Source organism: Variovorax sp. GW821-FHT09D04, assembly GCF_059416405.1.
Genome location: NZ_JBWKPA010000004.1, coordinates 280040 through 336971, shown reverse-complemented (window position 1 = coordinate 336971; position 56932 = coordinate 280040). Strand labels below are relative to the sequence as shown.

Here is a 56932-nt window from a genome sequence, read left to right as displayed (position 1 = left end):
CCTGGTCGCGCTGTTCGGCGTGCTGCAGGCGGGCGGCACGGTGGTCAACTACTCGCCGCTCGATGCCGCGAAGGTGCTCGAGCACAAGATCGAGGACAGCCAGACCGACTTCCTCATCACGCTCGACCTCGCGGCGCTGTACCCGCAGATGGCCGCCATGCTCGGCAAGACACGTCTCAAGAAGCTCATCGTCGGCAACCTCGCCGAGATGACGGGCGCGCCCGAGCAGGTGGCCGCGCAGATGAAGGCGAAGAACGAGACGGTCGAGATCTCCGGCGACGAGCACCACCTGCGTTTTTCCGAACTGCTCGACAACGACGGCCGCTACACGCCGCACCCCATCGGCGATCCGCGCGAGGTGCTGGCCATCCTGCAGTACACGGGCGGCACCACCGGCCTGCCCAAGGGCGCGATGCTCACGCACGCCAACCTGTCGTCGGCCTGCGAGCAGGTGGTGATCACGCAGTCGGGCACGCCGCCCGTGCTGCAGATGGGCACCGAGCGGCTGCTCGCGGTGCTGCCGCCGTTTCACATCTACGCGCTCACGGTCAACCTGCTGCTGGGCGTGCGCCTGGCGGCCGAGATCGTGCAGCACCTGCGCTTCGACCCCAAGGCGGCGCTGCGCGACATCGCCGAGAAGAAGCTCACCACCTTCTGCGGCGTGCCCACCATGTTCACCGCGGTGATCGGCGACCCCGACACGCCCCAGTACGACCTGCACTCGCTCAAGCTGTGCAACTCGGGCGGCGCGCCGCTGCCGATGGAGGTCGGCGAGCGCTTCCGCGCCATCACCGGGACCTGGCTGGCCGAAGGCTGGGGCATGACCGAAACCTCGCCCACCGGCACCTTCTCGCCCGCGCACGGCCAGCGCAAGGCGGGCTCGTGCGGCATTCCGCACCCGGGCGTGGTCATCAAGATGCTCGACCTCGAAGACCCCACGCGCTACGTGCCGCTGGGCGAGAAGGGCGAGATGTGCATCCAGGGCCCCAACGTGATGAAGGGCTACTGGAACAAGCCCGAGGCCACGGCCGACAGCACCACCCTCGACGGCTTCTTTCGCACCGGCGACGTGGGCTACATGGACGAGGACGGCTTCGTCTTCATCGTCGACCGCTGCAAGGACATGCTGCTGTGCAGCGGCTACAACGTCTATCCGCGCGTGCTCGAAGAGGCCATCTACCAGCACCCGGCCGTGCATGAGGTGGCGGTGATCGGCGTGCCCGACGAATACCGCGGCCAGTCGCCCAAGGCCTTCGTCACGCTCAAACCCGGCGCCGAGGCCTTCGACATCAAGGCCCTGCAAAGCTTTCTCAAGGAGCGCGTGGGCAAGCACGAGATGGTGCAGGCCCTGGAGATCCGCGCCGCGCTGCCCAAGACGGCGGTGGGCAAGCTCTCCAAGAAAGACCTCGTGGACGAAGAGCTGCGCAAGCAGGCCGTCGCCGCGGCCATCGCCTGAGCGCGCGCATTCCCCAATTCCCACCGATCCCACCGACGAAAGAGGCCACGCCATGGACCACCTGAGCAGCATGGACGCGTCGTTCCTGCACCTTGAAACCCCCGAGACGCCGATGCACGTCGGCAGTCTCATGCTCCTGGACCTGCCCGAGGGCTACCGGGGCGACTACTACGAAGACGTGAAGGGCATGCTGGGCAAGCGGCTGCACCTGGCGTCGGTGCTCACGCGCAAGCTCGCGCAGATGCCCTTCGAGCTGGCCGAGCCGGTGTGGATCGACGACGACGACATCGACCTGGACTACCACGTGCGCAGCCTCACGCTGCGCCGCCCCGGCACCATGGAGCAGCTGCACCACCTCGTGGCGCGCCTGCATTCCAGCCTGCTCGACCGCAGCCGCCCGCTGTGGGAGATGTATGTCATCGAGGGCCTGGAGAACGGCCAGGTGGCCTTCTACACCAAGGCCCACCACAGCGGCGTCGACGGCAAGGCCGGCACCGAGCTGGCCAAGGTGCTCTACGACACCACGGCGCAGATGCGCGAGGTGCCGCCCGCGCGCCGCAAGCGCGGCAGCGGCAGCCACTACCAGCTCGGCGTGGCCGAGCTGCTGCAGGCGGCGGTGTCGAACTCGGCGCGCCAGTACCGCAAGCTCGCCGAGCTGCTGCCGGCGGCCGCGCGCGCCCTCACGGCGGCCGGCAGCGTGCTGGCGAGCCAGCAGACCGGCAAGGGCGAGCGCCGCCTGAGCCTGGGCATGGCGCCCAAGAGCATGTTCAACGACGCCATCACCAACCAGCGCTCGTACAGCACGATGTCGCTGCCCTTCGACGAACTCAAGGCGCTGGGCAAGCGCGTGGGCGGCACCGTCAACACCATCGTGATGGCGATGTGCAGCGAGGCGCTGGCCCGCTTCCTGAAGGAGCGCAACCTGCTGCCGAAAGAAGCGCTGATCGCCGGCGTGCCCGTGAGCCTGCGCGCGGAGGGCGACGACTCGATGAACAACCAGGTGTCGATGGTGCGCGTCGACCTGGCGACCGACATCGGCGACGCGGCCGAACGCTTCAAGGCGATCCATGCCTCGTCGGAGGCGGCCAAGGCCGTGGTGCGCGAGCTCAAGCCCGTGCTCGGCGTGGACATGCCGATCACCGGCTCGCCCTGGCTCATGACCAGCCTGGCGTCGCTCTACGGCCGCTCCAACCTGGCGCGTCGCGTGCCGCCCGCGGCCAACGTGCTGATCTCGAACGTGCCGGGGCCGGGCGCCACGCTCTACGTGGCGGGCGCGCGGATGATGCACTTCTACCCGGTGTCGATCCCGTACCACGGCAGTGCGCTGAACATCACGGTGCAGAGCTACGCGGGTTCGCTCGACTTCGGCCTCACGGCCTGCCGCCGCATCCTGTCGCAGGAAGAGTCGTACGAGCTGATCGGCCACCTGCGCGCGGCGCTGCGGCAGATCGAGCGGCTGCCCAGCGTCGAGAGCGTGGCCAAGCCGGCGGTCGCGAAAGAGGCGCCAGCCGAGGTCGTGTCCGCCAAGGCCCCGCGCCGCGCGAAGGCGCCGGCCGCCGCCAAGCCGCGTGCGGCGGCCACTGCTGCCGCACCCGCCAGCAAGAAGCCCCGCGCGCCGCGCAAGCCGGCCGCTCCCGCCAAGGGCAAGCGCGCCGCCGCCGCGGCCTAGCCTTCCCGCCGATTCCTTCACCGACCGACCCCAAAGGAAAGCAAGACCATGACCCCCACTTCTGCGCAGGCCCCCGCGCGCGCGCCGTACAACGCGGCGGACGAGGCATTGTTTTCGAAGGTCAGCTGGCACCTGCTGCCGCTGTTGATCCTCTGCTACATCGTCGCCTTCATCGACCGCATCAACATCGGCTTCGCGCAGCTGCAGATGAAGCAGACGCTGGCCTTCAGCAACGAGGCCTATGCGCTGGGCGCGGGCATCTTCTTCATCGGCTACTTCCTCTTCGAGGTGCCCAGCAACCTGATGCTCGAGAAGATCGGTGCGCGCAAGACGCTGCTGCGCATCATGTTCTGCTGGGGGCTCGTGGCCTCGGCCATGATGTTCGTGGAGACCACGACGCAGTTCTACGTGCTGCGCTTCCTGCTGGGCGCGTTCGAGGCGGGCTTCTTCCCGGGGATCATCCTGTACCTCACCTACTGGTACCCCTCGGCGCGGCGCTGCAAGGTGATCTCGATCTTCATGACGGCCACGGCCATCGGCTACCTGCTGGCCGGCCCGCTCTCGGGCTGGATCATGAAGTACATGAACGGCCTGGGCGGCCACCACGGCTGGCAGTGGCTGTTCGTGGTGCAGGGGCTGCCGGCCTCGGTGCTGGGCGTCGTCGCGTTCTTCTACCTGAAGGACAAGCCCGAGCAGGCCAACTGGCTCACGCCGTCCGAGAAGCTCGCGCTGCGCAACCACCTGGACAACGAGCCGCATGCGGTGGAGACCGCCTCGCACGGTTCGTTCTGGGCGCTGCTGCGCGACCCCAAGGTGTTCACGATGGCCTTCGTGTACTTCCTGTTCCTGGGCGCCAACTACACGCTGGTGTTCCTGGTGCCAACGCTCATCAAGAACTGGGGCGTGGGCGACGTGTTCATGGTCGGCCTGCTGTCGGCCATTCCGGCGGTCTTCGGCGCCGTGGGCATGGTGTTCGTGGGCCGCAGCTCCGACAAGCACCTGGAGCGGCGCAAGCACTTCTTCTTCTGCGTGGCGCTGGCTTCGGCGGGCCTGCTGGTGGCCGTCTTCAGCGGTGGCAACCTGGTGCTGGCGCTGGCGGGCCTCGCGGTGATGAGCATCGGCCAGTCGGCCAACACGCCGATCTTCTTCGCGGCCATCAGCGAGTACCTGCCGCGCAAGTCGGCGGCCGGCGGCATCGCGCTGATCAGCAGCCTGGGCAACCTCGGGCCCGCCGTGATGCCGGTGATCACCGCGTGGATCACCACCGCCACCGGCAGCTCGGACAACAGCATGTTCCTGGCGATTGGGCTGTGGCTGCTGTCCGGCGTGGTGCTGCTGCGCGTGATGCGGCCCGCCGCCGCCGGGCGCACGCAGTTCGCGCCGGCCTGATTTTTTTGTTACCCGCTATTTCATTCACACAAGGAGATTCGATCCATGGCAACCAGCAAGACCGCAGCCAACGCCAACCCGCTCTTTCCCACGGCGCTGCCGTCGATGGAAGATTTCAGCAAGCTGATCGAGCAGCTCAAGCTGCCCGGCGTGGACGTCGGCGCGCTCGTGGAGTGGCAGCGCAAGGACATGGAGGCGCTGGCCGAGGCCAACCGGCAGGCCTACGAAGGCATCCAGTCGCTGGCGCAGCGGCGCGGCGAGATCCTGCGCGACACGCTGGCCCAGTGGCAGGACGCACTGAAGGACGCCACTGGCAAGGACGCCATCTCCAAACAGGCCGAGGTCGCGCAGCGCGGCGTGCAGCAGGCCGTCGACAACTTCCGCGAACTGGCGCAGCTGGAAGCGCAGGCGCGCAACAACAGCTGGAAGGTGGTGCAGGACCGCCTGAACGAGAACATGGCCAACCTGCAGCAGCTGCTGCAGCCGAAGAAATAGGGACGCTCCCGCGGACGCAATGTCCGCGCAACGACTGCTGGTAGCCTTGCCGGATTGTTCAGGCGCGCCTCGCCCCGCGAGGTCGCGCGATCCGGATGAATCAGAAAGGACTCAGCGCGTGGTTGTGACAGGGAGAAGATGGGGCGCGTGCGCCGCGTTGACGGCGGCATTGCTGGTGGGCGCATGCTCCACCACGCCCAGCACGCCGGTGGCGGGCCCCGGCGAGTACGTCGTGCAGACGGGCGACACGCTCTACCGCATCGCGCAGCGGCACGGCCGGACGACGGCCGAGATCGCCCGCTGGAACCAGATCAAGGACCCCGACCAGCTCGAAGCCGGGCAGGTGCTGCGCGTGGTGCCGCCCGGCGGCGCCGCGACGGGGGCTGCCACGCCCCCGCCGCGCAGCAGCAGCGGCGGCAGTGCCGAAAAAGCCAAGCCCGCGCCCGCACCCCGCGAGCGCGACCCCGTGGTGCCGCCCGCCTCGCGGCGCAGCGACTGGGGCTGGCCGACGCAGGGTGCGGTCATCGCCGGCTTCAACGGCAACAGCAACAAGGGCCTGGACATCGGCGGCAGCAGCGGCGAGCCCGTGCACGCGATCGGCGCCGGCTCGGTGGCCGCGACGGAGACGATGCGCGGCTACGGCAGCGTGATCATGGTCGACCACGGCGGCTCGTACATGTCGATCTACACCAACGTGGGCACCGTGGGCGTGAAGCAGGGCCAGCGCGTGCAGCGCGGCCAGAAGCTCGCCGAGATCGGCCCGGCCGAGGGCGGCCGCGCCAAGCTGCACTTCGAGATCCGCTACCGCGGCAAGGCCGTCGATCCGCGCCTGTACCTGCCGGCGAAGTAAGCGAACGGGGCCCTCAGCCCTGCGGCCGGGTGAGCAGGTCGAGCTCGGCCCGCAGGCGCCGCACCGCGACTTCATGGCGCCGCGTCTGCGGTCCGCGCCCGTGCGTGCCGGCTTTCAGGATGAGCCGCAGCTGTTCGCGCTGCAGCTGTGCCTTCAGGCGCCGGGCGCGCTTGCCGAATTCCTTGCCCATGTCGCGGCGCACGCGGTAGCGCAGCAGCGGCGCGCCCAGGCGCACCCATTCGTCGTCGCGGATCAGCTCGCGCTCGGGCACGAAGTAGGCTGCCAGCGCATGCAGGTAGGTGCCGTTCTCGCGCGCGGCGGCGCGCCAGACGAAGGCGGCGGCGATCACCACCGGAATGCCCTTGACGATGAGCAGCAGCGCGATGCCGACAAAGCCGTCGTCGAAGCGGTCTTCGAGCAGCGGCGAGTTCCAGATGAAGTGCATCGCCCAGGCCAGCGCGAAGTAGAAGAGGGCGCAGCCGATGCGCGCCGCCATCGAGCGCTGCGGGTTCAGCAGGAACCACGCGACGCCGAACGAGGCGATGGTCGTGTAGGCCGCATGGCTCCACAGCCCGCTCAGCAACCCGCGCATGAGCAGGTGGTAGAGCACCGGGTACACCTGGTTCTCGAGTGGGAAGTTCACGGCGCTGTTCACCGTGTAGCTCAGGTTCTCGATCACCTGGAAGCCCAGCCCGGCCATGGCGCCGACGATCAGCACCGACAGGTACGTTTCGAACTGGTTGCGCGCGATCAGCACCAGCAGGATCACGCCCGCGAGCTTCAGGAATTCTTCGGTGATCGGCCCCGCGATGGCCGGCCCCCAGGCCGCCACGAACTCCGGCGACACCAGCTTGGCGCACAGGCTCTGGATGGCGATGTTGGCCGGCGCCGCGAAGTACACCGCGCCCAGCCCGCCCCACGCAAAGGCCAGCACGTAGGCCTCGGGGGGGTGCTGCTCCAGCAGGTCGAGCGTGCGGAAAAACAGCACGAAGGCCGCCGTGTAGCCGCCCCACACCAGCAGGCCCAGCAGCGCGGTGACGGGCACCACGCGAAAGCCCAGCGAGAACATCGACACCGTGTAGAACAGGCCGTTGAGGATCAGCGCCGCGAGCAGCCAGAACGCGGCGCGCTGCGGCTGGAAGAACGAGTCGGTGCCGATGGGCCAGTCGGCGTCTTCCTGGGTCGCGATGGGAGCTTCAGTGGTGGTGCTCACAGCGGTGCCTCCAGGTCCATCGAGTCGAGCATCCTGCGGGCGTCGGCCAGCGCTTCGTTGAAGCCGTCGGTGGGGCCGTACACATCGATCTGCACCAGCGAGCGGCGCGGCGTGTCGACCACCTGCCAGAAGCGGCCGGCGAGCTTGGCGCCGTAGTAGGCGAAGGTTTTGCCCTGCAGGCCCCAGCCGGTGACGAAGTCGGACACGTCGCCTTCGACGGTCAGGCCCTGGCCGCGCTCCATGAGCCGCTGCTGGCGCACCATCGGGCCGTCGGGCCCGCCCATCCACAGGCGCGTGGTCACGAGGAACTTGTGGCCGCCCTTGAAGAGCATGAGCGACTGGCCGGCCTTGGAGCGCGACACGTCCATCTGCCAGCCCGGCGCGGGCTCGAAGCGTGCGTGGGCGACCGACACCGTCTCGCCCGCGGGCAGCGGCCGGCTGCCGGGCGTGTGGTTGTTCCAGAAGGTGAGGCCACCAACGTACGCGGCAATGGCCAGGAGGATCGCGAGCGCGCCCGGCCAGGTGCGGTACGGGATGCGGCGGGACGGTTGAAGCATCCGTGGATCGTGCCACACCGAGGCGACGGCGCGGGGCGCCGCCGCTGTTTTCAGGCCGTCAGAAGGCCATGCGAATGCCAACGTCGTAGCCCAGCGCCCGGTGCGGCTGCATGCCGTTCGTGGTCGCGTAGGCCGGCTGCGGGAAGATCGCCGGCAGGCTCAGCACCAGCGGCGTCACGCCCATCACCGTCGGGTTGTTGCGGCCGTTGGCGATGTGGATGCGCGCCACCGAGGCATACAGCGCCGTGCGCTTGGAGAGGTTGTGCACGTAACCCAGCGCCAGCTTGTTCACCGACGAATTGCCGTCGGGCAGGCCCAAGCCGTTGACGAAGCGCACGCGCGCATACGAGGCGCGCACCACGCCCGCGCCCAGCGGCACGTTCACGCCGGCCATGAGGCCGTCGTAGCGGTCGCTCAGGCGCAGCGAGGCGTTGGCAAACGGCGTGGCGCTGTGGCGCACGTCACGCACGCGCGACCATTCGCCGAACACCTTCACCACGCCGAAGTCGTAGGAAGCGCCGAGGTTCAGGCTCTTGATCTTCTCGCTCTGCGCGGCGGCGCTGGCCAGCGTGCTCTCGCCGTAGCCCAGCGCCACGTCGGCCGGGCCGCTGGCCCAGCCGATGCGCCCGCCCACGTAGCGCCCGCGCTGCGAGGGGCTGTCGGGCGTGTTGCTGACCTTCGTGTTCTCGTGCAGCGCGTACTGCACCTGGCCGTAGAAGCCGCCCAGGTTCGGCGGCAGGAAGTAGCTGATGGCGTTGCTGGTGCGCAGGTAGCTGTCGGTGCCGGCCGAGAGCCCGCCGTTCAGCAGGCCGCCCGTGGCCAGCGCGCGCGAGGCCGCGATGTTGCTGTTGACCACCGCGATCAGGTTGGTGCCCACGCCGTTGACGCTGAAGGGGTCGAACACCGCGTCGTTCCAGAACGAGGCCGTGTAGTCGCGGCCCAGGCGCACTTCGCCGAAGGGCCCGCTGAGGCTGAGCGTGGAGCGGCGTCCGAAGTTGGTGATGCCGCTGCCCGTGTCGTTGCTCAGCGGCGCCTCCAGCCAGAAGCTCGCGGCCAGCCCGCCGCCCAGGTCCTCGGTGCCGCGAAAGCCGATGCGGCTGGACGCATTGCCCGAGGGCGACAGCACGGTCTGGCTCTGGCGCAGTTCGGCCGGGCGCAGCGGGTTGTACGAACTGCTGGTGGTGCGGTAGTGGCTCACGCCCGCGTCCATCACGCCGAACAGCGTGAGCGAGGATTGGGCGAGGGACGCGCCTGCAGCGAGGGTCGCGGCTGCGGCGGCGATGAGGGTCTTCTTCTTCATGGGCTTGTCTCCTGGTTGTTGTGTGTGTTGTCGTCTCTGTCGTCGTAGGGGCGGCGTGTCAGGGCGCCCAGCGCAGCAGCGCGAGCACCAGCGCGGCGATGAAGACGGTTTCGCCGACCATCAGCACCACCGGCTTGAGTCCCACGTCGACCAGCTCGCGCAGTTGCGTCTTCATGCCGATGCCGGCCATCGCCGCCACCAGGCACCAGCGCGACAGGTCGCTGCCCGCGGTGGTGAGCACGGGCGGCAGCCATCCGGTGCTGTTGAGCGCCACCAGCGCGGCGAAGGCCACCGCGAACCACGGCAGCAGCGGCGGGCGCTGGCCGCCCACGGCCTTGCCGGTGGCGCGCGTGAACATCACGGCGAACAGGATCACCGGCAGCAGCGCCGCCACGCGCATCAGCTTGACCAGCGTGGCCGTGTCGCCCGTGGCCTGCGACATGCCGTAGCCCGCGCCCACCACCTGCGCCACGTCGTGGATGGTGGCGCCCAGGAACACGCCGGCCGTGTGTTCGTCCATGCCGAGGGCGCGCGCGACCAGGGGGTAGGCGATCATCGTGAGCGTCGACAGCGCCGACACGCCCACCACCGTGAACAGCGTGGCGCGTTCCTTCAGCGGATGCGGCGGCAGCGCCGCGGCCAGCGCCAGCGCGGCCGAGGCGCCGCAGATCGCGGTGGCGCCGCCGCTGAGCAGGCCGAACAGCACGTTGAAACCCATCAGCCGCGCCACGACCATCGACACGCCGATGGTCAGCACCAGCGACACCGCCACCAGCAGCACCGGGTGCCAGCCCAGTGCCACCACCTGCGCGGCCGTGATGCGCAACCCCAGCAGTGCCACGCCCCAGCGCAGCACGTGGCGCGCGGTGAACTCGATGCCGGGTTTGCACGGGCCCTCGGCCGAAAGGAAGTTCATCGCCATCCCGAGGATGAGCGCGAACAGCATCACCGGCGCACCGTAGTGCTGCGACAAGAAGGTGGACGCGGCGGCGACCACCGCGCAGGCGAGCACGCCCGGAAAGAGCAGGCGGCCGCGCGCCGGCCATGCGGCGACAGACAAGGCGGTCATGAAAACCTCAGGGCACGAGCACGGTGGCGCCGGTGGTCTTGCGACCTTCGAGGGCGCGGTGCGCCTCGGCGGCATCGGCCAGCGCGAAGCTCTGCTGGGGCTCGCTCACGATGCGGCCGGCCAGCACGTGGCCGAAGAGTTCGTCGGCCATCGACAGCATGTGCGGGCGTGGGTGGATGTAGTGAACCATCGCAGGTCGCGTGAGCCAGATCGAACCCTTCGCGGCCAGCACCTGCGAATCGACGACCACGGCGCCAGACGACGTGCCATTGCTCACCAGCGTGCCGCGCGGCTGCAGGCAGTCGAGCGAGGCCTCGAGCGTGTCCTTGCCCACCGAGTCGTACACCACGGGCACGCCCTTGCCGTCCGTGATCTCGCGCACGCGCTGGGCGATGTTCTCGCGCGAAGTCACGATGGTGTGCGTGCAGCCGTTGGCCTTGGCGACCGCAGCTTTCTCGTCGGTGCTCACGGTGCCGATCATCGTCACGCCCATCGCACGTGCCCACTGGCAGGCGATGAGGCCGACGCCACCTGCGGCTGCGTGGTACAGGATGGTCTCGCCACCCTGGAGCGGATAGACCTGGCGGAACAGGTACTGCGCCGTCATGCCCTTCATCATCAGCGTGGCAGCGGTGCGATCGGAGATGCCATCGGGCAGCGGGATCAACACATCGGCCGGCATCACACGCACCTGCGAGTACGCACCCTGCGGCCCGATGAGGTAGCCCACGCGGTCACCCACACGAATGTCGGTCACGCCCGGCCCCACGGCTTCGACCACGCCCACGGCGTCGGAACCGAGCCCGTTGGGCAGCGCCAGCGGATAGCGCCCGGTGCGGAAATAGATGTCGATGAAGTTGACCGCGATGAGGCTGTGGCGCACGCGCGCCTGGCCCGGGCCGGGCTCGCCGACCTCGACGTGTTCGAGCTTGAGCACGTCGGCGCTGCCGGTCTCGTGGAAGCGGATGGCTTGGACCATGGGGAATCTCTTTCGGTAGGAAGGGCGGGCAGAAAGGGTTCAGCCCGCCGAGAGTTCGTCGATGAAGGCCTGCGCGCCCGGCCATTCGCCGTAGCCCGAAGCGGGGTTGAGGTGGCCGACCTCGCCGAGGTCGACCAGGCGGCTGCCCCAGCCCTGCGCCATCTGCACCACGCGATCGAAGGGCGCCAGCGGGTCGTTGCGGCTCGCCGCCACGATGCTCGGGAACGGCAGCGGCCCGCTGGGCACCGGCAGCCAGCCGCCGGCGCGCAGGGCTTCGACGCTGGGGTAGCCCTCGGGCATCGGCCGTTCGAAGTCGGGCGGCGTGGCCAGCAGGGCGCCGCGCACCGGCCGGCGCGTGCGCTGCGCCCAGTGCGCCAGCATCACGACGCCGCCGCTGTGCGCCACGACGACCAGCGGCCCCTCGACCGCCTGCGCCTCGCGCTCGATGGCTTCCACGCGCGCGGCGCAGTCGAGGTCGTCGCGGCCCATGGGCGGCACGGCGCGCACGCGCGGCAGGCGTGCGGCGAGCAGGGTCTGCCAGTGGCTGGCGACGGCGTCGCGCAGGCCGGGAACGATGAGGACGGTGGGTGCGGTCATGTCGGCCTGCACCCTCACTGGTTGAGCTGGATGTTGTAGGTCTTGACGATCCGCGCGTTGCGCTCGTACTCGTCGTGCGTGATCTTCGCGAGCTGCTCGGGGCTCTCGCTGGTCATCGGCACGAAGTTCTGCGCGATGAGCCGCTCCCGCACCTTCGGCGAGGAGGCGGCCTTCGTGAGGACCGTATTGATCCGCTTGACGAGGTCGTCGGGCATCTTGGCCGACACGATGGCGCCGGCCCAGTTCGAGAAGTCGATCTCGTCGAAGCCCTGCTCGGCCATCGTGGGCACATCCGGCAGCTGGGCCAGCCGGGTCTTGGCCCCGACCCCGAAGACCTTCACCTTGCCGGCCTTGATCAGCGGCAGTGACGTGACGATGCCGTCGAACAGGATGTCGACCTGGCTGCCCATCAGGTTCTGCAGCGCCGGCGGCGAGCCCGGGAACGGCACGTGCTGCAGGTCCAGCCCCGCCTTGCGGGCAAAGATGGCGCCGGCGTAGTGCGAGCTGGTGCCCGCGGAGTACGAGGCGTAGCTGCCCGGGCTGCCCTTGCCGGTCTTCAGGTAGGCGATGAGCCCTTTCAGGTCGTTGGCCGGCACCGACGGCGCACTCACCAGCACCATCGCCGAGCGGGCCACCATGGTCACCGGCTTCACGTCCTTGACCGGGTCGAAGCTGGTCTTCATCACCAGGGGAATCTCGGTCAGGATGTTGCTGACCATGAACATGATGGTCTGCCCGTCGGGCGGCGCGCTGTTGAGCGCCTGCACCCCGATGGCGCCGCCGGCGCCCGGCTTGTTGTCGACGATCACCGGCTGCCCGATCTCGGCCGAAATGGCGTCGGACAACACGCGGGCCACGACGTCCATGGTGCCGCCCGCGGGTGCCGGCACCACGATCCGCACCGGCTTGGTGGTCCAGGCATGGGCGAGCAGGGGCGCGGCGGCCAGGGCGGCTGCCCAGGGCTTCAGGCGGCGAAGGATGTTGTGGGTTTTTTTCATCGCGATGTCTCCAGGTGTTCTGGTGCCGGGGGTGGGGGTGCTCAGGCCGCCTTGCGCAGGAAGCCCTGCTGCGCGCCGTTGCGGTTCGGCGCGAAGCCGTTGGCCGCCAGCGATTCCTCGACGGTGTCGTAGAACACGCCGATCTTGGATATCTCGCGCGCCTGCTTGGCGGTGGCGATGGGGCGGCCGAACTGGCGCGAGATGGCCACCAGCTGCTCGACCTGCGCCACCGTGCCCATCTTGGCGGAGCGCGACTGGTTCCAGAGGTTGTCCTCGATGCCGCAGCGCACGTGCAGGCCCATGGCGATGCCCATCATGTTCACGGGCAGCACGTTGCGCATGGAGCTCTCCACCGTGAGCACGGCGCCGTCGGGCACGGCGCGCACGAAGTTGGCCAGGCTGTAGATGTTGGGCACGTCCATGCCGCCGCCGATGGCCACCCAGTTCATGACCAGCGGGCCCTTGTAGACGCCACGGCGCATCAGCCGCTCGACCGAGTCGAAGCTGTTGATGTTGTAGCACTGGAAGGCGCTCTGGATGCCGGCCTTGGTGAGGCGGCGGATGTGTTCTTCGGCCCAGCCCGGTTGCGCGGGCACGGTCATTTCCTTGTAGGCGCGGTAGACCTCGGGGTCTTCCATCGAGGTGCCCCGGGTGTCGGCGTCGTCCCAGTGCTCGACCACGTTCATCTGCGAGGTGTTGATGGTCACCGTCACCTGGTCGGGCGTGGGCTCCAGCTCGGCCAGCATGTGGCGCGTGTCGTCGCTCAGCCACTTGGCGGCGGCGCCTTCGCTCTCGGGTGCGAAGCTGATCGAGCCGCCGACCTGGATGATCATTTCGGGCACGGCCTTGCGCACGCCGGCGATCAGCTCGTTGAACTTCGACAGCCGCTTGCTGCCCTTGCCGTCGAGTTCGCGCACATGCAAATGCAGCACGGTGGCGCCGGCGTTGTAGCAGTCGACCGCCTTCTGGATCTGCTGCTCCATGGTGACGGGAATGTCTTCCGGAAAGTCGGCGGGCACCCACGACGGTGCGTAGGGCGCGGCGGTGATGACCAGCGGCTGCTGGTTTTCGGGGAACAGATGGCCGTCGAGAAAGTTCATGGCAGGACCTCGGGAGAAAGGAAGAAGGAAGGGAGAGGGCGCATGACGTGCCCGCTCAGAAGACCGCGTCGCCGACGATGCCGGCGCGTTCCATCTTTCGATGGCAGGGCGGGTAGTCCATGACCGCGTAGTGCTGGGTCGAGCGGTTGTCCCACATGGCCACGTCGCCCGGCTGCCAGCGCCAGCGCACCTGGTACTCGGGGATCTGCACCTGGCTCACGAGGTAGGCCAGCAGCAGCGCGGCGCCGGGCTGGTAGTCCTGCCCGTAGCGCACGTTGGCCGGCGTGTGGAAGTTGGTGAAGTGGGTCGTGAAGCCGTTGACGAACAAGATCTTCTCGCCCGTGTCGGGGTGCGTGCGCACCACCGGGTGCTCGGCGTCGGGAAACTGGGCCTTCAGCGCCAGGCGCTTCTCGATCGGCATCGCGGCGCCGAAGGTGGCCTCGATGCTGTGGCGCGCGCGCAGCCCCGCGATCTGCTGCTGGATGTGCGCGGGCAGCTTCTCGAAGGCCAGCGCCATGTTGGCCCACATGGTGTCGCCGCCCACCGGCGGGCACTCGACGCAACGCAGCACGCAGCCGAAGGGCGGCTTCTCGCGCCAGGTGGCGTCGGTGTGCCAGCTGTTCTCGTAGCGGTCGACCGGCGTCTCGGGGTTCTTGTAGATGCGCACCAGGCCCGGGTGCTCGGGGTCGCTGCCGACCACGGGGTGGTCTTCCAGCTCGCCGAAGTGGCGGGCGAAGGTGACGTGCTCGGCGCGCGTGAGTTCCTGCTGACGGAAGAACAGCACCTTGTGCTGCACCAGCAGCGCGCGGATCTCGGCCGCCAGGCCGGCGTCGCGCGAGGCTTCGGCCAGCGACACGTGGCGCAGCTCGGCGCCGATGGCGCAGGTCACGGGGTGGACCTGGATGCCGCGCGTGTGCACGGCGGGGGCCCCGTTCGAGAGGCCTGGCTGGATCGTGGAACCCATGTGTCTTGTCTCCTGTGCCGGTCGTGGGGTGCCGCTGTGCGGCGGTGACCGTGCTGGAAGCAAGAATAGGTCGGGGCCCCTGCGCGCGCCCCCTCCTCGCAGGAGGGGGCGGCGGCCCTGGAGGGGAGGGAGAAACCCTCGGTGCCCGGCGGCGAGCCCTCAGTGCCCCGCGGCGAGCAACCCCAGGATGCGCGCGCGCTGCACCACCTGCGTGCGCGTGCCGGCGTCGAGCTTGGCGAACAGGTTCTTCACGTGCCACTTGACCGTGGTTTCGCCCACCTGCATGGCGCGCCCGATTTCCTTGTTCGACAGGTTGCGCGCCAGCAGCACCAGCACCTCGCCCTCCTTGGGCGTGAGCACGGTGCCGGGCGAGGCCGGTGCCGCAGGCGCGGGCACGGGCGGTACGGCGGGTGCGAGTGGGGCGACCGCGATCTCGGCCTGCGCGCCCTCGGCCGCGAGCGTGCCGACCCAGGCGCCCAGCTCGGGGTGCGCGTCGGAGAACACGCGCTGCAGCCCATAGGCGCGCGCCAGGTCCATGGCCTCGCGCAGCAGCGCCTGCGCCGGCTGGCCGCAGCGCTCCAGCGCCAGCGCGCGCAGCCCCAGCAGCTCGATGTGCAGGCCGCCCTGCTTGCGCTGGCGCGCCTGTTCGTCGGCACGCGCCAGCTTCGCGAGGGCGTCGGGCCAGTCGCGCGCGGCGATGGCTGCATGGGCGCGCGCCACGTCGCGCAGCGCTTCCACGCTGCGCCGCCACAGCGGGCCCTGCGGCAGCGTGGGGTCGGCCAGTTGCGCGTCGATGCGCTCGCACAGTTCGCGGCAGGTCTGGGCGCGGTGGCGCTGCGCGTGCAGGCGCACCTGCTCGGCCAGGCTGGCGATGCGCAGCCGCGGCAGGCGCCGCGCGGCGCCGGCCGCGTCGAGTGCGTCCAGCAGTTCCAGCGCGCGGTGCTCGGCGCCCTCGGCCGCCGCGATGCGCGCCGCCGTGCGGTAGGCCTGCAGCAGCGATTCGGGCAGGCCGCTGTGCTCCAGCACGTCGAGGCGGTTGGCCAGCAGCGTGGCGGCGTCGCCCGGCAGGTCGCGCTCCCAGGCCACCGACGCGAGCAGCGCGGCCAGGTTGCAGCTGAAACGGTGGCGCCGGCCCATCTCGGCCTCGGCACCGGCCACGGCGGGGCGCAGCAACTGCTCGGCCAGCAGCACCTGGCCTTCCCACGCATAGCTCAGGCCGATGACCAGCTCGCTCCAGCGCCGGATGTAGTCGACGCCGTGGCCCGGGTGCCCGCGCAGGGCCTGCTGCTGGCGCAGGCGCGCGAGCGCCGGCTCGCCCTCGAGCAGCGCGCGGTAGGCCATGCGGTTGGCGTGCGACTGCAGCAGCAGCGGGTCGGTCAGCGGCACGGCCTCGGTCCAGGGCGCGTGCAGTTCGACGAAGCGGTCGGGGTCGTCCGCGAACACGGCCGCGCCGCCGAGGATCAGCGCGCATTCGCAGCGCAGTGCATCGCTCACGTCGGGCTGCGCCAGGATGCGCGCCACGAAGCGGCCGGCTTCTTCATGCCGCTCGCTCGATGCGAGCGTCCATGCCGCGGCGAGCAGCAGGCGCGGGCGACGGTCGAGTTCGTCGGCCGGCATCTGCGCCATCCATTCGAGCACCGTGGCCTGCCGGCCGCGCCGCATGAGCGATTCGTACAGGCTGCGCTCCGCGAGTTCGTAGGCGGTCTGGTGCTGGCCCGCGCTCAGCGCGTGGTGGGCGGCCTCGTCGAGCAGCTCGTGCGCGGCCAGCCACTGCGCCGCGCGCGCATGCGCCGCCACCTGCTCGGCGGCGTCGAGCGCGGCGAAGCGCTGGCGCAGCACGTCGCGCGCCAGCGCATGCATGCGCAGCCACTCGCCCCCTTCGGCGGCGGCGAACACCGGCGTGTCGTTGCTCAGCCGCGCCAGCCGCGCCGCGGCGTCGTCGACGCCGGAGACGGCGCGGCACAGCTCGGGGTGCAGCAGGTCGAGCACGGCGATGCGGGCCAGGAAGTCGCGGTCGTCGGGGTCGAGGTTGACCAGCAGCAGCCGCACCAGCTCGCCCTGCAGCTCGCCGGCGGCGGCCGTCATGTCGCCCAGCACCGTGTGCGCGGCGTGCGCGTCGGCCCCGCGCGCGATGATGGTCGTGGCCAGCTGCAGGCCCAGCGGCCAGCCTTCGGTGAGCTCGTGCAGCCGGGCGGCGGTGTTGCGGTCGACGCGCGTGCCGAAGCGCGCCTGCACCAGCTGCAGCGTCTCGTCGAGGCTGAACTTCAGCAGCGCCGGGCCGATCTCCACGCACTGCCCGTAGGCCACGAGGTCCTCGATGTCGAGCCGGCCGTCGGGGCGCGTGGCAATGAGCGTGCGCACGTTGGGCGGCGCGTTGCGCAGCAGGTAGGCCAGCGCCTCGCGCGAGGCCGGCGGCAGGCGGTCGGCCTCGTCGATGACCAGCACCACGTTCAAGGCCGCCTGTGCCAGTTCGGCCAGCAGCGCGGTGACGCTGCCCAGCGTGCCGGGCCGGTCGTCCTGGAACAGGCTGCGCCCGAACGCGGGGCGGCCCATGGCGACGCGCAGCGCCAGCGCCAGGCTCTGCACCAGCCGACCCGGGTCGTCCTGGCTTTGCGCCGAGACCCAGCCGACCGGCACGCCCAGGCCCAGGTACTCCAGGCGCCACTGCGCCAGCAGCGAGGTCTTGCCGAAGCCCGACGGCGCCTGCACCACGCACACCGCGTGGTCGCGCAGCGCGTCGGCGCTCGACAGGAGCCGCGCGCGCGAGACCAGGTGACGCGGGACACGGGGCGGCGTCACCTTGAGCAGCAGGTCGCGCGGGGCGCCGCTCGCATCGGGGGGCGGGAAAGTGGCCAAGGCTCGTTCGTGCTCGTGAGAAGAAGAACGGGCCCGATTCTCCACGTCAATCGCGCGAGGCCGAAGCGCGGCGCGGCACCCCCCGCCGCGCGCGGCTGGCCTTGGCGCTGCAGCCGTACTGCGCATGGAACCAGCGCGACAGCCCGCTGGGCGCGCAGAAGCCGAGCAGCCCTGCGACCTCGGCCAGCGGGCGGTCGCCCTCCAGCACGTGGCGCACGGCGAGTTCCTTGCGCACGTCGTTGACGATGGCCGAGAAGCTCTGCCCGTCGTCCGCGAGCCGGCGCTGGATCGTGCGGCATTCCACGCCCACGTGCGCCGACACCTGCGCGATGCTGCAGCGCCCGCTGGGCAGGAGCAGCAGCACCGCGCGCCGCACGTCGCCCGGCAGCGCGTCGCCGGGCGCCGGCGCTGCCGCGTCGAGCAGCTGCCGCGCATAGCGCGCCATGGCCGGGTCGGCCGAAGGGTTGGGTGCGTCCAGGTCGTCGCGCGCGCAGACGATGCCGTGGAAGTCCTGGTCGAAGGCGACGGCCGCGCCCAGCACGCGGTGGTGCGTGCGCAGGTCGCGCGGCGCGGGGTGCGCCAGGCACACGCGCCGGGGCTGCCAGTCGGCGCCGAGAAACTGGCGCAGCAGGCGCAGCATCACGCCCAGCGCCAGTTCGATGCGCTGGCGCGTGGCGCGGTGCGCCTTGCCGGGCTGCACTTCCTCGCGGATGACCACCACCTGGCCGAAGGCCTCGACCATCAGCGACAGCGAGCCGTTGAGCAGCGGCTGGTAGCGCATCAGCACGTCGAGCGAATCGCGCAGCGTCGGCTGCTCGCGCACCAGCAGGCCGACGGCCCCGAGGTTCGACAGCCGCCGGCCCTCGGCCATGCACAGCCCGAAGGCTTCGTTGCCCGAACGCTCGGCCGAGGCCTGCAGCAGCGCGGCGACGCGGTCGACCGGAATCATCAGGTCGGGCTCGTCCAGCACGCGGGGGCTCAGGCCGGCGTCCAGGAGCATGCGCACCGGGTCCAGGCCGCTGGCGCGGGCGACCTCGCTGTAGTGGGTGAGGCTTGCCGCGCGGACCAGGGAGGACATCGCAAGTCCGCACGTGGCAGATCTCAGGGCACGAGCACGGTGGCGCCGGTGGTCTTGCGACCTTCGAGCGCGCGGTGCGCCTCGGCCGCGTCGGCCAGTGCGAAGCTCTGCTGCGGCTCGCTCACGATGCGGCCGGCCAGCACGTGGCCGAACAACTCGTCGGCCATCGACAGCATGTGCGGACGCGGATGGATGTAGTGAACCATCGCGGGTCGCGTGAGCCAGATCGAGCCCTTCGCCGCCAGCAGCTTGGTGTCGAGGACCACGGCGCCAGAAGACGTGCCGTTGCTCACCAGCGTGCCGCGCGGCTGCAGGCAATCGAGCGAGGCTTCCAGCGTGTCTTTCCCCACCGAGTCGTAAACGACGGGCACGCCCTTGCCCTCGGTGATCTCGCGCACGCGCTGGGCGATGTTCTCGCGCGAAGTCACGATGGTGTGCGTGCAGCCGTTGGCCTTGGCGACCGCAGCCTTCTCGTCGGTACTGACGGTGCCGATCATCGTCACGCCCATCGCACGTGCCCACTGGCAGGCGATGAGGCCCACGCCACCGGCGGCTGCGTGGTACAGGATGGTCTCGCCGCCTTTCAATGGATAGACCTGCCGGAACAGGTACTGCGCCGTCATGCCCTTCATCATCAGCGTGGCCGCGGTGCGGTCGGAGATCCCATCGGGCAGTGGGATCAACACATCGGCCGGCATCACACGCACCTGCGAGTACGCCCCCTGCGGCCCGATGAGGTAGCCCACGCGATCACCCACACGGATGTCGGTCACGCCGGGCCCCACGGCCTCGACCACGCCCACGGCATCGGAACCCAGGCCATTGGGCAATGCCAGCGGATAGCGCCCGGTACGGAAATAGATGTCGATGAAGTTGACGGCGATGAGGCTGTGGCGCACGCGCGCCTGGCCCGGGCCGGGTTCGCCGACCTCGACGTGTTCGAGCTTGAGCACGTCGGCGCTGCCGGTCTCGTGGAAGCGGATGGCCTGGTTCATGGTGCGTCTCCTGGGGTGTGTGGGGGCTGGATGGAACGGATTCTTGCGGCGCGTGGCGGCGGCGGGAAGCGTGGTCTTGGCGATGTCCCAAATTGGCAAATCGATGCCCCAACAAAGCAAGAAATGCGGACGGGGTGCGCCGGATACTGACGGCATCGGCCCACCGAGGCCTGCAAGACAACAACCGGAGACACCCCATGAAACTGCTGCAATTTGCACGCGCCGCCACCGTGGCGCTGGTCGGATGCTCGATGGCCCTCGGGGCCTGGGCGCTGGGCGACAAGCCCGTCAAGCTCATCGTTCCCGCGCCGCCGGGCGGCACGATGGACATCGTCGCCCGCGTCGTAGGGCAGCAGATGGCGCTGGACATCGGCCGCCCCGTGATCGTCGAGAACCGCCCCGGCGCGGGCGGCTCCATCGGCCTGCAGGCCATGCTGCAGGCGCCGGCCGACGGCAACACCATCGTGATGGCCGCCAGCAACGTGCTGGCCGAGACGCCGCAGGTCGTGAAGATGCCCTTCGATCCGCTGAAGGACGTGGTGCCCATCGGCTCGGTGGCGCGCTCGGGCGTGGTGCTCGTCACGGCCGCGAACTTCCCGGCCAAGGACTTCCAGGGCCTCGTCGCCGAACTGAAGACGCGCAAGGGCAAGGCCAGCTTCGCCAGCTACAGCCCCGGCACCGTGTCGCAGTACGCGGGCCTCATCCTCAGCGACCGCGCCGGGCTCGACCTGCAGCACATCGGTTACCCCGGCTCGCCGCCCGCGCTGCAGGACCTGCTGGGCGGCCAGGTCGACCTGATGTTCGACGGCATGCTCACCTCGATGCCGCTCATCAAGGCCGGCAAGCTGCGCCCCTATGCCTTCACCGGCAAGACCCGCTCGCGCTTCCTGCCCGACTTGCCGACCACCACCGAGCTGGGCTACCCCGACCTGCAGTTCCGCGGCTGGGTCGGCTTCATCGGCTCGGCCAAGCTGCCGGCCGACGTGATGGCCAAGCTGCATGCCGCGATCGAGAAGGCCGGCCAGGCGCCCGCCGTGCAACAGAAGCTGCTCGATGTGGGCCTGGAGCCCGAGCTCAGCGTCGACACGCCCGCGCTCATCGCCGAGACCCGCGCGCTGTCCGAGCGCAACGCCGCCATCGTCAAGAAGTACCGCATCCAGGCGAACTGAGCGGCACGCGCCATTCCATCGGAGACCTTTCATGAAGATCAGATCTATCACGCCGTCCATCGGCGCCGAAATCTCGGACGTCCATTTGGGCGAGGCCTCGCGCGACCCCGAATGCTTTGCGTCGATCCGCGCCGCGCTGCTCAAGCACAAGGTGCTTTTCTTTCGCGGCCAGGACATCGAGCGCGCCGAGCACGTCGCTTTCGCACGCTGCTTCGGCGAACTGGAAGACCACCCTGTGGTCGGCAGCGACCCCGAGCACCCGGGCCTCGTGCGCATCTACCGCAGCGACAACAAGCACAGCTACGAGAACACCTACCACTGCGACGGCCTGTGGCGCCAGAGCCCCGCGATGGGCGCGGTGCTGCGCTGCATCGAATGCCCCGAGGTCGGCGGCGACACCATCTGGGTGAACATGGTGCAGGCGCACGACGAGCTGCCCGATGAGATCAAGCACAAGATCGGCAAGCTGCGCGCCAAGGCCAGCATCGAGCATTCGTTCGGCGCCGTGATGCCGATGGAAGCGCGCCTCAAGCTGGGCCAGGACCATCCGCCCGTGGAGCACCCCGTGGTGCGCACGCATCCCGAGACCGGCGAGAAGGTGCTCTACGTGGGCAGCTTCACCACCCACTTCGTGAACTACAGCACCCCCGAGAACGTGCGCCACGGCATCGACAAGACACCGGGTGCGGCGCTGCTGCTGAACTACCTGCTCAGCCGCGCCACCATTCCCGAGTACCAGGTGCGCTGGTCGTGGCAGCCGGGCGACGTGGTCGTCTGGGACAACCGCAGCACGCAGCACTACGCGCTGAACGACTACTGGCCCGCGCCACGAAAGATGGAACGCGCCGGCATCGTCGGCGACGTGCCGTACTGAACATCGCCCCCGCCCCGCCACCTGACAGACGCACGCCATGAACTTCCTCGACGGCCACCTCTTTCCCGAAAACCAGCAGCCGCTGATCATCACCGCCGCGCCTTATGCGCCGGGCTGGCTTCCTTCCGACTTCCCGGGCGAGATCCCGGTCACGATGGAAGAGCAGATCCAGAAGGCGGTCGACTGCTACAACGCCGGCGCCACCGTGCTGCACCTGCATGTGCGCGAACTCGACGGCAAGGGCAGCAAGCGGCTGTCGAAGTTCAACGAGCTGATCGCCGGCGTGCGTGCGCGCGTGTCCGAAATGATCATCCAGGTGGGCGGCTCCATCAGCTTCGCACCCGAGAGCGAAGGCGCCGCCGCCAAGTGGCTGAGCGACGACACGCGCCACATGCTGGCCGAGCTGGAGCCCACGCCCGACCAGGTGACGGTGACGGTCAACACCTCGCAGATGAACGTCACGGAGCACGCCGAGCTGGCCGACTTCAAGGGCACCTCGCGCGAGATTCCGGCCATCTTCGAGGCCTACAAGGAAATGACGGTGCCGGCGCAGCCGGGCTGGGTCGAGGAGCACATCCGCCGCCTCACGAAGGCGGGCATCCAGAGCGCCTTCCAGTGCTACAACATCAACAGCTTCGAGTCGGTCGAGCGGCTCATGCGGCGCGGCGTCTACAAGGGCCCGCTGGTGATGAACTGGGTGGCGATCAGCGGCGGCATGGACGCGCCGAACATCTACAACCTGGCCAACTTCGTGCGCGCCGTGCCCGACGGCGCGGTGCTCACGGTGGAAAGCTCGGTGCGCAACGTGCTGCCCGTGAACATGATGGGCATCGCCATGGGCCTGCATGTGCGCTGCGGCACCGAGGACGTGCTGTGGAACCAGACGCGCACCGCCAAGATCGGCACCGTGGCGCAGATCGAGCAGCTGGTAGCCATCTCGCGCCAGTTCGGCCGCCCGATCGCCACGGCGCAGCAGGCGCGCGAGATCTCGAAGATCGGCGTGTTCTACGAGACGGCCGAAGAGTCGCTCGCGGCCAACGGCTTCGCGCCGAACCGCAACGGAGGCAACCAGGGCTTCCTGCGCAAGGCGGCCTGAGAAGAAAGACTATGGCGATGACGAGGCGTTTCACGCGCGCCGCCTGGCGCCTGCTGGAGGGCATCGCGCATGCCCTGCGCCACGAAGACCTGGTTCAGAACGCGCGCACCGCGCCCTGAGCCACCGCGCCGGCCGTCTGCTTGCTCCACTGCGAGGCGCTGCAGCCGAAGTGGTGGCGGAACCAGTGGCTGAAGCTGCTGGGCCCCGAAAACCCCAGCAGCTCCGCCACCTCGCTCAGCGGCAGGTCGCTGTCGCGCAGGTGGCGCTTCACGAGGTCGGAGCGCACGTCGTCGAGCAGCCGGCTGAAGGTGAGGCCTTCGGCCTCGAGCCGGCGGTGCAGCGTGCGGCGGTCCACGCGCAGGTGCCGCGCCACTTCCTGCGCGGTGCAGCCGCCGCCGGGCATCAGCGCCAGGATGAGTTCGCGGCAGGCTTCGCGCGTGCTCTCGCCGCGGTCTTTCAGCGCGGCCTCCAGGTATTCGCGCGCGAAACGCGCCACGCCCTGGTCGCCCGATTCGCGCGGCTTGCGCAGGTCGGCCGCCAGGCACACGAGGCCGTTGAAATCCTGGTTGAACTTGACGTTGCGACCGAAGAAGGCGCGGTGCGCCGCCATGTCCGCCGGCGGGCGGTGCGTGAAGCACACCTGCTGCGGGCGCCACTGCGGATCGATCAGCTCGCCGAGGATGCGGAACATGATGCCCACGGCCAGCTCCATCGACTGGCGCATCGGCAGCCCCGGGCTGGGCAGCAGGTCTTCCTGGATGATGACCATGTCGCCCGTGTCCTCCAGGCGAAAGCTCAGCGAGGCGTTCACCAGCTTCAGGTAGCGGCCCAGCGTGTCGAGCGCGTCGCGCGGCGTGGGCTCTTCCTTGAGCACGACGCTGATGGGGCCCAGCGCCGACAGCTTGCGCTGCGCCGCGAGCCGCAGCGCGAAATCTTCGATGCGCGTGGCGCGCGCGGTGATCTCGAGCAGCTCGCGCACGGCGTCGCCGGGGATCAGCGTCTCGGGGTGCTCGAGCAGCTGCGCCTTCAGCCCCACGGTGCGCATGAAGGCATGCGGGTCGCGGCCGAGCGACTGCACCAGCTCCACGTAGCCGCTGAGGCTCGCGCTGCGCATCAGTCGACCGAGGTGCTTCATGGTGGCTGTGGGAAGGGCCCCGTGATGTTCACTCGGGGCTGATCTTGAGTTGCAGTTTCTCGATGATGGCCCGATTGTGGGCGGTCGTGGCGTCCAGCGTCTGGCGCAGCTGCACCAGCGTCGCCTCGCGCGGCGGATCGTAATTCTGCGCGAGCAGCGCCTCGCGGAACTTCGGCGCCTGCACGGCCCGGGCCACCTCGGCGCGGATTTTCTCCTGCAGCGCCGGCGGCATGCTGCTGAGCACGAACACGCCCACGCTCGCATCGGGCATCACGAAGTCGGGCAGGCCCAGCTCGCCGAAGGTGGGCACGTCGGGCAGGAAGCGCGAGCGCTTCGATGAGGCCACGGCCAGCGCCTTGATCTTGCCGCTGCGGATCAGCGAAGTGACGTTGCTCACCACCTCGAAGGTCAGCTGCACCTGGTTGCCCATGAGGTCGACCAGCGCCGGCGCCGAGCCCTTGTACGGCACCACGAGGATGTCGTTGCCGCTGCGCGCGCGCAGCATCTCGCCCAGCAGGTTGGAGCGTGTGCCCGTGCTCAGGTTGGCCACGCTGACCGAGCGCGGATGCGCCTTGGCATGCGCCAGCAGGTCGTTCACCGTGTTCGGCGGGAAGCCGGCGTTGGCCACCAGCACATGGAACATGCCTGTCACCTCGCCGACGTAGGTGAAGGTCTTGAGCGGGTCGAAGGGCGTCTTCACCGTGAGCGGAATGTCGGACAGCACGCTCGACGGCCCGACCATCAGCGTGTAGCCGTCGGCCGGCGCGGCCATCAGCGCGCGCTCGGCAATGACGGCGGAGCCGCCCGGCTTGTTGTCCACCAGCACGGTCTGGCCGAGGTTCGTGCGCAGCTGTTCGGCGAGCAGCCGCGCCGCCGCGTCGGAGATGCCGCCCGGCGGCGCGGGAACGATCAGCCGAATGGGCTTGTCGGGCCAGGCCTGGGCCGAGGCCGTGCCGCAGCACAGCGCGGCCAGGAAGAGAAGGGAGGCTCGCAGCAGATGCACACACATGGTTCGTCCTCAGGTGGAAGAGACAAAGGCGTGCGGATTCTGTGGCGCCACCGCTGCTGAATGCTTGGCGCCACGCGTCGGCCACTTACCGGATCGCGACAGCGACACCCGTCTTTGCACGCGCCGTTTCAATGCCCCAAAAAGACAAAACCGCGCCCCCGATGAGCAAGAAGTTTTCGCAGCTGCGCCAGAAACTTTGACTGCAAGCGCAACCCTTTCACCGGAGACAACCCCATGAACTTCCTCGACGGCCACCTGTATCCCGAGAACCAGCAGCCCCTGATCATCACGGCCGCGCCCTATGCGCCGGGCTGGATTCCCGCCGACTTCCCGGAAGACATTCCGGTCACGATGGAAGAGCAGATCCAGAAGGCGGTCGACTGCTACGAAGCCGGCGCCACCGTGCTGCACCTGCATGTGCGCGAGGCCAACGGCAAGGGCAGCAAGCGCCTGTCGATGTTCAACGAGCTGATCGCCGGCGTGCGCGCCCGCGTGCCCGAGATGATCATCCAGGTGGGCGGCTCCATCAGCTTCGCGCCCGAGGACGACGGCGCCGCCGCCAAGTGGCTCAGCGACGACACGCGCCACATGCTGGCCGAGCTCACGCCCAGGCCCGACCAGGTCACCGTGACCGTCAACACCACGCAGATGAACGTGACCGAGCACGCGGGCCTGGACGACTTCAAGGGCCTGTCGCGCGGCGACCCGCGGCTGTACTCGACGTACCGGGACATGATCGTTCCCTCGAACCCCAGCTGGGTGGAAGAGCACATCCGCCGCCTCACGGCCGCGGGCATCCAGAGCGAGTTCCAGTGCTACAACATCAACAGCTTCGAGACCATCGAGCGGATGATCCGCCGCGGCGTCTACAAGGGCCCGCTGGTGATGAACTGGGTGGCCATCAGCGGCGGCATGGACCAGGCGAACATCTACAACCTGGCCAACTTCCTGCGCGCCGCACCCGACGGCGCGGTGGTCACCGTGGAGAGCTCGGTGCTCAACGTGCTGCCCGTGAACATGATCGGCATCGCCCTGGGCCTGCACGTGCGCTGCGGCATCGAGGACGTGCTGTGGAACCAGACCCGCACCGGCAAGATGAGCTCGGTCGAGCAGATCAAGCAGCTCGTGCGCATCGCGACCGAGTTCGGCCGCCCCATCGCCACCGCGCAGCAGGCGCGCGAGATCATGAAGATCGGCGTGTTCTACGAGACCACCGAAGAGACGCTGCAGGCCAACGGCTTTGCGCCCAACCGCAAGGGGGCGCAGCAGGGCTTCCTGCGCAAGCCGGCCTGATACACCGCTTCTGGGGCGGCGGTTGACGTACCGACTGGTCAGTCGGTAGACTGGGCCGATCGCGCAGCTCACCGGGCTGCATCGCATCGAACCGAAAGCCCCCGATGAGCGAGAACTTCGCAGCCGAACTCCATCGCCGAGCGACCACGGCCCTGCAGGCCGGGCGCGCCGACGCGCAAGGGGAGGGCGACCGCGTGCCGGTCGGCCAGTACACCGACGAGGCCATCGCACGCGACGAGCGGCGGCTGCTGCAGCGGCATCCGCAGCCGGTGGCCGCCAGCGCCTCGCTCGCCTCGCCGGGCGCGTGGCTGTCGCTCACGCACACCGGCGTGCCGTTGCTGCTGGTGCGCCAGGAGAGCGGGCAGGTGCAGGCGTTTCTCAACGTGTGCCGCCACCGCGGCGCGCGCGTGGTGCCCGAGGGCAGCGGCAGCGAGGCGCGTGCTTTCGTCTGCCCGTACCACGCATGGACCTACAAGCCCGACGGCGCCTTGCGCGGCGTGCCCGAATCCTTCGGCTTTCCCTGCCTGAAGCAGGACGAGTCGGGCCTGCGCCGGCTGGCCACGGTCGAGCGCGCGGGCGTGGTCTGGGTCGTGTGCGATCCAGCGCAGGCGGACAGCGACCCCGGCGCGCACCTGGGCGCGCTCATGGACAACCTCGAATCGCTGGCCGGGCTGCGCGCGCCCGTGGCGTATGCGCCGCGCACGTACGAGGTCGAAGCCAACTGGAAGCTGCTGGTCGACGGCTCCTTCGAGGCCTACCACTTCAAGGTGGCGCACCGCGAGACCATCGCCCACATGTTCCTGCACAACCTGCAGGTCATCGACGAGTTCGACCTGAACCGGCGCCTGTACCTGCTCAAGTCGAAGTTCCAGGAACACCGGCCCGACGCCGCCGGCTTCGATCCGCGCCGCTACGGCAACCTGACCTACTTCTTCTTTCCCAACACGACCATCCTGGTGCAGCCCGACCACGCGCAGCTCAGCATGCTGGAGCCGCTGGGCGCCACGCGCACGCGCGTGCACGAGCTCACGCTGATCCCCGAGGCGCCGGCCTCGGAGAAGGCGACCGCGCACTGGGACGCGAACGTGGCGCTGTACCGGCGCACGCTCGCGGAAGACTACGCACTGGCCGAGTCGATCCAGGCCGGGCTGGCGTCGGGTGCGAACGACGCGCTCAGCTTCGGCACCTTCGAGTACAGCGCGCCGCGCTTCCATGCGCAGCTCGCGCAGCAGGTGGCGGCGATGCCGGCCGCACGCTGACGCGGACGGGTGTCGCGCGTGCAACAACCAGACCACAAGACACAAGAAAGAATGGCGCGCATCGCGTCTGATCGCCGGTCGCGTCTTCGCGGCATGCGCCAGGCGTGACGCCTTCCAGAACCGCCCGATGGCCACCCTTGCCCCTTCCCGTAAAGAAACGATCCTCGCGCGCGCCGAGCAGCACTTTGCCGACCACGGCTTCCAGGGCGCGTCGTTGTCGGCCATTGCGCGCGACTGCGAAGTCGGCAACCCGGGGCTGCTGCACCACTTCGCGAGCAAGGAGGTGCTGTACCGCGCCGTGCTCGAGAAGCAGGCCGAGGACCTGACGGCGCGCATCTGCAAGCGCGTCGAGGCGGCCCCCGACCTGCCCGCGCGGCTGCAGGCGTTCGTCGCGCTGCAGGTCGAGTGGATGCACGCGCGGCCCACGGGCTTCAAGCTCGTCACGCGCGAACTGCTCGACAACGCCGAGCGCATCCAGCATGCGCAGACCCGGCCGCTCGAAGGCTTCCTGCAAGCCAGCCTGGGCCTGGTGGCCGCAGCGCAGGCGGCCGGCCTCGTGCGCGACGACCTGTCGGCCGTGGTGGTGCTCACGCTCATCTTCGGCACGCTGAACTACGCAAAGATGGCACGGCCCACGTTCGCGAAGACCTTTGCCGAGCCCGCGCTGAAGAGCGACACGGCCTGGATGAAGGCGATGGCGCGCGACGTGTTGCGCGTCATCTCGCCGCCCTGATTTTTTTCTTTCTCTCTTTCCTTCCCAGCAACCCCGACCAAAGGACGTTCCCTTGAAAACCCGCATCACCGAACTCTTCGGCATCCGCCACCCGATCATCCAGGGCGGCATGCACTATGTCGGCTTCGCCGAGCTGGCCGCGGCCGTCTCCAACGCCGGCGGCCTGGGGATCATCACGGGCCTCACGCAGAAGACGCCCGAGCTGCTGGCGCGCGAGATCGCGCGCTGCCACGAGATGACCGACAAGCCCTTCGGCGTGAACCTCACCTTCTTGCCGACCTTCGCCTCGCCGCCGTACCCCGAGTACATCGCGGCCATCGTCGAGGGCGGCATCAAGGCCGTGGAAACCGCGGGCCGCAGCCCCGAGGCCTACATGCCGGCGCTGAAGGCCGCGGGCATCAAGGTGATCCACAAGTGCACCTCGGTGCGCCACGCGCTCAAGGCCGAGCGCATCGGCTGCGACGCGGTGAGCGTCGACGGCTTCGAGTGCGGCGGCCACCCCGGCGAGGACGACGTGCCCAACATGATCCTGCTGCCGCGCGCGGCCGAAGAACTGAAGATCCCGTTCGTCGCTTCGGGCGGCATGGCCGACGGCCGCAGCCTCGTGGCCGCGCTCGCGCTGGGCGCCGAGGGCATGAACATGGGCACGCGCTTCATCGCCACCAAGGAAGCGCCGGTGCACGCCAACGTCAAGCAGGCCATCGTCAACGCCTCCGAACTCGACACGCGCCTGATCATGCGCTCGCTGCGCAACACCGAGCGCGTGATCAACAACGCGGGCGTGGAGCGCCTCATGGAGATCGAGCGCGCCAAGGGCGACGCGCTGAAGATCGACGACATCATGGACCAGGTCGCCGGCATCTACCCGAAGGTGATGACCGAGGGCCACATGGACGCCGGCGCCTGGAGCTGCGGCATGGTGGCCGGGCTGATCCACGACGTGCCCAGCTGCGCGGAGCTCATCGACCGCATCATGGCGCAGGCGGACGAGCTCATCGCCAAGCGGCTGGCGGGCATGCTGAGGGGCTGAGCTTTCAGTACGTCACGGTCACCGTGATGGTGCTGCTGTAGGCGCCCGGCGCCACGTACTGAGCGGCCGGAATGCGGCCGTAGACGGTGTGGGGGCGCAGCGTGGTGACGCCACCGAGGTTTGCCAGCGCGCTGTAGCTGTCGCTGACGCTGTTGAGGCCCCAGACGGTGCTGCGCGCGTTGGTGGTGTAGAGGTTGTAGCCCAGCGGTGTGGCACCGACCGGGCCCACCATCTGCCGGCTGGTGATGTTGCCGGCCGAGCCCGCGTCCAGGCTGATCGTGAACGACAGCGTCACCAGGATGCCCAGGCCCGTGACCGTGCCGGCGACGGTCACGGTCGAGGTGTTGTCCTTGGGCGTCGCGGCGGCCGGGTCGTAGTTGCCGAAGGCCAGCGCTGTCGCGCTGACGGTGGCGCTGCAGCTGAACACGCCCACGCCCGAGCACGCAGCCATTGACGTGTCCGGGGCCAGCATCCCCGCCAGCGCCAGCGCGGCGGTCAGCGCGGAGATGAAGACACGGGTTCGCATCGGTAGGGTCCCATCGAAGGCAGTGCGCCGGCGGCGCGGTCGGGTTCGCCCAGCGTGAAGCGGCAATGCCCGCGCTTCCATCGCGCCTCGAAGCGTTCGTTCGGCTGCGGGTCGTCGACCGACACCAGCCCGTTGAAGCCCGACAGCAGCGAGGTGCCGCGCGCCGGGCGCATCACGTCGATGCCCGGCGGCAGCGGGCTGCCGTCGGGCAGCAGCACCGTGACGTTCGCGATCGCGTCGCGCGCGATGTCGAAGCTGGCCTGTGCCACGCCCTTGTAGCGCGGCACCACGCGCAGCACGTCGCTGCGCACCTGCGCTTCGATCGGCAGGTCGCCGTTGTCGATGCTGATGTGGTTGGGCTCGTAGGCGCGCAGGCCCGAGACGACGGCGCGGCCTTCGCTGTCGGTGGTGGTCCAGGGCTGGTTCTCGCGGTAGACCTTCACGCCGGCGGCGCCGGGCACGGTCACGAGCGCGAAGGCGTCGTCCGACTGGCGGGTGGCAAAGCCCACGCCGCCCGCGAAGCCCACGGCGCCGCTGGCGCGCAGGCGCACCGCGGTCTGGCCCTGGGCGCGCGCGGCTTCGGCCGTCAGCATGCCGTAGCGACCGCGCCAATCGACCGCAGCCTCGCTGCGCGCGTTCTCGCCGTGGGCGGCGCGCAGCCGGTAGCCCCAGCCCATGTCGTTGGGCGGCTGCTGCACCCACTCGGCCACGGCCGAGTGGCCGCCCGGCTTCTGCTGCTGCACCGAGAGCGTGGCGTGCTGGCGCTCGCCGAGCGTGAAGCTGAGGCTGACGTTCACCGAGGTGATGGAACGCTTGCCGTCCTGGCGCGTATGGGCCACCGAGGTGCCGAGCCAGGCGTTGCCGCCCAGGCCGATCGACCAGCTGGCGGTGGTCACGCCGATGTGCTCGCCGGTGTTGTAGCGCAGCCGCGTGTGGCTCGCGCCCAGCGTGCCGTAGCGGCCCAGCGAGCGGCCCGCGAAGAGTTGGGTCTGCGCGTCGGTGTGCACGGGGCTGTCGTGCCAGGCGATCTGCGTGAAGCCGCGGCTGGCCACCTGGCGGCTGACCGAGAAGTTCCATTCGTCGCTGGTGCGCGTGTAGGCGGCGCGCCAGAGGCGGCCGCTGTCGCCGTCCCTGCTGCGGCTGGCGGCGCCGTGCAGCGAGAGTTCGCCCAGCGTGCCCCAGACCCAGGTCACGCCGGCGCCCGCGGTCTGGCTGCGTGCACTGGCCTCGCCGCGCGCCTCGACGGTCACGCCGTCGTTCACGCCGTGGCGCCAGGTGCCGGCGACGAAGGGCGGGCCGTAGTCGAAGCTGCGCTCGCCGTAGCGCAGGCGCGTCCAGCCGGCTTCGAGCGAGTAGTCGGACAGGCCCGCGCGCAGCAGGTTCGAACTCACGTAGTACGGCGTGGTCACGGTGCGCTGCACGCCGAGCGCGTCGGTGACGGCGAAGCGCATCTCGCCCGCGCCGGTGAGCACCGGCACGTCGCTGAGCGCGAAGGGGCCGGCGTCGACACGCCGTTGATAGCGCAGCGTGTCGTTCACATACACCTCCACCGCCGACGGCACGGCCGCGCCGCCGCGCAGGGTCGGCATCGGGTAGCTGATGAAGCCGGGCTGCAAGCCGAAGCGGGTGCCGAACTGCACGCCGCCGAAACGAAAGGGCGTGGACCATGCGGCGGCCTGCGTGATCGTGTCGCCCACCGTGAGGCGCGTGAGCCGCGCGGGGTCGTCGCGGCGGAAGTAGCTGTCCAGCCGCGTCGTGCCGCGTCCGCCGAATGCGGACTGGCCGGCGACGAGGCTCGTGCCCACCAGGCCCCAGTCGGCCGAGGCCGCCGCATCGAAGTAGCCCGAGGCGCGCGTGCCTTCGCGGTCGTGCTGCAAGGCCAGGTCGTAGTTGAGAAAGGCCCCGAAGGCCGACGCCGACAGTGGCGGGCGGTCGCCGGCGTGCGCATGCACGGTGCCCAGCGTGAACGCCTCGGCGGGCACGCTCAGGTCCACGCTCTGCGCGCCTTCGTCGAGCTGCAGCTGCGCGCCCGGCAGCGCGCGCAGGTCGTAGTAGTCGGTGCCGTCGCGCTGCAGCGCCGCGGTGGCGGGCCGCACCAGGCGCCAGGCCGCGAAGTCGGGCGCCGACGCCAGCAGCTGCGCACCGCGCCGCAAGAGCGGCCGTGGCGCGGGCTGGCTCAGGCCGTTGATGCGCACATCGAGGATCGCGGGCTGCACCTCGCCCGCCATGTCAGCGGGTGAGGTCTGTGCGCAGGCCACGCGCAGGCCCAGCCAGCCGCAGCAGACCCACAAGCTAGCGTGGCGTGGCGGACGCACGGGGCACGCGCACGGTGGCGCTGGACGACGCCTCGGGGGCATCGGTGGCGGCCTCGACCTGCAGCCGGGTGTCGGGCGGCAGGGCGGGCAGTTCGATGTCGATGCCGGCCGACTGCCCGGCCAGCGCGTACTGCGACAGGCTCTTGCGCAGCAGCTCGGTGCCGTCCTCGCGGCGCACCACGAGCTGCGTGACCTGGATGTGCTCGCTGCCCTGGTTGTCGAACACCAGCCGCCAGGCGGTGCCTGCCGTGCCGGTGGCGCGCCCCGAAGGCTGCAGCGACCATTGCAGCGCACGGCGCAGCTGCAGCGGCGGCACGAAGATCGGCACGCCGATGCGCAGCAGCGTCTGCACCTTCGCGCCCTCGGTGCCGTCCGCAGGCAGCGCCTGATCGCGCGGCAGCTGGCGCAGGAAGATGCGGTAGCTGCGCTCGCCGGCGTCGGCCGGCACCTGCAGCCCGAGGCGCACGATCTGCCGCCCGCCCGGCGGCAGCCGGAAGATGGCCGGGTTGACCAGCACGTCGCGCGTGGGTTCGTAGGCATCGCGCCCGTCCTGCTGCGACCACGCCACCACCTCGGCCTGCACGGCGACCTCGGTGTCCTCGGCGTTGCCCATGGTGAGCGAGGCGACCGGGCGCTGCGGCGTGAGCACGATGCGCAGCGGCGCCACGCTGAGGCTGGTGGCCGCGGCGGGAGCGGGAGCAAGGGCGGCCAGCAGCAGGCCGGCCCCCCATGCGACTGGCAGCAGGGCGCGACGCATGCCGTGGCGGCCTGCGGTGAAGGCGGTCAACGGCGCCCTCAATAGGTCAGCGAGACCGTGATCGTGTCCGTGTAGTCGATGGCCGGCGCCGCGGTGTACTGCCCCGTGGGAATCAGGCCGTAGATCGTCTGCGTCTGGGGCGTCCCGTTGCCGACGTAGCCGGTGCCGGCGACGCTGTTGTCCCAGTTGGTCTGGTGCGCGCTGTCCTTGAAGAGGCCGTAGCCCAGCGTGTTGTTGCCGGCGGCCGCCGTGGGGCTGGTCATCAGGCGGTTCGTGATCGTCGCGCCCGAGCCGCCGCCCGCGCTCAGGCCGAGCGAGTAGGGCGTGCCGAAGGTGCAGGTCACGTTGAGGCTGGTGGTGCCGGCCAGGGCGGTGGCTGACGCCGGGTCGTACGGCCCGAACGCCAGCGTGGCCGGCGTGGTCATCAGGCAGGCCTTGAGCACCGTGGCCGTGACCTGGAAGGTCGTGGTCGTCGTGACTGCCTGCGCGGGCAGCAATGTCAACAAGGCACCGACGGGCAGCACAGTACGGGCCAGTGTGCGAAGGAGGGAGCGAGGCTGGTGGCGCATCGGACGGGACCTTTCATCGGTGACTGGAAACCCAGGAACGACAGTGAAAACCCACCCACCGTTTCCAGTAGTGGGCGCCCCCTTTCTAACCAATCTCTCCCCGATGGGACATAGGACGCAGCCCTGTCGTCGACAGCTTGCTACAGATTTTTCCGAGGCCGGGAGAGCTCATGAGTGATTTCGGTCTACAGCCTGGGCCGGGCCTAGGTCGGATGTCTTCATGGGGCGCGACCTCTTGTCGGAGGGGGGTGGTGCGTGCGGTGTATAGAACCGTTTACATTTACGCTCTTGGGAGTCGCCATCCAACGCCATTGCAACCTTGCCCGCGAGGTCCATCCAACGTGATCGCCGAAATACATGCTGATGCCGCGCCTGCTGGCCTCGCCTCGGGGTTCACCATGGCGTTCCAGCCCATCGTGGACCTGGGCCGGCACGAGATCTATGCGCACGAGGCGCTGGTGCGCGGCCTGTCGGGCGAAGGCGCCGCCGAGGTGCTGGGGCGCGTCGATCCGGTCGACCGCTTCGCCTTCCACGAAGCCTGCCGCGTCAAGGCCATCGAGATCGCCTCGCGCCTGGGCATGAAGTCGCGCCTCAGCCTCAACGTCATGCCCAACGACGTCGCGGGGCAGGCCGAGTGCTTCCGCACCGCCATGGCCGCCGCCAAACGCTGCAAATTCCCCGTGCGCCAGCTGATGTTCGAGATCACCGAGGGCGAGCGCGTGCGTGACCTGCACGGCCTGGCCGACACCTTCCGCGCCTTCAAGCGCCACGGCTTCACCTCGGCCATCGACGACTTCGGCGCCGCCTACGCGGGCTTCGAGCTGCTGGCCGCGTTCCAGCCCGACGTGGTGAAGATCGACCTGAGCCTGATCCGCGGCATCCATGCCGACCCGGTGCGGCTGACCATCGTGCGGGGCTTCGTCGCCACCTGCGACGAGCTGCGCATCCGCGTGATCGCCGAAGGCGTGGAGGCGCCCGAAGAGGTGCGCGCCTTGCGCGAGATCGGCGTGGAGCTGTTCCAGGGCTACCTGTTCGCGCGGCCGGCCATCGCCACGCTGCCGGCAGTGGCGTGGGACGCCGCCGCCTGAGCCTTCCCTGACCTCCGACGTTGGGGGTCAGACGTTGCTGGTCGCGCGCACTTCCTCGAGCGTGGTCCGGCCCGCCAGCACCTTCTCGATGCCGTCCTGACGCAGCGTGCGCATGCCCTCGCGCATCGCGGCGTCCTGCAGTTCCTCGGCGCGCGCACCGCCCTGCACCAGCCGGCGCAGCTCCCTCGACATCACCATCAGTTCGTGGATGCCCACGCGGCCCCGGAACCCGGTGTCGTTGCAGTGCTTGCAGCCGGTGCTCGTGTAGGTCTGCAGCTGGCCGTCGCGCCCGTGGCGCTGCACCCACTCGGCGCGCACGGCGTCGCGCGCGGCCGGCGTGTCCTGCGCGCCGAAGGCGTGCATGTAGTCGGCCAGCAGCTCCTCGACCGCCTCGCTCGTCGCCGGGCGGCTCTGCACGCACTGCGGGCACAGGCAGCGCACCAGCCGTTGCGCCAGCACGGCCAGCAGCGAGTCGGCGAAGTTGAACGGGTCCATGCCCATGTCGAGCAGGCGCGTCACGGTTTCGGGCGCACTGTTGGTGTGCAGCGTCGACAGCACGAGGTGGCCGGTGAGCGAGGCCTCGATGGCGGTCCTGGCGGTCTCGGCGTCGCGGATCTCGCCGACCATGATCACGTCGGGGTCGGCGCGCACGAAGGCGCGCAGCGCCTTGGCAAAGGTCCAGTCGATGCGCGGGTTGACCTGCACCTGGCGCAGGCCCGGCTGCGTGATCTCGATCGGGTCTTCGGCGGTCCAGATCTTGCGCTCGGGCGTGTTGATGCGCATGAGCGCCGAGTGCAGCGTGGTGGTCTTGCCCGAGCCCGTCGGGCCCACGCACAGCACCATGCCGTAGGGCCGGTCGACCGCCTGCGAAAACTGCGCCAGGTTGCGCTCGGACAAGCCCAGCGCATCGAGCGCGATGGGCTTGGCCGAGGCCAGGATGCGCATCACCACGTCTTCCAGGCCGTTGTTGGTCGGGATGGTGGCCACGCGCAGCTCGATGCGGTGCTGCGGCGAGTACTTCGAGAAGTTGATCTTGCCGTCCTGCGGCTTGCGCTTTTCGCTGATGTCCAGGTCGCACATGATCTTCACGCGCGCCACCACCGCGTTGCGGTAGCTGGGCGGCAGCTCCAGGTAGGTGTAGAGCCGGCCGTCGCGGCGAAAGCGGATGCGCGTCTTTTCCTGTCCCGGATCGCTCTCGATGTGGATGTCGGAGGCGCCCTCGCGGTGCGCTTCGAGGATCATGCTGTTGATCATGCGCACCAGCGAGTTGTCCGACTGCTCCACGGGCGGCTCGCCGGCGGCGGGCGCGGCGGCCGATTCTTCCTTCTCGAGCGTCTTCAGCAGCGTGCTGGTGCCCGTCATGTCGAACTCGAGCGGACGCATCGGGTCGTTCATGTCGATCACCGGGCGCTCGGCCGCCACCTGGCCGACCTTCTCGTAGGCCTTGTGCAGCACGCCGTCCAGGTCCAGGCACTGGCCCAGCACGGGAATGATCTTCGTCTGCGCGATGAACTCCACCTCGTCGATCACCGCGTGCCGGTTGACCGGGTCGTCGAGCGCCAGCACCAGGCGCCCGCCGTGCAGCATGAGCGGCATGACCTGCAGGCGCCGCGCGGCTTCGTGGCCCACCTTGCGCAGCGCGTCGGCCGCGGCCGGAAACACATGCAGGTTCACCAGCGGGTAGCCCATCTTGCGCACCAGCGCGGTCTGCAGCTGGCCCCGGCTCACGACGCCCATGCGCACCAGCGTCTCGCCCAGCGGCACCGTGGGCTCGCGCTGCTGCTGCTGGAGCGCCGCGTCGAGTTGCGCCTGCGTGATCATGCCCAGCGACATCAGCGCCTGGCCGATGCGCGCGATCGGCATGCGGCTTTGCAGGTCGAGCTCCTGCACGAGCTGTTCGGGCATGACGACTTCGGTGGCTGCCATGGATCGATCTCCTGGTGGTTGTGGGGGTGCGGCGGGTGTGCCGACGCTAACGGTAAAACGCGAAACGGTTGCGGCCCTGCGACTTGGCCGCGTAGAGCGCCGTGTCCGCCCGCGCGAGCAGTTCGCCGGCACCGACGGTGGCATCGACCGTCTCGACGAACACGATGCCGATGCTGGTCGTGACGTCCAGCCGCCGGCCTTCCACGGGGAACGCCGGCGCCGCGATCTGCGAGACGATCTTGTGCGCCACGCCCGCCACCGCGTCCTGCGAGTGCACGTTCTCCAGCACGATCACGAACTCGTCGCCGGCCAGGCGCACCACGGTGTCGGTCTCGCGCACGCTGGCGCGCAGGCGGCGCGCATATTCGGCCAGCACGCCGTCGCCGGTGGAATGGCCGAGCGTGTCGTTGATGGCCTTGAAGTGGTCGATGTCCAGGAACATCAGCGCCATGCCGCCTTCGGCGCGGCGCACGCGCGACATCGCCGCGGGCAGCTGCTCGTTGAAGGCCAGGCGGTTCGGCAGGCCGGTCAGCACGTCCATGCGCGCCAGCTCGATGAGCTTGCGCTCGGCCTCCTTCAGCGCCGTGACGTTGAAGGTCATGAGGTAGAAGCCCGCCGTGTGGCCCGCCAGGTCCTTGTCGGGAATCAGGTTCACCTGGAAGTGCGCCTCCCGGTCATCGATCGGCACCTGCACCGGGTACTGCGTGGCCCTGCCGGCGAGCACCGTGGGCAGGTGGGGCGTGTGCTGCACGTACACCGCCTCGCCCACGGCCGAGCGCAGCGTCACGCCGTCCAGCGGCACGCGCTCGTCCAGGCCCGCCATGCGCCGCGCGCGGCTGTTGCCGTACAGGCAGTTCTCGTCGCGGTCGAAGTAGGCGACCAGCGCGGGGATGTTGTCGGTCACGTCGCGCAGGCGCTTTTCCTGCTGCGTGAGGGCGCGGCGGATGTTCACTTCGTCGGTGATGTCGAAGGTCATCGCGAACACGCCGTGCACCATGCCCTCGGCGTCCTGGTCGGGGATGTAGTGGGCCTTGAAGGTGCGGTCGCCGATGCCCAGCGCCGCGTCGCCGGCCTTCTCGACGATCACCGTCTCGCCCGCCAGCGCGCGCTCCATGTGGGGCCGCACCACCGCGAAATCGGCCGCGCCTCGCACGGCCGGCATCCACTGGCCCACCAGCGGCTGGCCGTGGTGCAGCGTGCGCACCTTGGCATTGACGAAGGTGTAGTACAGCGCGGCGTCGACGTGCGAGACCAGCGCGGGAATGTTGTCGGCGATGGTGCGGATCTGCGCCTCGCTGTGCGCCAGCTCGAGCTCGATGTGCTTGCGCTGCGTGATGTCGAAGGTCATCGCGTAGTAGCCGCACACCCGCCCCTGCGCGTCGAGTTCGGGGATGAAGTCGGTCTGGAAGAAGTGCTCTTCCTCGTCGCGGTGCGCGGCGCCGCGCCGCTCGAAGGACACGGCCTCGCCGGCCAGCACGCGCCGCAGGTTGTGCTCGAGCGTCGGGTCGTCGTGCAGGCCGCTCATGCTCTGCACGGGCTGGCCCACCAGCTCCTCGGCGCTGTAGCCCAGCTCTTCGCACAGCCGCGCATTCACGAAGGTGTAGCGGCCCTGCGCGTCGGCGTGCGAGATCATGGCCGGCAGGTTGTCGGTGATGTCGCGCAGGAACTTCTCGCTGGCCTGGTGCTGCTGCATGAGCCGGTCGAAGGTGCGCGAGAGGTCACCGATCTCGTCGTCCGGGTAGGTGCGCGCCACGGCCGCCTGCGCGGGCGCCGCGTGGGCGTCGAGCATGTGGCGGTGCAGCCCGGTGAGCGGGCGCAGCTGCTGGCGCACCACGGCCAGCGCCAGCGCGCCGGCCAGCAGCGCCAGCACGATGGCGCCGATCCACGCGGTGCGCTCGATGGCTTCGATGCGGGCAAAGGCCTCGTGGCGCGGGTACATCGAGCCCATGATCCAGTCGGCCTGGCGGATGCGCTTGAAGGCGTACAGGCCGGGCACGCCCGCATGGTTCACGCCTTCGATGGTGCCTTCGAAGCCGCCGATCGCGCGGTCCAGGTCGGGCGCGTCGTCGGCCATGGCCATGTTGGCCTGCTTGAGCACGCGGTCGGCCAGCGGGTGGTCGATCACGATGCCGTCGGCGGTGGTGATGAACACGTAGCCCGTCTGGCCGAAGCGCACGTCGGCCAGCTCGCCCAGGATGTTGCGGTCCTTCAGGTTGATGGAGCCCGAGATCACGAACAGCACCCGGCCGGCCGCATCGAGCACCGGCTCGGTGATGGCGACCTGCGCCAGGCCGTTGAGCCGGTTGCGGTAAGGCTCGGAGATCACGCCCGTGCGTGCGGCGACCGTGTCCTTGAAGTACGCGCGGTCCTTCACGTTCACCTTGCCGATCTGTCGCGCGCCGTTCAGGTTGGCGACCAGCTCGCCGTCCGTGTCCAGGAAGGCGACGTTGTCGAACGCCGCCCGCAAGGACTGGTGCTTTTCCAGAAAAGCCTGCAGCGGCGCGGCGTTCGTGATGCCGTGCGAGCCCACGCTCTCGGCGATCGTCTTCAGCAGGATGCGCCGGCTGGCGAACTTCTGCTCCACCGCGCTCGCGATGGCCGACAGCCGCGCGAACTCCTCGTTGGCGATCGAGGCCTGCATGCGGCTCTTGACCAGGTGCAGCGCCACCGTGGCGATGATGAAGGTGGTGGCCAGCACGACGGCCGCAACGCCGACGCTGAGGCGCGTGTTCAGGCTGATGCGGCGTTTCGCGGTCGCGAAGAGTTTCATGGGCGTCGTGCAGGCGGTGCAGCGAAGCGGCGGGGACCACCGGCCGGGCCGGCCAGGGGGGCACGGCACACACCCTTCGCGCGTTGCGCAGCTAGTGTGTCAGAAAGTGCGAGAAATGCGCGCCATTGCGGTGCATCTCGCGGGGTTCCCGGGGGCCGGAGTGTTGCGCAGGTGCGCGAGGGAAACCAATCGTATTACTCGACGCGCGGCGGCGGCTCCGATCGGGCGGCCGCGGGCGAGCGGGCCGGCGCGATGAGCACCATCGCGCCGTCCTGCCCGCGCCGCACGCGCAGGCGCGTGCCGTCGAGCAGGCGCTCCAGCGCCGCGTCGGCGGCGACCTTTCCCCTGATGCCCCGGGTCGAGAGGTCCTTGACGTCTTCCATCTTGTAGATGAGCTGCACGCCCGACTGCGCGATGTAGGCGTCGAGCGCGGGCCGCAGCTCGCCGCCCTTCACGTCGAACTCCCGCGCGTGGGCGCAGGCCAGCCCCGTCGCCAGCAGGCCGGCGGCGGCCACGAAGGCAAGGCGGGGGCGGGTGAGCAAGAGGGCAAGGAAGGTGGGGGGCTGCCTCCGGATTCGAATCATGTCGGTCTGTTTTCCGCGAATTGGTTTTTCTTCTGCCCCCGGTGAGACGAGTTCGAGCGCACTTTCCGGTAACGGGGCAAGGGGGAAAAGCCCTCGGGCCCGGCCTTCTAGAATTTCCGGGTCCGCCGCCGGGCATGGGAATTCAAGGAAATTTCGCCGGCGGGCCTTCGCGCGTTACCGGAAATCTTCGGGCCGTTCGTCTCACTGTCTGTCGCCAATCCCGGCGACCTGCCGCTTTGTGTGTCGGCCCTTCAATTTCCAGGAGCGCTTCGTGGTTCTCAGTGACTTGGATGCCTGGTTCGTCAGCGAGGTGCTGCCGATGGAAGCCGCGCTCACGCGCTTCCTTCGCCGCAACTGGCGCGACGACGCCGAAGTGCCCGACCTGCGGCAGGACGTCTACGTGCGCATTTACGAGTCCGCCTCCAGATCCATGCCCGACCAGGTCAAGCCTTTCGTTTTTGCCACCGCGCGCAACCTGCTGATCGACCGCGCCCGGCGCGCGCAGATCGTTTCCATCGAGATCATTGCCGACCTCGACGCGCTCGATTTCTCGGCCGACGAGCTCACGCCCGAGCGCCACGCCGCCGGCCGCGGCGAGCTGCGGCTGCTGCAGACGGCGCTCGACGCGCTGCCCTCCAAGTGCCGCCGCGTGGTCGAGATGCGCAAGATCGACGGGCTCTCGCAGCGCGAGGTCGCCACGCAGCTGGGCATCACCGAGGACACGGTCGAGCGGCAGGTGTCGCGCGGCGTGCGCGCCCTGGCCGACGCCCTGCTGTCGGGCGGCGTGCAACTGGACACCAAGGCCTTCGGGCGAGCGCAGAACGAGCGGAGGCTCTCACCATGAGCGAAGCCCAGCGCATCGAATCGTTGGCCGCCGACTGGCTGGCCCGCCGCGACAGCGGCGACTGGACCGACACCGACCAGCAGCAGCTGGACGCCTGGATCGCCGCCTCCATCGCCCACCGCGTGGCCTGGCTGCGGCTGTCCAGCGCCTGGGAGCGCGGCGACCGGCTGGGCGCGCTGCGCACGCCGGCGATCCCGATCCCCGCGCCGACGCCTGCACCACAGCCGCAGACGGCGCGTCCGCCTCAACGCCTGTCGCGCTTCTCGCTGCAGCGCATCGCCGCCGGCGTGCTGGTGGCCGCCGCAGGCACGGCCTGGCTCGGCTGGCAGTACACGCAGGAAGAACGCGGCCAGCACTACGCCACAGTCGTGGGTGCGCGCCAGTCGGTCGCGTTGTCCGACGGCTCCAAGCTCACGCTGAACACCGCCACGCAGGTGCGCACGGCCGTGAACGACAGCGGGCGCAAGGTGTGGCTCGATGCGGGCGAGGCCTACTTCGACATCGCGCACGACAAGAACCATCCCTTCGTCGTCATCGCCGGCGACCGCCGCATCACCGTGCTGGGCACGCGCTTCCTCGTGCGGCGCCAGGGCGAGCAGGTGAACGTGACGGTGGAGGAGGGGCGCGTACAGATCGCCGCGGCCAAGCCCGATGCCCGAAGCGCCGAGCCCACCGTGCTCACGCGCAACCAGGCCGCGGTCACGCATGCCGACAACGTGCTCGTGATGTCCAAGGCACCCAAGCAGGTCGACGACGAACTCAGCTGGCGCGAAGGCAAGCTCGTGTTCGACCAGACCACGCTGGGCGACGCGGCCGCGCAGTTCAACCGCTACAACCTGCGCAAGCTCGTGATCGCCGACCCGGTCATCGCGCAGGTGCGCATCGGCGGCAGCTTCGATGCGAACAACATGAGCGGCTTCGTGGGGCTTCTCAAGCAGGGCTTCGGTCTTGCCGCGCATGAGAGCGGCAACGAAATCAGAATTTCGAATCCGTAAATTACCGGAATGTGACGGGGCATTCGTCTCAGTGGGTACCCAAACAAATAACCACGCTGGAGACACACACAATGAATCGCACCGCGCCCCGCACCGGCCTGCCGCCCCAGAAGAAGAAGCGAACGTACGGCGCACTGCGCCCCTGGGTCATCGGCGGCGCGTGGGCGCTGGCCAGCGGCATGGCCGCGCACGCACAGACGCAGGCCCCGCCGCAGGGCTTCGACGTGAGCGGTGGCGATCTCAAGACCGCGCTGGACGCCTACATCGCGCAGGGCGGCGTGCAGCTGCTCTACAAGGTCGACGACGTGAAGGGCGTGGCCACGCGCGGCGTGAAGGGCGCGCTGTCGCCGCAGGACGCGCTGGCGCGGCTGCTCGAAGGCACGCCGCTGCAGACGCGCCGCGGTGACGACGGCGCCATCGTGATCTACACGGCCGCCGCTGCGAAGCCGCAGGCCGACGAGGCGCCGCAGTCGCTCGACAGCGTCACCATCACCGCCACGCGCCGCCGCGAGCCGGTGCGCGAGATCCCGATGCAGGTCAACGTGATGAAGGCGCAGGCACTGGAACGCGCGGGCGCGAAGAACCTGGCCGACTACGTGGCCGAGCAGCCGGGCGTGAACCTCACCAGCAGCGGCAGCGTGGGCGGCACGCTCACCATGCGCGGGCTGACCACCGGCCCGGTGCAGGGCATCGCGACCGTGGGCGTGTACGTGGACGACGTGGCCACCGGCATGAGCTCGGCCGGCGCGAGCGGTGGCAATACGCCGCTGGACATGGGCATGCTCGACCTGAGCCACATCGAGGTGCTGCGCGGCCCGCAGGGCACGCTGTACGGCGCGGGCGCCATGAGCGGCGTGCTCAAGTACGTGACCAACCAGCCCGACACCATGGAGTTCGCGGGCTCGGTGAAGCTGGGCACCTCGTGGACGCAGGGCGGCGGTCCGGGCTTCACGACCGGCGCGGTGCTCAACGTGCCGCTCAAGGAAGACGTGGCGGCCGTGCGCTTCGCCGCCTTCACCGACCAGTTCGGCGGCAGCTACGACGCCACGGGCCTGGCGCGCGGGCGCAACATCGACCGCGGCCACACCGACGGCGGCCGGGTCTCGCTGCTGCTCACGCCCACGCGCGAACTCACGGTGCGCCTCACGGGCACCGTGCAGGACGTGCATCGCAAGGGCCTGGGCTTCGAGGACATGGACCAGCGCACGCTGCGCCCCTGGACGCGGGAGCGCACGCGCCAGCTGTCGGCCAACGAGTCGTACAGCAACCTCACGCAGCTGTTCGGGCTGGACGTGGAATACGACTTCGGCTGGGCCCGCCTGAACTCGATCACCTCCGCGCAGGACGTGAAGATCAACAACACCGTCGACGTCACCGGCCGCTACGGGCCGCTGCTGAGCGCGCTGCGCGTGCCGGTGGCCTCGGTGCCGGTGAACAGCGCCGTAGAGCAGCACCGCGTCAGCCAGGAGTTCCGCCTGACCTCGCGCTCGGGCACCACCATCGAGTGGCTGGCCGGCCTGTACCTGAACCGCGAACGCGGCAGCAACAACGGCGTCATGGACGCCAACCTGATCGGGGGCCGCAGCCTCGGCCTGCTGACCTCGACGCAGTCCTCGCGCTACCGCGAGGAGGCGGCCTACGGCGACGTCACCTGGAACGTGACGCCCAAGTTCTCGCTCACCGGCGGCGTGCGCCTGGCGCGCAACAACCAGAAGTACGCCAGCCGCCAGACCGGCCAGCTCGTCGGGTCGGTCGCCGCCAGTGCCGCCGGCACCTCGTCGGAAAGCCCGACCACCTACCTGGCCGCGGCCAAGTACACGCTGTCGGACACGAGCACCATGTACTTCCGCGCGGCCAGCGGCTACCGCCCCGGCGGTCCCAACGTGCTCAAGGCCGACACCGACCGCAACGTGGTGCAGCCGATGTACAACTCCGACTCGCTGTGGAGCTACGAGCTGGGCTACAAGGCCGACCTGCTGGACCGCACGCTGTCGCTGGAGGCGGCGCTGTACGACATCGAGTGGACCGGCGTGCAGCAGCCCACGCGCAGCGGCGCCTTCGTGTTCGTCACCAACGCGGGCGCGGCCCGCATCAAGGGCAGCGAAGTCACGCTCAACTGGAAGCCCAGCAAGGAATGGCGCTTCACCGCCAATGCCGCGGCCGTCGATGCGCGCCTGACCGAGGATGCCAAGGGCCTGGGCGCCAAGGCCGGCGCGCGCCTGCCGCACACGCCGCGCTTTGCCGCCACGCTGGGCGTGACGCGCAACTTCAGCCTGGCCGACCACCCGGCCTACGTCGGCATCAGCGCGCGCTACACCGGCAAGCGCGATGCGGGCTACCGCGGCAGCACGGCCATTCCGAGCATCAACATGCCGGCCTACACGCTGGTCGACCTGCAGGCGGGCATCGACTTCAAGCGCTTCAGCGTCTCGGCCTACGTGCGCAACCTGACGAACAAGCGCGGCATCGTGTCGATCGAAACCGGACTCAACGCGAACCCGAACCTGGTGACCGCGGCGCTCGTGCCCGCGCGCACCATCGGCGTGAACGTCAACGTTCCGTTCTGACATGTCGGGCCTCCCACCGTTCGCGGCACCGATGCCGCTGGATGCGGCCGCCCCTGCGGCCCTGGAAACGACCCGCAAGGCGCCCACCAGCGCCTGGTATGCGCTGGCGGTGCTCATCATCGCGACGGTGCTGGGCTCGATCGACAAGGTCATCCTCACGCTGCTGACGGAGCCGATCCGCCAGACGCTGTCGCTGTCCGACACGCAGCTCGGGCTGCTGCAGGGCGCGGGCATCGTGCTGTTCACCGGCATCGCCACCTTGCCGCTGGGCTGGCTCAGCGACCGCTACGACCGGCGCGTGGTGCTCGCGGCCTGCGTGGTGCTGTGGAGCGCCGCCACCGCCATGCGCGGCACGGCCATGGACTATGGCGTGCTGTTCGTCGCCTCCGTCGGCCTGGGCGTGGGCGAGGCGGGCCTCACGCCCATCACCAACAGCATGATCCCCGACCTGTTCCCGCGGGCGCAGCGGGTGCTGGCGAATGCGGTGTTCGCGCTGTCGGCCATCTTCGGCAGTGCACTGGGCGCGCTGCTGGGCGGCACCATCGTGCACCTCACCGACGACCTGCGGCCCTGGCTGCCGGTCGCGATGCAGCAGCTCGAAGCCTGGCGCCTGACCTTCTTCGTGCTGGCGAGCGCCGGCATTCCGGTGACGCTGCTGGTGCTATCGATCCGGCGCACGCCGCGCGGCGGCGCACCGGAAGCCAAGGCCAAGCCGGGGGCACCGGCCGCCGACGCACCGGGCGCCACGACCCTGCGCCAGCACCTGCGCCAGCACTGGCGCACCTTCGCGGGCCTGGTGGTCGGCGTGGGCCTGACCAGCGTGGGCCTGAGCTCGCTGGGCACCTGGCTGCCGATCCTCACGGCGCGCACCTACGGCGTCACGCCGGTGCAGATGGGGCAGGGCATGGGCCTGGCCTTCCTGTGCGGCACGGTGGCCGGCGGCCTGCTGGGCGTGCTGTCGATGCGCTACGTGCAGCCGCGCATGGGGCCGGCCGCGGCGCTGCGCCTGATCATGCTGGGCAACCTCTCGGCGGCGCTGATGTCGACGCTGCTGCTGTTCACGAGCTCGGCCAACCACAACTTCGCGCTGCTGGGCCTCTTGGTGGTGCCGCTCATCGGCAGCGCGGTGCTGCTGCCCAACGTGCTGCAGGACGCGGCGCCGCCGCACCTGCGCGCCCGCACCATCGCCATGCTCACGCTGGCCAGCCTGCCCTTCGGCGTGGTGGGTCCGCTGGTGGTGGGCATGTTGTCGGACGCCCTCAAGTCGATGCCCAACGGGCTGGCGGTGTCCATCGTCGTGACCACGCTGGTCGGCGGCAGCCTGGGCGCCATGGTGCTGCGCGCCGCCGAAGGCCCGTTCGTTCGCCTGATGCGCGAAGCGAAGCCGAACTGAGCCTTCCGCGTCGAGATCCCGCTCCCCCTTTCATCGTTCGTTGTTCCTCCATGTCACAACCACACCCTTCAGCCTCTCTTCCTGACACCGCCTCCGCACTGGCCGCCATCGACGCGCTGGTGGCGCCCCTGAACCGCAGCGACGCGCCCGGCCTGGTGCTGGCCATCGCGCAGCATGGCCGCCTGCTGTACCGCCGCGCCGTCGGCATGGCCAGCCTGGAGATGGGCGTGGCGCTCACGCCGACCACGCGCATGCGCATCGCCTCCACCAGCAAGCACTTCACGGCCATGGCCGTGCTGCTGCTGGCCGAAGACGGCCTGCTCGACGTGGAAGACCCGGTGCAGAAGTACCTGCCCGAGCTGCCGCAACTGAGCGCCAGCGGCCCCACGCTGCGCCACCTGCTCACGCACACCAGCGGCTGGCGCGGCCATGACGAGCTGTGGGCCATCGCGCACGGCCTCACCTTCACGCTGCCCGGCCCGGGCCTGCCGGCCATGGCGCGCCAGAGCGAGCTGAACTTCGAGCCCGGCACGCACATGGTCTACAGCAACGGCGGCTACTTCCTGCTGGCCAAGATCGTCGAGCGCGTGAGCGGCAAGAGCTTCAACGACTTCCTGAAGGCGCGCCTCTTCGACCCGCTGGGCATGGCGGACACCTCGTCGGTGGTGACCGACCTGGACGTGGTCCCCGGCATGGCCGGCCTGTACATGCCCGCGCCCGGCGGCGGCTGGCGCCGCGGCCTGTACCCGTGCGAACTCGACGGCGGCGGCTCGCTGGTGTCGACGGCGGACGACATGCTGCGCTGGCTCGCCCACATGCACGGCAGCGAGAAGATCGTGGGCAGCGCAAAGAGCTGGGCCCTGCTGTCGGCGCCCACCACGCTGTCGTCGGGCTCGAAGGTGAACTACGGCTTCGGCCTCGCGCGCCATCCGTACCGCGGCGTCGAGATCGTGCACCACGCGGGCGCCGTGCTCGGCGCGCAGTCGCAGATGATCAGCGTGCCCAGCCACGGGCTGGACATCATCGCCATGGTGAACGGCGCGCCCGTGTCGCCGTCGGCGCTGGCCCTCAAGGTGATCGAGCTGCTGCTGGGCGACGCGCTCGCGCCGCCCGAGGTGCGCCCGCTGGCCAGCGCCTTCCCCGCGCTGCCCGGCCAGCGCTACCACGCCCCCTCCACCGGCGGCCTGCTGGGCTTTGCGGACGTGGCCGGCAAGCTGGCGCTGTCGTGGCAGGCCGGCGAGCCCAGGCCCCTGAACCAGGGCGACGGCAAGCTCTGGCTGGGCCTGCAGGACCTGCCGACGAACGACCTCGTGATCGACACCGTCGACATCGATCCGCAACGCGCACCCGATGCCTTCGTGCTGCACGAAGGTGGCCAGCCGCGCCGCTTCGAGCGCCTGCCCGAGACCGCGCCCGATGCCGCGTCGCTCGCCGACGAACTGTGCGGCGACTACACCAGCCCCGACCTCGACGCCACCGCGCGGATGGTGTTGGTCGACGGCAGGTTGCAGCTCACCGTGCAGGGCCGCCACGGCCAGCACGCGTGCGTGCTGACGCCGCTGTCGGCCGACGTGGCCACGCTCGCCTCGGTCGACCCGGTGCTGGCCCAGCTGGGCAAATCGGTTCTCAACGTGGAGCGCAAGGGCGGCCGGGTCGTGGGACTGCTGTTTGCCACCACGCGCTCGCGAAACATCCACCTTGCCCGCCAGGAGCCCCGCGCATGAAGTTCTTCACCACCCTGTTCGCCACCGAGACCAACACCTTCGTCTCGGCCCCCACCGGCCTGGGCAGCTACGAGGAATACGGCATCTTCCGCGGCGACGCCAGCACGCGCGACGCCACCGGCTACGGCCTGTACGCGGTGGAAGTGCGCCGGCAGCTGGCCGCCGAAGGCCATGAAACGGTCGAGAGCCTGCTGGCCTTCGCGCAGCCGCTGGGGCGCACCGTGCGCAGCGTGTACGAGCGCCTGCGCGACGAAATCCTGGACGACCTGCGCAAAGCCGGCCCGGTCGACGGCGTGATCCTCGTGCTGCACGGCGCGATGGTGGCCGACGGCTACGACGACTGCGAAGGCGACGTGATCTCGCGCGTGCGCGAGATCGTCGGGCCGAACGTGCCCATCGGCGTGTCGCTCGACCTGCACTGCCACTTCACGCAGAAGATGGTGAACACGGCCGACGCCATCATTTGCTACAAGGAATATCCGCACACCGATGCGTTCGAGCGCCTGACCGAGCTGATCCGCATCGTGGTCGACACCGCGCAGGGCCGCGTGAAGCCCGTGACGGCCGTGCACGACTGCCGCATGGTCGGCAAGTGGCACACCACGCGCGAACCGATGGCCGGTTTCGTGCGCCGCATGCAGGACGCCGAAAAGCTGCCGGGCGTGCTCTCGGTGTCGCTGGGCCATGGCTTCCCCTGGGCCGACGTGCCCGAGTCGGGCGCCAAGCTGTGGGTGGTGACCGACAACGACCCCGCGCTGGCCGCCAAGCTCGCCGAAGAACTCGGCCGCGGCTTCTGGGACCTGCGCCACGAGACCGGCGTGCCCTCGCTCTCGATCGACGAGACGCTCGCCAAGGCCATGGCCGTGCAGGGCGGCCCCGTGGTCATCGCCGACACCGCCGACAACCCCGGCGGCGGCGCCACCAGCGACAGCACCTTCATGCTGCGCGCCGTGGTCGAGCGCGGCATCGGCGACGTGGCCTTCGGCGGCGTGTGGGACCTGGGCGCGGTGCAGCTGTGCCGCGACGCGGGCGTGGGCGCGAGCTTCGAGCTGCGCCTGGGCGGCAAGTGCGGCCCGGCCTCGGGCGATCCGATCGACCTGCACGTGACCGTGATGAACGTGGTGGAGGCGCACTCGCAGGGCGGCCTCTCGGGCGTGCGCACGCCCATGGGCCCGTGCGTGTGGGTGCAGGCGGCCGACGGCGTGGACATCGTGCTCATCAGCAAGCGCAACCAGGTCATCGGCGCCGACCTCTTCACGGGCCTGGGCATCGACCTGGCGGCCAAGAAGCTGGTCATCGTGAAGTCGGCGCAGCACTTCCATGCGGAGTTCGGGCCCCTGGCCAAGTCGGTGCTGTACGTGTCGACGCCGGCCTCGCTGAGCACCGACTTCGCCAACCTGCCGTACCGCGTGCGCGACCTGGACTACTGGCCGCGCGTGGAACAGCCCGGTCGCCCGCACCACATGGCCGCGCCCGGCGAGCTGTACACCATCGACGGCCGCGCCATGCACCTGCAGCGCAGCGGCCCCCTGCCGGCCAGCGCCGCGCAGCCCACGCTCGTGATCGAGGCCGGCGGCGGCTGCGCCTCGCCGACCTACGCGCGCCTGCAGCAGGCGCTGGCGGCCAAGCACCCGGTGATCAGCTACGACCGCGCCGGCATGGGTTGGAGCGAAGCCGACGACGCGCCCTTCGACGGCGAACGCACCGCGCACCGCCTGCACGCGTTGCTCGCAGCCGCCGGTGTGACGGGCCCGATCGTGCTCGTCGGCCATTCGCTCGGCGGCCTGCTGAACCGGGTCTACGCAGGCCTGTACCCGCAGCAGGTCGCAGGCGTGGTGATGCTCGACGCCAGCCACCCCGACCAGTTCGCGATGTACGAGCACCCGCCCGAATCGCAGTTCGCGGCCGAGCGCGTCAAGCGCGCGGACTTCCAGGCCGGCGGCACGCCGCCGCCGGAGCAGGCGCCCATCGAGGCCCTGTTCGCCGACATGCCGCAGGTGCTGCGCCAGATGAAGGCGACCTACACGCCCGAAGCGCTCGACACCATGGTGGCCGAGGTGCGCGGCCTGCCGCACGTCGCGCGCCAGGCGGCCGCGTCGCCCGACTTCGGCGCGCGTCCGCTGGCCGTGCTGTGGGCGAAGCAGCAGCCGCTGCCGGCCGGCGCCGACCCGGCCATTGCCGCGGTGCAGCAGCGCTGGCCCGAGTTCCAGGAGGCGCATGCGGCGCTGTCGACGCAACGCCGCCTGGCCTGCATCGAAGGCGCCGCGCACATGACGCTGGTGCTGCTGCCGCCGCTGGTGCAGCGCGTGGCCGAGGAAATCGACGGCGTGATGGCGCAGATCGCGTCCGGAACCGGCCGATGACGCCCCTGGCCGAACTCACCACGCCCGCGCTGCTGCTCGACGTCGGCGTGCTCGAACGCAACTGCGAAGCGATGGCGCAGCGTGCGGCGCGCCACGGCGTGGCGCTGCGCCCGCACCTGAAGACGGCCAAGTCGGCCGAAGTGGCGCGCCGCGCCACGCGCGGGCAGGCCGGCGGGCTCACGGTGTCGACCGTGGCCGAGGCCGCTTACTTCGCGCGCCACGGCTTCACCGACCTGACCTATGCCGTGGGCATCGACGCGAACAAGATCGAGGCGCTGCACGACATCCAGCGCGCGCACGGCGCGCGCGTGACGCTGCTGGCCGATTCCGTCGAGGCCGTGCAGGCGGCCGGTGCCCGCGCGCGGGCGCTGGGCGCGAGCTTTCGCGTGCTGCTGGAGATCGACACGGGTGGTGGCCGCGGCGGCGTCGGTCCGCGCGACGACGGCCTGCTCTCGCTCGCGCGCGAGGTGCAGCGCAGCGAATCGCTGGCGCTGGCCGGCGTGCTCACGCATGCGGGCCACAGCTACCACGTGCAGGGCGGCACGGCGATCCGCGCCATCGCCGAGGCCGAGCGCGCCGGCGCCGTGCATGCGGCCGAACGGCTGCGCGCGGTCGGCATTCCGGTCGAGGTGGTGAGCGTGGGCTCCACGCCCACGGCGGTGTGCGCGCAGACGCTCGAGGGCGTCACCGAGATGCGCCCCGGCGTCTACACCTTCTTCGACCTGGACCAGGCGGCGCGCGGCATCTGCGGCGTGGACGAGATCGCGCTGTCGGTGCTGGCCACGGTGATCGGCCACAACCCGCGCTCGCGTCGCGTGCTGATCGATGCCGGCGCGCTCGCGCTGTCGAAGGACCAGTCGGCGGCCGAGTTCCGCGCCGGCCTGGGCTTCGGGCTGGTGTGCCGGGCCGACGGCACGGTGCCGCTGCCCGGCCTGTGCGTGGCCGAGCTGCACCAGGAGCACGGGCTGATCGCCTGCGAAGGCGATGACGACGCACAGGCCATGTTCCGCGCGCTGCCCCTGGGCGCCCGCGTGCGCGTGCTGCCGCACCACGCCTGCATGACGGCCGCGCCCTACGACCGCTACCACGTGGTGGACGGCGCGGGCAGCGGCGTGCAGGCGGTCTGGGACAAGGCGCACGGCTGGCAGGCCGGCGCCTGAAGCCAATCAATTTTTCTGGAGAAGACAACGATGACGAAGACATTCCTTGCACGGCTGACGGCCGTGGCCGCGCCCTTTGTTCTGGCCCTCGGCCTGGGCAGCGCGCCGCAACTCGCAGGCGCCCAGACGCCGGCCGCACCGCAGGCCGCGGCCAGTGCTGCTGCCGCCACGCCGGCGCCCGTGGCGGTGCCCGAAAAGCCTGCCGCCCCGGTCGCCGCGCCGGCCGCCACCGCCAAGGTCGACAACCCCTACGGCGTGGGCGCGCTCTGGTCGCAGAGCGATGCCGTCGCCAAGGCCGTGCTCGCCATCCTGGCGATCATGTCGATGGGCAGCTGGTACGTGATCGTCACCAAGCTGCTCGAGCAGATGCGCATGGGCCGCCAGACGCGCGCGGTCGACAACGAGTTCTGGAACGCGGGCACCGTGCAGGCCGGCACCGCGCGGCTGGCCGAGGGCAGCCCGTTCCGCTTCATCGCCGACGCCGGCATGCAGGCCACGCAGAAGCACGACGGCCTGCGCGGCAAGGTCGACTTCGCCGATTTCGTCGACCTGTGCATCCACCGCGCCACCGAGCGCGTGCAGCGGCGCCTGGGCAACGGCATGTCGCTGCTGGCCACCGTGGGCTCCACCGCGCCCTTCGTCGGCCTGTTCGGCACCGTCTGGGGCATCTACCACGCGCTCACCGCCATCGGCGTGGCGGGGCAGGCGTCGATCGACAAGGTGGCGGGCCCGGTGGGCGAGGCGCTCATCATGACCGCCATCGGCCTGGCCGTGGCCGTGCCCGCCGTGCTGGGCTACAACTGGCTCCTGCGTCGCAACATCACCGTGATGGACGACGTGCGCGAGTTCAGCGGCGAGCTGCATTCCGTGATCCTGGCCGGCAGCGCCGCGGCCTGACGCGCGCGCACGCACGCAAGCGGATCGCGCCATGGCGATGAACATCCCGGCCTCCGGGGGAGACGAGGAACAGGCCATCGCGGCCATCAACACCACGCCGCTGGTCGACGTGATGCTGGTGCTGCTGATCATCTTCCTCATCACCATCCCGGTGGTCAATTACTCGGTGCCCGTCGCGGTGCCGAAGGAGCGCAACGAGGTGCGCGAGAGCAAGCCCGAGACCGTCGTGATCTCGGTGGACGCCGCCGGCCGCACCTACTGGTACGACACGCCGGTGCGTGACACGCCCGCGCTGGTGGCGCGGCTCACCAAGGTGGCGGCCCTGAACCCGCAGCCCGAGGTGCACATCCGCGGCGACTGGCATTCCGACTACGAGCCGGTGGGCCGGATCATCTACGCCTGCCAGGCGGCCGGGATCGCCAAGGTGGGCTTCATCACCGAGCCGCCCGCGCGCAACTGAGACGAGCAGACAGCGAGACAAGCAAGCCATGCCAAGAAAACAGAAGCAGGGGCGGCGCAGCAGCACGCCTTCCGACGAGCCGATGATGGACATCAACACCACGCCGCTCATCGACGTGATGCTGGTGCTGCTGATCATGCTGATCATCACCATCCCGATCCAGCTGCATTCGGTGAACCTGAACATGCCCACGGGCAACCCGCCGCCCAGCGAGTTCAAGCCCGAGGTGCTGCGCATCGACATCGACGCACTCAGCGTCGTGCAGTGGAACGGCGAGCCGCTGGCCGACCGCAGCGAGATGGAACGGCGCTTCGAGCAGGTCGCCGCGCAGGCCGTGCAGCCCGAGGTGCACCTGCGGCCCGACCGCCGCGCCAAGTACGAAGTGGTGGCCGGCGTGATGGCCTCGGCGCAGCGCACGGGCGTGAGCAAGCTGGGCATCGTGGGCGCGGAGCAGTTCATCCCATGAAGCGCTCCCGCAAGGACTTCAACCCGAAATCGCGCTTCGGGCCCGTGGGCATCGCGGTGATGGTGCTGTTCCACGTCGGCGTGGGCTACGCGCTCGTGTCGGGGCTGGCGCGCCAGACGGTCGAGCTGATCAAGAAGCCGATGGACGCGACCATCATCAGCGAGATCAAGCCGCCGCCCCCCCCGCCACCGCCGCCCCCGCCGCCGAAGAAGATCGTGCGCCAGGAAACGCCCAAGGCCCCGCCGCCGCCGCGCCCGGCCTACGTGCCGCCGCCGGCCGTGACACCGCCCGCCACGTCGGCGCCCGCGATCACCGCCGTGCAGAACACCGAGCCCGTGCCGCCGCCGCCGGCCGCACCGCCGGCGCCCCCCGCGCCGCCGGCCCCGCCGAAGGCGACCACCACCGACATCGCGGTGGCCTGCCCGCGGCAGGTCAAGCCCGAGATGCCGCGCAAGGCGATGGACGAAGGCATCGGCGGCGTGGTCAAGGCCGAGGTGCGCATCAAGGGCGGCCATGTGCAGGAAGTGCGCTTCCTGTCGGGGCCGCGCGTGTACCACTCGGCCGTGCGCGCCGCGGTGATGCGCTATGAATGCCAGACCACGGGCGACGCCGAGGTGCTGGCGACGCAGGAGTTCGTCTTCCGCATCGAGTAGGGGGAAGGAGCCGGTCTCTCTTCTTCAGACAGATCGGCCCATGGCGAGCGCGCGCATCACGGCGGCCGTGCGCGTCTCCACGCCCAGCTTCACGTAGACATGCTCCAGGTGCTTGTGCACGGTGCGGGGGCTGATCGTCAGCAGCGCGGCGATCTCGGCATCGGTCTTGCCCTGCGAGAGCCAGTGCATGACATCGCCCTCGCGCGGCGTGAGGCCGGCGGGCTGTGCATCCGGCAACGGCGCCGGCGTGCGGCAGGCCAGCCGGTACAGGAAGGCCACCGCCATCGCATGCTCCAGCCCCACGCGCCGGCAGTAGTCGGCCTGCTGGGCGGCGCGGCGCAACTCGCGCCGGCCCGGCGCCTTGGCGATGCGGCGGGTGGTGCGCGTGGGATGCGCGTCGGCGCTGCGATGCCGCACGGGCACATGGCCGGACTCCAGTTTGTCCAGCAGGCGAAGTGCGCTCGCCCAATCGTTGCGCGACAGGTGCGTCATGGCATGCCCTTTCACGGTGCATACGCATTGCTGCGTATGGCGCCCGCACGCATCGAGAGACAGGATGCTCGCAGGCCCTTTGCCTCGAATTCAGTATAGGCAGGCAGCGGGCGCGCCAGTCGCTTGTCGACGAAGGGGATACACATGGCCATCGACGAAACACGGCTTAACGCGTTCATGGGTAACTTCGTCCACGACATCGGGGCCGTGATGCATGCGGCCACCATCGTCGTCGGCGACCAGCTCGGCCTGTACAAGGCGCTGGCCGAAGGCCCCGCCACCGCGGAGCAGCTGGCCCGCCGCACCGAGACCGATCCGCGCTACCTGCGCGAATGGCTCTCGGCCCAGGCCGCCAGCGGCTACGTCGAGTACGACCCGAAAGGCGAGCTGTTCTCGCTGACCGAGGAACAGGCCTTCGCGTTGGCCGAGGAAGGCAGCCCGGCCTTCGTGCCCGGCGCGTTCCAGATCGCCGTGGCGCAGTTCAAGATCATTCCCAAGATGGTCCAGGCCATGCGCACGGGCCTGGGCATCGGCTGGCACGAGCACGACGTGGCCCTGTTCCATGGCACCGAGCGCTTCTTCCGGCCCGGCTACGCGGCCAACCTGGTGAGCCAGTGGATTCCGGCGCTCGAAGGCATCGAGCCCGTGCTGAAAAGCGGCGCGCGCGTGGCGGACGTGGGCTGCGGGCACGGTGCCTCGACGCTGCTGATGGCGCAGGCCTATCCCCAATCCAGCTTCGTCGGCTTCGACTACCACGCGCCTTCGATCGAGCGTGCGCGCGAAACCGCGCGCAAGGCCGGTGTCGACGATGAAAAACGCCTGCGCTTCGAGGTCGCGAGCGCCAAGGATTTCCCCGGCGAAGACTACGACCTCGTCGCCGTCTTCGACTGCCTGCACGACATGGGCGATCCCGTCGGCGCGGCCGCGCACGTGCGGCGCACCCTCAAGCCGCAGGGCACGTGGATGATCGTCGAGCCCTTTGCCAACGACCGGCTGGAGGACAACATCAACCCGGTGGGGCGCGTGTTCTATTCGGCCTCCAGCTTCATCTGCACGCCGGCCTCGCGCTCGCAGGAAGTGGGGCTGTGCCTGGGGGCGCAGGCCGGTGAAGCGCGCCTGCGCGACGTCGTCTCGCAGGGCGGCTTCTCGCACTTCCGCCGGGCCAGCGAAACGCCCTTCAACCTGATCTTCGAAGCACGTCCGTAAGGACAAAGGAGGCGCCATGTCCCGCCAATACATCGACTGCCGCGAGTACCCGAGCACGATGAACTGCAGTGTCGCGCTCTGCGCCGATTCCGAAGGCGAACTGCTCGATGCCGCCGTCCAGCACGCCGTGGCCGTGCACGGCCACACCGACACGCCCGAACTGCGCAAGCAGCTGGCGAGCATGTTCAAGGCCGGTACGCCGCCGGTGGAGCTCGCGAAGACGCCCGCCTGACTGGCGGACTGACGGTCCTGCGCGGCCCCGGCCGTCGTCACGAACCTTGATGCAGATCAAACGCTTGCATCGGCAAGGCCCTTAGCCTGCCCCGATGCAAGCTTCCGCCGCGCTCGCGCCGTTTCCGTCCGTTCCATCGTCCACGGGGGCTGACGCCCGCGCCGACGCCTGGCAGCTGCTCGACGATCCCGCCGAGTGGGCCGCGTTCGGCCGCCCGCTGGAGGCCGGAACGGGCCGCTGGGAATCGCAGGTGGCGGTCGAAGGCATGCACTGCGCGGGCTGCGCCTTCACCGTCGAGGCCGCGCTGGCGCAGGTGCCCGGCGTGGCCGAGGTGCAGGTGAATGCCGCGAGCCGGCGCGCGCGCGTCGTGTGGTCGGCCACGGCCACGCGGCCTTCGCGCTGGTTCGAGGCCAGCGCGCGCGCGGGCTACCCCTTGCTGCCGGCCGGCAGCCGCAGCGCGCGCGAGACGCGCACGCGCGAACTGCGCATGGCGCTGTGGCGCTGGCTGGTCGCGGGCTTTTGCATGATGCAGGTGATGATGTACGCCTACCCGGCCTACGTCGCGCGCCCCGGCGACATGACGGCCGATGCGGCGCAGCTGCTGCGCTGGGCCTCGTGGGTGCTCAGCCTGCCCGTGGTGCTGTTCTCGTGCGGGCCCTTCTTTCGCAGCGCCTGGCGCGACCTGCGCATCGGCCGCGTCGGCATGGACCTGCCCGTGACCTTCGGCGTGGTCATCACCTTCGTGGTGAGCACCGCCGCCACCTTCGACCCCACGGGGCCGCTGGGACACGAGGTCTACTTCGACTCGCTGACGATGTTCGTCTTCTTCCTGCTCACCGGCCGCTGGCTCGAGGCACGGCTGCGCGACCGCACGGCCGGCGCGCTCGAGGCGCTGATGCACCGGCTGCCCGACAGCGTCGAACGCCTCGGGCCCAACGGCGAATGGACCCGCGTGGCGGTGCGCCGGCTCGCGGCGGGCGACGTGGTGCGCGTGCGCCCTGGCGAGGCCTTCCCGGCCGACGGCACGGTGATCGACGGCGACACCACCGCCGACGAGGCGCTGCTCACCGGCGAGTCGCGCCCCGTGCCGCGCCCCCGCGGCGACCGCGTGCTCGCGGGCAGCCACAACCTCTCGGCCGTGGTGCAGGTGCGCATCGCCTCGGTGGGCGAGGGCACGCGCTTCGCGCAGATCGTGCGGCTCATGGAGAACGCCGCGCTCGAAAAGCCGCGCCTGGCCCGGCTGGCCGACCGCGTGGCGCGGCCTTTTCTCATCGCGGTGCTGGCCTGTGCGCTCGGCGCGGGCGCGCTGTGGTGGGCGGTCGATCCCGGCAAGGCGCTGATGGCCGCGGTGGCGGTGCTGATCGTCACCTGCCCGTGCGCGTTGTCGCTGGCCACGCCCGCCGCGATGCTCGCGAGCGCGGGTGCGCTGGCGCGCGGCGGCGTGCTCACGTCGAACCTGCAGGCGCTGGAAGCACTGGCCGGCGTCGACACCGTGGTGTTCGACAAGACCGGCACGCTCACGGGTGACACGCCGCGCCTGGAACGCGTGTACTGCCGCCAGGGCCTGCGCCCCGGCGATGCGCTGGAGATCGGTGCGGCGCTCGCGGCGCTGTCGCTGCACCCGGCGGCGCGCGCGCTCGTCAATGCCTGGCAGGCGCAGTTCCGCGCGCCGCCGGCCTGGTCGGCGATGCAGCTGCGCGAGACGGTGGGGCAGGGCGTGGCGGCCTCGCTGCACCGGCGTGATGCGGTGGACGACCACGGTGCGCGCCCCGTGCGATTGGG

Annotated in this window: 49 protein-coding genes (2 of these 49 cut by a window edge); 27 read left to right on the top strand and 22 right to left on the bottom strand. The window is 70.1% G+C overall.

Annotated features, from left to right (window positions below):
* The 5 genes from AC07O4_RS15880 to AC07O4_RS15860 all read left to right on the top strand — a co-directional run.
* Positions 1-1456, top strand: the 3' portion of a protein-coding gene (locus AC07O4_RS15880; protein ID WP_495305065.1) for a long-chain-fatty-acid--CoA ligase. 257 nt of this gene lie to the left of the window's left edge; the window shows 1456 of its 1713 coding nt (coding positions 258-1713); its start codon lies off the left edge, out of view; the stop codon is at positions 1454-1456.
* 52 nt (positions 1457-1508) lie between these two features.
* Positions 1509-3125: a wax ester/triacylglycerol synthase family O-acyltransferase gene (locus AC07O4_RS15875; RefSeq protein ID WP_495305064.1), complete on the top strand. Its 1617-nt coding sequence runs from the start codon at positions 1509-1511 to the stop codon at positions 3123-3125.
* Positions 3126-3173: 48 nt separating this feature from the next.
* On the top strand, positions 3174-4514 hold the full coding sequence (locus AC07O4_RS15870) for an MFS transporter (RefSeq protein ID WP_495305063.1): 1341 nt from the start codon (positions 3174-3176) through the stop codon (positions 4512-4514).
* A 45-nt stretch (positions 4515-4559) separates the two neighbouring features.
* A complete protein-coding gene (gene phaP, locus AC07O4_RS15865; RefSeq protein WP_062482377.1) occupies positions 4560-5009 on the top strand; it encodes a TIGR01841 family phasin in 450 nt (149 codons plus the stop codon).
* 175 nt (positions 5010-5184) lie between these two features.
* A complete protein-coding gene (locus AC07O4_RS15860) occupies positions 5185-5859 on the top strand; it encodes a peptidoglycan DD-metalloendopeptidase family protein (protein WP_495305062.1) in 675 nt (224 codons plus the stop codon).
* Positions 5860-5872: 13 nt separating this feature from the next.
* On the opposite strand, the gene AC07O4_RS15855 is transcribed toward AC07O4_RS15860, so the two are convergent.
* The 12 genes from AC07O4_RS15855 to AC07O4_RS15800 form a co-directional block, all read right to left on the bottom strand.
* Positions 5873-7072 carry a PrsW family intramembrane metalloprotease gene (locus AC07O4_RS15855; RefSeq protein WP_260685052.1) on the bottom strand — a complete coding sequence of 400 codons (1200 nt, stop codon included), beginning with the start codon at positions 7070-7072 and terminating at the stop codon, positions 5873-5875.
* Positions 7069-7629 carry a hypothetical protein gene (locus tag AC07O4_RS15850; RefSeq protein ID WP_062482400.1) on the bottom strand — a complete coding sequence of 187 codons (561 nt, stop codon included), beginning with the start codon at positions 7627-7629 and terminating at the stop codon, positions 7069-7071. The genes AC07O4_RS15855 and AC07O4_RS15850 overlap by 4 nt, the downstream gene beginning before the upstream one ends.
* Before the next feature lie 58 nt (positions 7630-7687).
* Positions 7688-8929, bottom strand: coding sequence for a porin (locus tag AC07O4_RS15845; RefSeq protein WP_495305061.1), 1242 nt, complete (start codon positions 8927-8929; stop codon positions 7688-7690).
* Between the two features lie 58 nt (positions 8930-8987).
* Complete coding sequence (locus AC07O4_RS15840) at positions 8988-9998, bottom strand: YeiH family protein (protein ID WP_495305060.1); 1011 nt, start codon at positions 9996-9998, stop codon at positions 8988-8990.
* Between the two features lie 7 nt (positions 9999-10005).
* On the bottom strand, positions 10006-10977 hold the full coding sequence (locus AC07O4_RS15835) for a quinone oxidoreductase family protein (protein WP_495305059.1): 972 nt from the start codon (positions 10975-10977) through the stop codon (positions 10006-10008).
* Positions 10978-11016: 39 nt separating this feature from the next.
* A complete protein-coding gene (locus AC07O4_RS15830; protein WP_495305058.1) occupies positions 11017-11574 on the bottom strand; it encodes an RBBP9/YdeN family alpha/beta hydrolase in 558 nt (185 codons plus the stop codon).
* A 14-nt stretch (positions 11575-11588) separates the two neighbouring features.
* Positions 11589-12572 (bottom strand): tripartite tricarboxylate transporter substrate binding protein, encoded by a 984-nt coding sequence (locus AC07O4_RS15825; protein WP_495305057.1) that lies wholly within the window; start codon positions 12570-12572, stop codon positions 11589-11591.
* Between the two features lie 41 nt (positions 12573-12613).
* A complete protein-coding gene (locus tag AC07O4_RS15820) occupies positions 12614-13672 on the bottom strand; it encodes a beta-keto acid cleavage family enzyme (RefSeq protein WP_062482971.1) in 1059 nt (352 codons plus the stop codon).
* 55 nt (positions 13673-13727) lie between these two features.
* The gene (locus AC07O4_RS15815; RefSeq protein ID WP_492738101.1) at positions 13728-14576 is read right to left on the bottom strand and encodes a TauD/TfdA dioxygenase family protein; all 849 of its coding nucleotides are present in this window, start codon (positions 14574-14576) and stop codon (positions 13728-13730) included.
* Positions 14577-14795: 219 nt separating this feature from the next.
* On the bottom strand, positions 14796-17492 hold the full coding sequence (locus tag AC07O4_RS15810) for a helix-turn-helix transcriptional regulator (protein ID WP_495305056.1): 2697 nt from the start codon (positions 17490-17492) through the stop codon (positions 14796-14798).
* A 46-nt stretch (positions 17493-17538) separates the two neighbouring features.
* A complete protein-coding gene (locus tag AC07O4_RS15805) occupies positions 17539-18570 on the bottom strand; it encodes an AraC family transcriptional regulator (protein ID WP_495305055.1) in 1032 nt (343 codons plus the stop codon).
* Positions 18571-18593: 23 nt separating this feature from the next.
* Positions 18594-19565: a quinone oxidoreductase family protein gene (locus AC07O4_RS15800; protein WP_095948783.1), complete on the bottom strand. Its 972-nt coding sequence runs from the start codon at positions 19563-19565 to the stop codon at positions 18594-18596.
* A gap of 197 nt (positions 19566-19762) precedes the next feature.
* On the opposite strand from AC07O4_RS15800, the gene AC07O4_RS15795 reads away from it, so the two are divergent.
* Genes AC07O4_RS15795 through AC07O4_RS15785 form a run of 3 tightly spaced genes read left to right on the top strand, consistent with a single transcriptional unit; the run spans position 19763 to position 22704 of the window.
* A complete protein-coding gene (locus AC07O4_RS15795; RefSeq protein ID WP_495305054.1) occupies positions 19763-20734 on the top strand; it encodes a Bug family tripartite tricarboxylate transporter substrate binding protein in 972 nt (323 codons plus the stop codon).
* A gap of 31 nt (positions 20735-20765) precedes the next feature.
* On the top strand, positions 20766-21608 hold the full coding sequence (locus AC07O4_RS15790) for a TauD/TfdA dioxygenase family protein (protein ID WP_495305053.1): 843 nt from the start codon (positions 20766-20768) through the stop codon (positions 21606-21608).
* Positions 21609-21645: 37 nt separating this feature from the next.
* Positions 21646-22704: a beta-keto acid cleavage family enzyme gene (locus tag AC07O4_RS15785; protein ID WP_495305052.1), complete on the top strand. Its 1059-nt coding sequence runs from the start codon at positions 21646-21648 to the stop codon at positions 22702-22704.
* Between the two features lie 94 nt (positions 22705-22798).
* Here AC07O4_RS15785 and AC07O4_RS15780 read toward each other — a convergent pair whose 3' ends face one another.
* Positions 22799-23839, bottom strand: a complete 1041-nt coding sequence (locus AC07O4_RS15780) for an AraC family transcriptional regulator ligand-binding domain-containing protein (RefSeq protein WP_495305051.1) — start codon at positions 23837-23839, stop codon at positions 22799-22801.
* Positions 23840-23867: 28 nt separating this feature from the next.
* Positions 23868-24848, bottom strand: a complete 981-nt coding sequence (locus AC07O4_RS15775; RefSeq protein ID WP_495305050.1) for a Bug family tripartite tricarboxylate transporter substrate binding protein — start codon at positions 24846-24848, stop codon at positions 23868-23870.
* A 234-nt stretch (positions 24849-25082) separates the two neighbouring features.
* On the opposite strand from AC07O4_RS15775, the gene AC07O4_RS15770 reads away from it, so the two are divergent.
* From AC07O4_RS15770 to AC07O4_RS15755, 4 genes are all read left to right on the top strand, one after another.
* Positions 25083-26141 (top strand): beta-keto acid cleavage family enzyme, encoded by a 1059-nt coding sequence (locus AC07O4_RS15770; protein ID WP_495305049.1) that lies wholly within the window; start codon positions 25083-25085, stop codon positions 26139-26141.
* A 104-nt stretch (positions 26142-26245) separates the two neighbouring features.
* A complete protein-coding gene (locus AC07O4_RS15765; RefSeq protein ID WP_495305048.1) occupies positions 26246-27400 on the top strand; it encodes an aromatic ring-hydroxylating oxygenase subunit alpha in 1155 nt (384 codons plus the stop codon).
* A gap of 127 nt (positions 27401-27527) precedes the next feature.
* Positions 27528-28133 (top strand): TetR/AcrR family transcriptional regulator, encoded by a 606-nt coding sequence (locus tag AC07O4_RS15760; protein ID WP_062477248.1) that lies wholly within the window; start codon positions 27528-27530, stop codon positions 28131-28133.
* Between the two features lie 52 nt (positions 28134-28185).
* Positions 28186-29163: an NAD(P)H-dependent flavin oxidoreductase gene (locus AC07O4_RS15755; protein WP_062477251.1), complete on the top strand. Its 978-nt coding sequence runs from the start codon at positions 28186-28188 to the stop codon at positions 29161-29163.
* Positions 29164-29167: 4 nt separating this feature from the next.
* On the opposite strand, the gene AC07O4_RS15750 is transcribed toward AC07O4_RS15755, so the two are convergent.
* From AC07O4_RS15750 to AC07O4_RS15735, 4 genes are read right to left on the bottom strand one after another with little or no spacing between them, the layout of a single operon-like run.
* Positions 29168-29689 carry a Csu type fimbrial protein gene (locus AC07O4_RS15750; RefSeq protein ID WP_495305047.1) on the bottom strand — a complete coding sequence of 174 codons (522 nt, stop codon included), beginning with the start codon at positions 29687-29689 and terminating at the stop codon, positions 29168-29170.
* The gene (locus AC07O4_RS15745) at positions 29659-31980 is read right to left on the bottom strand and encodes a fimbria/pilus outer membrane usher protein (RefSeq protein ID WP_495305046.1); all 2322 of its coding nucleotides are present in this window, start codon (positions 31978-31980) and stop codon (positions 29659-29661) included. Before AC07O4_RS15745 ends, AC07O4_RS15750 begins: the two co-directional genes overlap by 31 nt.
* Position 31981: 1 nt before the next feature.
* Complete coding sequence (locus tag AC07O4_RS15740; protein WP_495305045.1) at positions 31982-32791, bottom strand: fimbrial biogenesis chaperone; 810 nt, start codon at positions 32789-32791, stop codon at positions 31982-31984.
* An 8-nt stretch (positions 32792-32799) separates the two neighbouring features.
* Positions 32800-33264, bottom strand: a complete 465-nt coding sequence (locus tag AC07O4_RS15735; RefSeq protein ID WP_495305044.1) for a Csu type fimbrial protein — start codon at positions 33262-33264, stop codon at positions 32800-32802.
* A 464-nt stretch (positions 33265-33728) separates the two neighbouring features.
* Here AC07O4_RS15735 and AC07O4_RS15730 point away from each other — a divergent pair, with 464 nt between their 5' ends.
* On the top strand, positions 33729-34418 hold the full coding sequence (locus AC07O4_RS15730; protein ID WP_062477265.1) for an EAL domain-containing protein: 690 nt from the start codon (positions 33729-33731) through the stop codon (positions 34416-34418).
* Between the two features lie 27 nt (positions 34419-34445).
* Here the strand turns inward: AC07O4_RS15730 and AC07O4_RS15725 are convergent, their stop codons facing one another.
* The 3 genes from AC07O4_RS15725 to AC07O4_RS15715 all read right to left on the bottom strand — a co-directional run bounded on the left by AC07O4_RS15725 (position 34446) and on the right by AC07O4_RS15715 (position 39656).
* The gene (locus tag AC07O4_RS15725) at positions 34446-36344 is read right to left on the bottom strand and encodes a GspE/PulE family protein (protein WP_495305043.1); all 1899 of its coding nucleotides are present in this window, start codon (positions 36342-36344) and stop codon (positions 34446-34448) included.
* 46 nt (positions 36345-36390) lie between these two features.
* Positions 36391-39114: a sensor domain-containing diguanylate cyclase gene (locus AC07O4_RS15720; protein ID WP_495305042.1), complete on the bottom strand. Its 2724-nt coding sequence runs from the start codon at positions 39112-39114 to the stop codon at positions 36391-36393.
* 194 nt (positions 39115-39308) lie between these two features.
* On the bottom strand, positions 39309-39656 hold the full coding sequence (locus AC07O4_RS15715) for an STN domain-containing protein (protein ID WP_495305041.1): 348 nt from the start codon (positions 39654-39656) through the stop codon (positions 39309-39311).
* Positions 39657-39969: 313 nt separating this feature from the next.
* Between AC07O4_RS15715 and AC07O4_RS15710 the strand changes: the two genes are divergently transcribed.
* The 11 genes from AC07O4_RS15710 (at position 39970) to AC07O4_RS15660 (ending at position 53220) form a co-directional block, all read left to right on the top strand.
* Positions 39970-40542, top strand: coding sequence for an RNA polymerase sigma factor (locus AC07O4_RS15710; protein ID WP_223301388.1), 573 nt, complete (start codon positions 39970-39972; stop codon positions 40540-40542).
* Positions 40539-41537 (top strand): FecR family protein, encoded by a 999-nt coding sequence (locus AC07O4_RS15705; RefSeq protein ID WP_495305040.1) that lies wholly within the window; start codon positions 40539-40541, stop codon positions 41535-41537. Before AC07O4_RS15710 ends, AC07O4_RS15705 begins: the two co-directional genes overlap by 4 nt.
* Before the next feature lie 71 nt (positions 41538-41608).
* The gene (locus AC07O4_RS15700) at positions 41609-44104 is read left to right on the top strand and encodes a TonB-dependent receptor (RefSeq protein ID WP_495305039.1); all 2496 of its coding nucleotides are present in this window, start codon (positions 41609-41611) and stop codon (positions 44102-44104) included.
* Between the two features lies 1 nt (position 44105).
* On the top strand, positions 44106-45497 hold the full coding sequence (locus tag AC07O4_RS15695) for an MFS transporter (RefSeq protein WP_495305038.1): 1392 nt from the start codon (positions 44106-44108) through the stop codon (positions 45495-45497).
* A 50-nt stretch (positions 45498-45547) separates the two neighbouring features.
* Complete coding sequence (locus AC07O4_RS15690; RefSeq protein ID WP_495305037.1) at positions 45548-47221, top strand: serine hydrolase domain-containing protein; 1674 nt, start codon at positions 45548-45550, stop codon at positions 47219-47221.
* Complete coding sequence (locus AC07O4_RS15685) at positions 47218-49584, top strand: alpha/beta fold hydrolase (RefSeq protein WP_495305036.1); 2367 nt, start codon at positions 47218-47220, stop codon at positions 49582-49584. The genes AC07O4_RS15690 and AC07O4_RS15685 overlap by 4 nt, the downstream gene beginning before the upstream one ends.
* Positions 49581-50744: an alanine racemase gene (locus AC07O4_RS15680; protein WP_495305035.1), complete on the top strand. Its 1164-nt coding sequence runs from the start codon at positions 49581-49583 to the stop codon at positions 50742-50744. Before AC07O4_RS15685 ends, AC07O4_RS15680 begins: the two co-directional genes overlap by 4 nt.
* Positions 50745-50774: 30 nt before the next feature.
* Positions 50775-51641: a MotA/TolQ/ExbB proton channel family protein gene (locus AC07O4_RS15675; protein ID WP_495305034.1), complete on the top strand. Its 867-nt coding sequence runs from the start codon at positions 50775-50777 to the stop codon at positions 51639-51641.
* Positions 51642-51672: 31 nt separating this feature from the next.
* The gene (locus AC07O4_RS15670; protein ID WP_095948763.1) at positions 51673-52101 is read left to right on the top strand and encodes an ExbD/TolR family protein; all 429 of its coding nucleotides are present in this window, start codon (positions 51673-51675) and stop codon (positions 52099-52101) included.
* Positions 52102-52129: 28 nt separating this feature from the next.
* Positions 52130-52567 carry an ExbD/TolR family protein gene (locus AC07O4_RS15665; RefSeq protein ID WP_495305033.1) on the top strand — a complete coding sequence of 146 codons (438 nt, stop codon included), beginning with the start codon at positions 52130-52132 and terminating at the stop codon, positions 52565-52567.
* Positions 52564-53220, top strand: a complete 657-nt coding sequence (locus AC07O4_RS15660) for an energy transducer TonB (protein ID WP_070062086.1) — start codon at positions 52564-52566, stop codon at positions 53218-53220. The genes AC07O4_RS15665 and AC07O4_RS15660 overlap by 4 nt, the downstream gene beginning before the upstream one ends.
* A gap of 24 nt (positions 53221-53244) precedes the next feature.
* Here the strand turns inward: AC07O4_RS15660 and AC07O4_RS15655 are convergent, their stop codons facing one another.
* Positions 53245-53712 carry a helix-turn-helix transcriptional regulator gene (locus AC07O4_RS15655; RefSeq protein ID WP_062482955.1) on the bottom strand — a complete coding sequence of 156 codons (468 nt, stop codon included), beginning with the start codon at positions 53710-53712 and terminating at the stop codon, positions 53245-53247.
* A gap of 144 nt (positions 53713-53856) precedes the next feature.
* On the opposite strand from AC07O4_RS15655, the gene AC07O4_RS15650 reads away from it, so the two are divergent.
* From AC07O4_RS15650 to AC07O4_RS15640, 3 genes are all read left to right on the top strand, one after another.
* The gene (locus AC07O4_RS15650; RefSeq protein ID WP_495305032.1) at positions 53857-54918 is read left to right on the top strand and encodes a class I SAM-dependent methyltransferase; all 1062 of its coding nucleotides are present in this window, start codon (positions 53857-53859) and stop codon (positions 54916-54918) included.
* 16 nt (positions 54919-54934) lie between these two features.
* Complete coding sequence (locus AC07O4_RS15645; protein WP_070062088.1) at positions 54935-55150, top strand: DUF1059 domain-containing protein; 216 nt, start codon at positions 54935-54937, stop codon at positions 55148-55150.
* A gap of 94 nt (positions 55151-55244) precedes the next feature.
* On the top strand, positions 55245-56932 hold the 5' portion of the coding sequence (locus tag AC07O4_RS15640; protein ID WP_495305031.1) for a heavy metal translocating P-type ATPase. 643 nt of this gene lie beyond the right edge of the window; 1688 of the gene's 2331 nt are visible here — the first part of the coding sequence; its start codon is at positions 55245-55247; the stop codon falls past the right edge of the window.

Excerpts from the sequence above, each read along its gene's own strand:
- AC07O4_RS15830 (WP_495305058.1), bottom strand. The coding sequence starts at position 11,574 with ATGACCGCACCCACCGTCCTCATCGTTCCCGGCCTGCGCGACGCCGTC.
- AC07O4_RS15785 (WP_495305052.1), top strand. The coding sequence starts at position 21,646 with ATGAACTTCCTCGACGGCCACCTCTTTCCCGAAAACCAGCAGCCGCTG.
- AC07O4_RS15800 (WP_095948783.1), bottom strand. The coding sequence starts at position 19,565 with ATGAACCAGGCCATCCGCTTCCACGAGACCGGCAGCGCCGACGTGCTC.
- AC07O4_RS15665 (WP_495305033.1), top strand. The coding sequence starts at position 52,130 with ATGCCAAGAAAACAGAAGCAGGGGCGGCGCAGCAGCACGCCTTCCGAC.
- AC07O4_RS15825 (WP_495305057.1), bottom strand. The coding sequence starts at position 12,572 with ATGAAAAAAACCCACAACATCCTTCGCCGCCTGAAGCCCTGGGCAGCC.
- AC07O4_RS15675 (WP_495305034.1), top strand. The coding sequence starts at position 50,775 with ATGACGAAGACATTCCTTGCACGGCTGACGGCCGTGGCCGCGCCCTTT.
- AC07O4_RS15845 (WP_495305061.1), bottom strand. The coding sequence starts at position 8,929 with ATGAAGAAGAAGACCCTCATCGCCGCCGCAGCCGCGACCCTCGCTGCA.
- AC07O4_RS15690 (WP_495305037.1), top strand. The coding sequence starts at position 45,548 with ATGTCACAACCACACCCTTCAGCCTCTCTTCCTGACACCGCCTCCGCA.
- AC07O4_RS15835 (WP_495305059.1), bottom strand. The coding sequence starts at position 10,977 with ATGGTCCAAGCCATCCGCTTCCACGAGACCGGCAGCGCCGACGTGCTC.
- AC07O4_RS15820 (WP_062482971.1), bottom strand. The coding sequence starts at position 13,672 with ATGAACTTTCTCGACGGCCATCTGTTCCCCGAAAACCAGCAGCCGCTG.
- AC07O4_RS15645 (WP_070062088.1), top strand. The coding sequence starts at position 54,935 with ATGTCCCGCCAATACATCGACTGCCGCGAGTACCCGAGCACGATGAAC.
- AC07O4_RS15705 (WP_495305040.1), top strand. The coding sequence starts at position 40,539 with ATGAGCGAAGCCCAGCGCATCGAATCGTTGGCCGCCGACTGGCTGGCC.
- AC07O4_RS15695 (WP_495305038.1), top strand. The coding sequence starts at position 44,106 with ATGTCGGGCCTCCCACCGTTCGCGGCACCGATGCCGCTGGATGCGGCC.
- phaP (WP_062482377.1), top strand. The coding sequence starts at position 4,560 with ATGGCAACCAGCAAGACCGCAGCCAACGCCAACCCGCTCTTTCCCACG.
- AC07O4_RS15795 (WP_495305054.1), top strand. The coding sequence starts at position 19,763 with ATGAAACTGCTGCAATTTGCACGCGCCGCCACCGTGGCGCTGGTCGGA.
- AC07O4_RS15750 (WP_495305047.1), bottom strand. The coding sequence starts at position 29,689 with ATGCGAACCCGTGTCTTCATCTCCGCGCTGACCGCCGCGCTGGCGCTG.
- AC07O4_RS15650 (WP_495305032.1), top strand. The coding sequence starts at position 53,857 with ATGGCCATCGACGAAACACGGCTTAACGCGTTCATGGGTAACTTCGTC.
- AC07O4_RS15850 (WP_062482400.1), bottom strand. The coding sequence starts at position 7,629 with ATGCTTCAACCGTCCCGCCGCATCCCGTACCGCACCTGGCCGGGCGCG.
- AC07O4_RS15805 (WP_495305055.1), bottom strand. The coding sequence starts at position 18,570 with ATGTCCTCCCTGGTCCGCGCGGCAAGCCTCACCCACTACAGCGAGGTC.
- AC07O4_RS15700 (WP_495305039.1), top strand. The coding sequence starts at position 41,609 with ATGAATCGCACCGCGCCCCGCACCGGCCTGCCGCCCCAGAAGAAGAAG.
- AC07O4_RS15840 (WP_495305060.1), bottom strand. The coding sequence starts at position 9,998 with ATGACCGCCTTGTCTGTCGCCGCATGGCCGGCGCGCGGCCGCCTGCTC.
- AC07O4_RS15720 (WP_495305042.1), bottom strand. The coding sequence starts at position 39,114 with ATGAAACTCTTCGCGACCGCGAAACGCCGCATCAGCCTGAACACGCGC.
- AC07O4_RS15725 (WP_495305043.1), bottom strand. The coding sequence starts at position 36,344 with ATGGCAGCCACCGAAGTCGTCATGCCCGAACAGCTCGTGCAGGAGCTC.
- AC07O4_RS15790 (WP_495305053.1), top strand. The coding sequence starts at position 20,766 with ATGAAGATCAGATCTATCACGCCGTCCATCGGCGCCGAAATCTCGGAC.
- AC07O4_RS15765 (WP_495305048.1), top strand. The coding sequence starts at position 26,246 with ATGAGCGAGAACTTCGCAGCCGAACTCCATCGCCGAGCGACCACGGCC.
- AC07O4_RS15730 (WP_062477265.1), top strand. The coding sequence starts at position 33,729 with ATGGCGTTCCAGCCCATCGTGGACCTGGGCCGGCACGAGATCTATGCG.
- AC07O4_RS15685 (WP_495305036.1), top strand. The coding sequence starts at position 47,218 with ATGAAGTTCTTCACCACCCTGTTCGCCACCGAGACCAACACCTTCGTC.
- AC07O4_RS15870 (WP_495305063.1), top strand. The coding sequence starts at position 3,174 with ATGACCCCCACTTCTGCGCAGGCCCCCGCGCGCGCGCCGTACAACGCG.
- AC07O4_RS15875 (WP_495305064.1), top strand. The coding sequence starts at position 1,509 with ATGGACCACCTGAGCAGCATGGACGCGTCGTTCCTGCACCTTGAAACC.
- AC07O4_RS15775 (WP_495305050.1), bottom strand. The coding sequence starts at position 24,848 with ATGTGTGTGCATCTGCTGCGAGCCTCCCTTCTCTTCCTGGCCGCGCTG.
- AC07O4_RS15670 (WP_095948763.1), top strand. The coding sequence starts at position 51,673 with ATGGCGATGAACATCCCGGCCTCCGGGGGAGACGAGGAACAGGCCATC.
- AC07O4_RS15780 (WP_495305051.1), bottom strand. The coding sequence starts at position 23,839 with ATGAAGCACCTCGGTCGACTGATGCGCAGCGCGAGCCTCAGCGGCTAC.
- AC07O4_RS15760 (WP_062477248.1), top strand. The coding sequence starts at position 27,528 with ATGGCCACCCTTGCCCCTTCCCGTAAAGAAACGATCCTCGCGCGCGCC.
- AC07O4_RS15660 (WP_070062086.1), top strand. The coding sequence starts at position 52,564 with ATGAAGCGCTCCCGCAAGGACTTCAACCCGAAATCGCGCTTCGGGCCC.
- AC07O4_RS15655 (WP_062482955.1), bottom strand. The coding sequence starts at position 53,712 with ATGACGCACCTGTCGCGCAACGATTGGGCGAGCGCACTTCGCCTGCTG.
- AC07O4_RS15770 (WP_495305049.1), top strand. The coding sequence starts at position 25,083 with ATGAACTTCCTCGACGGCCACCTGTATCCCGAGAACCAGCAGCCCCTG.
- AC07O4_RS15680 (WP_495305035.1), top strand. The coding sequence starts at position 49,581 with ATGACGCCCCTGGCCGAACTCACCACGCCCGCGCTGCTGCTCGACGTC.